The organism is Limnohabitans sp. G3-2 (assembly GCF_002778275.1).
Lineage (GTDB): Bacteria > Pseudomonadota > Gammaproteobacteria > Burkholderiales > Burkholderiaceae_C > Limnohabitans_A.
Genome location: NZ_NESG01000004.1, coordinates 284,192 through 339,494, shown reverse-complemented (window position 1 = coordinate 339,494; position 55,303 = coordinate 284,192). Strand labels below are relative to the sequence as shown.

The window sequence follows — 55,303 nt, the reverse complement described above, 5'->3', positions numbered from 1 at the left end:
TCTGGTGCTTGACCGCCATCTCCAGAACTTGCTGGCGGCGCTCGGCGCTGAGCAAGGCACCGCTCGGGTTGCCAAAGGTGGGGATGAGGTAAACAAACTTGGGCTTGTGCTCGGCAATCAGTTTTTCCAGCGCGTCGGTCTTGACGCCATGGCCGTCCACCGGGGCGCTGATGAGTTCTGCGCCGTACAAACGGAAGCACTGGATGGTGGCCAAAAAGGTCGGGCCTTCCACGATCACCTTGTCACCGGGACTGATCATGGTTTTACCGATCAAGTCCAGCGCCTGCTGGCTGCCAGTGGTCACGATGAGCTGGTCGGCCGCGACATCCTGGGCCCCTTTTTGCCCCATGAAGTGGGCCAGTTGCTCGCGCAGCGGGCCAAAGCCTTCGGTCGCGCCGTATTGCAGGGCCGCGCCGGGGTCTTGACTCAAGGCCGCGTTGCTGGCTTCGCGGATGCCGTCCACGTCGAACATGGCGCTGTCGGGGAAACCGCCCGCGAAACTGATGATGCCGGGTTTGCCCAAAAGCTTGAACAGCTCACGGATGGCAGAGGTTTCGACATTGTTCAGGCGATCGGCAAATTGCAAAGGCATGGTGTATCTTCCCGTGTTGACTTGGCGCTCATTTTGCCAACATCTGAACACCTGCTTTATCCCCCTATGAAACCCGCACAGATCGACTCTTTTTTTGCCACCTTGCAGGCCGCCAACCCCATGCCCGTGACCGAGCTGGAATACACCAGTGTTTTCGAGCTGCTGGCCGCCGTGCTGCTGTCGGCCCAAGCCACCGATGTGGGCGTCAACAAGGCCACGCGCAAACTGTTCCCGGTGGCGGGCACGCCGCAAAAAATTTTGGCGCTGGGCCTCGAAGGTCTGGAGGCGCACATCAAGACGATTGGCCTGTACCGTAGCAAGGCCAAGCACCTGATGGAAACCTGCCGCATCTTGGTCGAGCAGCATGGCGGTCAGGTGCCGCGCTCGCGCCAAGCCTTGGAAGCCCTGCCCGGCGTTGGCCGCAAAACTGCCAATGTGGTGTTGAATTCGGCCTTTGGCGAAGCCACCATGGCGGTCGACACCCACATCTTCAGACTGGGCAACCGAACGGGCCTGGCCCCTGGCAAAACACCTCTGGCCGTGGAACTCAAACTGCTCAAACGCATTCCAGCCAAGTACCTGGTGGACGCCCACCACTGGCTCATCCTGCACGGGCGCTATGTTTGCCAAGCGCGCAAACCGCTGTGCGGGCAGTGCGCAGTGGCCGCCTTTTGCGACTTCAAACCCAAAACGCCCTGAAGGGAAGCTGCCAATTGAGTTCTTAGGAATTCATATTTCAAGCTTTTTTTTCGAGGCTTCAGCACAGGGCGGGTAAAATTTGCCCCTCTGTCCCACTGGGCAGCCCTTTGACGGATGGCCCGTGCCACCGTTGCCTCAAGAGCGCGAAGCTCTGCTTTTCGAACCCGATCCGACCTGCCCATGACGCGAGCCCTGCCGCGTACCCACCTCAACAGTTCCCGACTCACGCGTTTTCTGACCCAAAACGCCATGATCGATGCCGCCCCTGTAGCGGACGATGTGGGTCAAAAACTGGGCGATTGGTTGAACTTTCGCCAAGCCATTGCCTTGCATGGCGTGCTCAACCCTGAGCAGCCTACTGCCGCGCCACCGCCTGCGCACCTGCGTCGGGCAGTGACCATGACAGGCGAAGCCCTGACCCGCCATGTGGAGAAAGTGCGGGCCCAACTGGAGCAGTCCATCGCGCAAGGTGCGCCGCCTGGTTCGGGTCTGGCACGCATCGACATGCCCCCCGCTGAAATGGCCGAGGCCATGGAGCCCAAAACAGCTTTTGAGCCCTACCGCCGGTTTTATGCCGCGCACCAACGGCAAATGGAAACGTCGATTCAAACCTTGCGCTCCCAAGTGCGGGGGCAATTGAGCCAAAGTTCGCCGCGCTTGCAGCAGCTGGCCGCACTCGACGCCGCCTTTGAAAACATCCTGAGCGAGCGCGAGGCTGTTTTGCTGGCCAAAGTCTCCAAATTGCACGAAAAGCGCTTTGCCCAAGCACTCAAACAACACCTCAAAAAACAAGCCGAGGCCGCTGATGCAGGGGCCCAGGCCAAGCCCGCCCCTGCGATGAGTGCCTGGCTCTTGCCGATGCGCCAAGCCCTGCGCACCGCATTGCAGGCAGAGTTGGACACACGAATGCAACCCGTTTGGGGCCTTTTGGAGGCCTTCAACACCCACACCACAGCAACACCATGAAACGATATTCCTTTCACATCGCCTTCGGGCTGGGCGCATTGGCCGTGCTTTGGGTCGCGGCCGCTGTGGCCACCTCTCATTTGCTGGTGTTGATCATGTCGGCCGTCATTGCCGGGGTGTATGTCTTCGGCGCGATCGAGCTGCACCACTACAGGCTCACGACCGCCGCTCTGAGCCAAGCTTTGGCCCAAATCCCCCCCCAGTTGGAAAACCTCCAGGATTGGCTGATGACGCTGCCATCGGGCTTGCAAAACCCGATCCGTCAACGTGTGGAGGGTGAGCGCGTGGGCCTACCGGGCCCTGCACTGACGCCCTATTTGGTGGGCTTGTTGGTCATGCTCGGCATGCTGGGCACGTTTTTGGGCATGGTGGTCACCCTCAATGGCGCGGTGTTTGCCTTGGAAGGCTCAACCAACGTGGCGGGCATTCGGGCCGCGTTTTCCGAACCCATCAAGGGGCTGGGCTTGGCCTTTGGCACCTCGGTGGCCGGGGTGGCCACTTCGGCCATGCTGGGCTTGATGAGCAGCCTGGCCCGACGTGAACGTGCGCTGGCCAGTCAGCAGCTGGACACGCTCATGGGCAGCAGCTTGCGTGGCTTTTCTCTGGTGCACCAACGGCAAGAAACCTTCAAGGCCTTGCAGCAGCAGTCGCAAGCCCTCCCGCAAGTGGTGCAGCAGCTGCAGACCCTGATGGCACAAATGGCCGAAAACAGCCAGCAAATGCATGAACGCTTGCTGGCCAACCAACAAAGCTTCCACTCGCAAGTGCACTCGGCCTACACAGGCTTGGCGCAATCGGTGGACCAATCGCTGCGCAGCAGTTTGAGCCAAAGCATGCAACTGGCCAGCGACGGCATTCGCCCCGTGGTGCAAGCCACCATGACGCAACTGAGCGAACAAGCCCAGAGCATGAACGAACGCCTGCTGCTCAACACCCAGCAACACATGGGCGAACTGCAGACCCAAATGGCGGCAACGGCCGCCACCGTGGCGCAGACCAGTGCCGAGACACTGACCCGCCACGAACAAGCCAGCACCCACATGACCGAACGTGTCGGCCAGACCTTGGACGCGTTCAGCCAAAATTTTGAGCGCAGCGCCCAATCGCTGCTCGACCAAGTCAGTGTCGCCCAGACGCAGCAGCTGACCCTGCAAAGCAGCGCCGACCAGCAGCGCCTGCAAGCTTGGCAAGCCTCGCTGACACACATGGCCAGCGAACTGCACAGCCAATGGCAGGCCTCGGGGACGCAGACATTGGCACAGCAGCAAGCCATTTGTGACACCTTGGGCGAAACGGCCCAAGCCATCCAGACCCACGCACAAACCCATGCCAGCCAGACGCTGGCCGACATCACGCGACTGCACGACGAGCGCACTGCTGCCGATCAGGCGCGCCTGGACGCATGGCAGGCCTCTTTGACGGCAACGGCCAGCAACTTGGACCAAGCCTGGCAAAACGCCGGCGCGCAAACACTGGCTCAGCAGCAAGCCATTTGCGACACCCTGACCCGCACGGCGCAAGAGATCACGGCCCAGACCCAAACCCAAGCCACGCAAACCTTGGCAGACATCACGCGCCTGATGGCCAGCAGCGAAGCATTGATGCGCGAGCGCATCGCCACAGAGGCCCAGTGGACTGCAGGTCACCAGCAGCGCGCCGAAGAACTGGCGGCCATGCTGCGCCAGGAACTCTCGGCCCTGCGGGATGCCGAAGACGCACGCGGACAAACCGCTGTGGCTCGCCTGAGCGAGTTGCAAAGCGTGGTGACCGCCCACCTGACCACGCTGGGCACCGCGTTGGAAGACCCGATCACCCGCCTGATCGAAACCGCCTCTGAGGCCCCCAAGGCCGCAGCCGAAGTCATCGGCCAGCTGCGTCAGGAAATCTCGGTCAGCGTGGCGCGCGACAACGCCTTGCTCGAAGAGCGCACCCGCATCCTGGGCACGCTCAGCACCTTGCTGGACGCGATCAACCACGCGTCGACCGAACAACGCAGCGTGATCGACACCATGGTCACGGCCAGCCAAGCCACGCTGAGCCAGACCAGCGGGCAGTTCCAAGCACACGTGGCGGCCGAGACGGACAAGCTGGTTGACATCGCAGCGCAAGTCACCGCCAGCGCGGTGGATGTGGCCAGCTTGGGAGAGACCTTTGGCTTTGCCGTTCGCTCGTTCAGCGACACCAACGACAAGCTCATGATCAATCTGCAGCGCATCGAGCAGGCGATCGAGAAATCCATGACGCGCAGCGACGAACAACTGGCCTATTACGTGGCGCAGGCCCGTGAAATGATCGACCTGAGCATTGGCAGCCAAAAGGACGTGCTGGAAGCCCTGCAGCAGCGCCAAGCCGAAGGAGCCGCTTGATGCTGGAACTCGAAGCCGAGAGCGAATCGACAGCACCCACCTGGATCTCGTTTGCCGACTTGATGACCGGCCTCTTGGGGGCCTTCGTGCTCTTGCTGGTGGGGGTGATGGCTGCGCAGCTGGACATGGCCTCCAAACTCGAGGACGAGGTACAAAAACGCCAAGTCGAAGAACAAAAGCGCCTGTCTTTGGAACAAGCCCTGGCCATTCCCCTCGCCAGTGGCCGCATCACCTTGAACAATGGCCGCATCGGCATCAGCGGCAAGTTGCTCTTCGAGCTCAATTCCGACAAGCTCGAGCCCGAAGGACGCCAGCTGCTCAAGAGCTTGGTGTTGCCACTGCGCAGCTACCTGCAGTCGCGCGATGAAATGCTCATGGTCAGCGGTTTCACCGACGACAAGGCGGTGGGCAGTCGCAACCGACAGTTTGCAGACAATTGGGAGTTGTCGGCCCAGCGCGCACTCACCGTGACACGCACCCTGATTGAAGAGGGCATGCCATCCTCACAACTGTTTGCGGCGGCCTTCGGCCAAGAGCAACCGCTGGTGGCCAATACCAGCGACAAGGCCCGCGCCCAAAACCGCCGCGTGGAAATGGCCCCGGTGCCCAAAGCTGGCAATGCGGCCAGCGCCATCCCGTCTGCGGCCAAACCATGAACGACAGCTCGCCAGCGCTGCCTGACCTTGACGCCTTGCGTGCGTCGGGTGCGGCCCGGGTGGATGCGGTGGGCTGGCATTACATCGAAACACTGGCCAAGCGCACGCGAGAACAATCGGGCCCTGCGCAAATGCGGCTCGTGGCCAAACTGCAAGAGGCGCTCGACCGTTTGGAGACGCGCATGGACGCAGCCGCTCTGCCACTTGCGACACCCGTCGTCCCCCCCTTCGCAGCCCCCGCCCCCTCCCTCCTTTCCCCCTTGGCCGCACTGCTGCAAGACATGGCCCCAAAAAATGCGCTGCAAGGAACCAGCCCAGCCACTGGGTGGCGACTGGAGAGTCCGCGCATTGCGCAGTTCAGAAAGCAATTGAGCCAAATCAGCGTGCAAAAGCAGGTCAAGCAGGCAATGGCCCAAGCGCCGCAAAATGCGGGCCCCATCAACTCTCACATGTTGGTGCTGCGCTCGCTGGGCCTGATGCGCGACATTTCACCGGACTACCTCAACCGGTTCATGGCGCATGTGGACACACTGCTGTGCCTGGACGAAGCGGGCAAAGGCAAGTCAACGCCCAAGAAAGCCTCACCCGCCCCCAAAGGCCGCCCATAAACTGGCGCGCGTAACGATCAGGGGAGCACCTCGGGTGCCGGAAAACCGTTGCGCCCCGGAAACTCGGGCGCCAAGGTCCGTGCGTTCGGCATCTTGACCCACAGGCGCAGCATCTTGCGGTTGAGTTCGTGCACGCCGTGGTCTTCAAATTCATTGCGCGAATGGAGCACGGCGTAGTTGTTGGCGAACTGCAGGTCACCGGGCTCGAGCATCATGCTCAGTCGGAAATCATCGCGGTGCATGATGTTGTCAAACAAGTCGAGCGCTTCGATTTCGACCTTGGACAGCGGCAGGTTGCGGATTTCATGGCCCAGCTGGATGTACTGGCGCAGGTAGCGGCAGCTGAGCTTGCCTTGGTGGTGGCTGAAGATGGGTGACAGGCTGGGCAGGTCTTCGCACAGGTGCGAAAAATACCAAGGGCGGTAATACAGCCCCAAATACTCGGGGTGGTGCTGCAAGATTTCGTTGTAGATCGCCGCCACGCTCACCAAGCTGCTCAAACCACCTTGCTTGGCTTTGCGCAGGCACAAAAGACCGACCACATCCGACGGGTCTGAGTGGTACGGCAGGTACAGGTTGGTTTCGTAGACTCGGGTGGTTTTTTTTGTCACATCGCCCACGTTCATGACCACGCCCAGCAATTCCCCTTTGGGGTTTTGCCGCACAGGCACGCCCATGTGCAGGCCAATGCCGTAGTAAATGATTTGAATGTCTTCTTCGCTGTAGCGCTCAACGGGCAAACCCCGCAGCACCAAAAAACCCCTGCCGTTTTCCAGCTCGTCGCTGTGGGTTCTGAGCTCGTGGGCCCAATCGCCAATGGGGAAATCTTCTCGGGAAAAATGGGGGAATGCCAAGCCTTTGGATTTCACCTGGGCCAAAGCGGCATCGAGAATGGCCAACACTTTGGGGCTCAAGGGGTGCACCCAAGAGTTGTCACCCTCCAAGTCCTGACCTTTCCAGACCGCTGGCCCGGACATCGCTTGCTTCATGATCAGACCCATGGCCGTTCCCTCATTTTGGTTGCGGCCAATGGCCTGTTTCAGAGACCGAGCTGAACCAAAGCGGCCTGCAAGCCGGCCAATCCACCCACCCGCTGGTCGTTGATGAAAATCTGCGGCATTTGACGGACCGAAGGACCGCATTTTTCGAAAAATGCCATGCGTTCGGCTTCACCGTCAATTTTGATTTCTTCAAAAGCCAAGCCCTTGGTTTTGAGCACCATCTTGGCGGATTCGCACTGGGGGCATGCGGACTTGGAGTAAACGATGATTTTGAGTTCCATGCGTCAAATTCTAGCGAAAGAAAACGGGTGAACGCCCATCAGCCCATGCGGGGCAAAACCACCCACTGCCCCTCCACAGCGCGAATGCGAATCCGCTGGGCAAAGACCGATTCGATGGCCGCGTGGGTGGCCGCATCGCTGGCTGACCCATGGTGCACGATCTGGCCTTCTTGCATGACCACGATGTCGTCGGCATGCAGTGCCAAGCCAATCTCATGGAGCACGCTGACCACCGTGGTGCCCTGAGCCAAGAGGCAGAGCACCTGCTCCAGCCAGTCCACTTGGTGCGGAGGGTCCAGGTTGGCCAAGGGTTCGTCCATCAGCATGGTGGGCGCATTGCCCGCCATGGCGCGGGCCAGCAGCACGCGTTGGCGCTCGCCTCCAGACAACTCGCCCAGCAGGCGCTCGCGCCATTCCCAGGCCTGCGTGGCCTTGAGAGCGGCCTCCACCATTTGCGCGTCTTGCGCCGAGGGCGCCCCCAGCCAGCTTTGGTGTGGCAAGCGGCCCAGCATGGCCACGTCCCACACGCGAAGGTCCAGCGTGCTCAACTCGCCCTGCCCCAACCATGACAGTTGCAAGCCCCTTTGTTGACGGGTGAGCGATGCCAGCGCTTGGCCGTGCCACAGCACTTGCCCGCTGTGTGGCAACAAACCTGCCAAGGCCTTGAGCAAAGTCGACTTGCCTGCCCCATTGGGCCCCACCACGCAGGTCCAACGACCCGCCGTGATGTCCAAGTCAATGGCTTTGAGAACTGGGCGGCCACCCAATTCGGCATTGAGCTGCCGGGCTTGCAGCGCGGCGTTCATGAGCGCGCCCCGGTGTCGGCGTCTCGGTAAACACGCCAGAGCAAATAGCCCCCGCCGAGCACTGCCGTCAGAACACCCACAGGCAACTCTTGCGGGGCCATCATCACGCGGGCCATCACGTCGGCCAGCACCAGCAAGGCCCCGCCCATCAAGGCCGACAAAAACAAGCGCCAGGCATGCGTGCAGCGCACGAGCGAGCGCACCAAATGCGGCGCAGCCAAGCCGACAAAAGCCACCAGCCCAATGTGCGCCACCGCCGCCGCTGTCGCCAGAGAAATCACGCCCACCAAAACAATGCGCGCCAGTGGCAGTGGCACGCCCAAGCTTTGCGCAGTGGCTTCACCCAAACTCAACGCGTCCAGCACACGGGCAAAAACCCAAGAGCAGGCCAGGCACAAGGCCAGCACCGCCGCCATGGTCCAGCAGGCGCTCCAGCTGACAAAGGCGGTGGAGCCCAGCATGAAGCCTTGCATGGCCTGTAACACTTGCGGCTGCAGCAGCGAGATCAAGGACGTCACCGCACCCAGCACCACGCCCACCACCACGCCCGCCAACAACAGGCGCAGCGTTTGTTGAACGCCGCGAGCCAAAAGCAAGGTCAGCACCACCGCCAGCACAGCGCCCACAAAGGCCGCCCCCGTCAGGCCCAAGCCCAACCAGCCACTCATGGCCCAGGCGCTGCCGCCCCACAAGCTCAGGGACACGCCCACGCCCAAAGACGCGCCGGAGGCACTGCCCAACAAATACGGATCGGCCAAAGGGTTGCGAAACAGCCCTTGCGCCACGGCGCCAGCCAAGCCGAGCAAGGCTCCGCCCAACCAAGCACCCAGGCTGCGCGGCAAACGGATGTCCCACACAATTTGGTGCGACACGGCTTCACACCCGGCATGACAACCCGCTAACCACCCCATGAACGCTTCAAATTGCCAGCCTTGGCTGCCCGCGGCAGTTCCGAGACACACCACGAGCAGGCCCACGGTCAGCAGCAGCAGTGCCCAGCGAAATGGGGTGGCGTTCATCGGCTTGTTCCTGTTGCGGCAGAACCTGCACCCGCTGCTGCGCGGTTCAGGCAGTCGGCCATCAGCCGAGCGCCTTCCGCCATGCGCGGGCCCGCCCGCACCAACATGTCCGATTCATCCTGCTTGAACACGCACAATCGCTGGCCTTGCATGGCCCGCAAGCGGCTCCAGCCCGGGCGCTGCAGCATGCTGGCGCGGCTGCTGTCGCCTGCCATGATCACGTCGGGCTGGGCTTGCACCACCCATTCGGGGTTGACCTGCGGAAATGGGCCCAAAGAGGCAGGAAGGATGTTGCTCACACCCATGCGCGTGAGCGTCTCGCCCAAAAAAGACGAGGCACTTGCGCCATAAGGGGCGGGGCTCACCTCAAAGTAAACCCGCTGCTGCCGTGCAGCAGGGCTGAGCGATTGCACCGCCGCCTGCACGCCCGCCTGTATGGCTTGCCAAGCGCGGTCACTGTCGGCGGCGGGCACATGCAGCGCCTGCGCCACAGTGCGCCAAACGCGCTGTGCATCGGCGTGGTTGCGCGGCTCCAGGCGCAGCACGTTCAAACCCAAAGCCTGCAAGCGGTCCGCACCCCGGGTAGAACCTGCCGCCAGCACCAGATCGGGCTTGAGGGCGACGATGCTCTCGATGTTCGGGTCCAGACCCCCACCGACGCGCGTCACCGATTGGACCGCCTCGGGCCAATTGGAATAACGGTCCACCCCCACCAGTTTGTGGCACTGCTGCAAGGCGCAGACGGTCTCGGTCAATGAGGGCAGCAAACTCACGATGCGCTGCGGAGCTGGGTCAATCTGCACTTTTTGCTGGCGGTCGTCGAGCACCGTGATCGCTGCTGCGGGATGCGCGCACGCCCAAACGACACACACCAAGGCCAAGGACCGGGCCCAAATCCTCCAACGCTCAGCCATGCAGCGCTTCCCACTGGCTGAAGATGCGGTGCATCTGCGCCACGCCATCGGTGAGTGCGGCAGGACCGGGCTGCAAAATGTCGGCCGATTTGATCTCAAAAATCTGCCCCGTGCGCACCGCCGGAACGTCTTGCCAACCGGGCCGAGCCGCCACTTTCTCTGGGCGAAATTTTTTGCCGCACCACGAGCCGATGATGATGTCGGGCGCACGGTCCACAATGCTTTGGCCATTGGCAATGATCCGGTCTTTGCCCAGTGACTGAGTCGCAAGTTCGGGAAAAACATCGTCACCACCAGCGATGCCCATCAGCTCTGACACCCAACGGATGCCACTGATGTGCGGCTCGTCCCACTCCTCAAAATACACCTTGGGGCGGCGCTTGAAACCAGCAGCCCGCTGCGTGATCGCATCGAGTTCGGCACGCAGGGCCTGCAGACGCGCCAGGCCTTGATCGGCCTGGCCGACCATGGCAGCCACTTGGTAGAGCATGGAAAAAATCTCATCGACGCTGCGCTGGTTGAAGACGGTGACCTGCACGCCGGCTTTGATCAGCAAAGACGCAATGTCAGCCTGCAGGTCGGAAAAGCCAAAAACACAATCAGGTTGGAGCGCCAAAATCTTGTCGATCTTGGCACTCAAAAATGCACTGACTTTGGGCTTTTCTTCACGGGCCCGGCGCGGTCTCACCGTGTAGCCCGAGATGCCCACAATGCGCTGCTCCTGCCCCAGCAGATAGAGCCACTCCGTTGTCTCTTCGGTGAGGCAAACGATGCTTTGGGGGCCAAGAGAGGAAATGCTCATCGCTTTGGACTGTATTGCAATGTCGCGAACAGACCACGGCCAGGAACGTTATAACCTCCAGCAAGCTCATAACGCTGATTTGTCATGTTCTCTAAGCGGACACGAGCAGTCCATGAGTCATTGAGTTTACGACTGGCATAAACAGACCACAGCGCATAACCTGCAAGTTGTGATCCGAACTCAGGACGTGCTGATGATCCAAAAACTTTTGACCCGACTTCATATTCCGCCAACGGCCGCGACATTTCCAAAGACCCATAGCGTCGTGCCCGACGATCCAATGCCGATGAGTCACTCACATTCCACGGGTTTTGATCAACGTAGTTCAACTTGACACTGTTGCCCATCCATATTGTTCGTAAGCTGACTTCGATGCCTTTGTTCTGAGTTTTTCCAATATTCAGGGCTTGATCTAAATGGTTATAGCCAATCGCATTGTCAGAGTGGGTAGCAAAATAGACAAAGCGTCCAACCATGTCTTGCGTTGAATACACCAAGCCAGCCTCTTTAGATTGGTACTTCTCAGAATTGACGAGCGGATTGGTCGATATGTCATACGCAGAAGGCGCTTTAAAGCCAGTTGACAAGGAGGCTGTTAACTTCCACTCTGAGGTGACTTGATAGCCCAAACCCAGTAGACCTGTTGATGCCTTAGTCTTTGCGGACACCACATTGCCAGTGTCATGTCGATCTATGTCAATTTGATCTTGGCGAAGATTGATTTGGGCTGTGAATTGATCAAATTGGTGCGTCACGCCCGCATAGGTACCCGATGTTTTTCGAATCAACTCAAAACTGTTTTTTTGCGCATGGCGATCGTCTAGTAAATCAATTCCAAAGTTGACTGTTGACTTCACACCCAACTGATACTGATTCGACCAATAAAGGGCCTTTTGCTTGGATTCGTACTCGCTTGAAATGAAGTCTGAATACGGCTCAAGATAAACGACCGATTCTTTATATGTAGTCGTTGAATTGGAGACATCCAATGTGGTTACCCATCGATCAGAGACCACTTTTCGGACAAACGCACCCAATGAATCAACCTCTTTATTGGACCTGTGTTTATCAGTGGGAAGATCGCCTCGGGTAAAACTTCCTGGGGAGTATTCATAAGGCAAATAACCACTGTCGTAATCGGCTTTCGACTGCATTTGGCGGAAACGGATGCCTAAAGACATGTCCGCCGACATTTTCTTTTCGACTTTGGCTGAAGCAAAACCTCTGCCGTATCCATCACTGTCTGGGTTCACCGTCGTCGAGTTAACTACAGAACTCATGGCAGAAAACCCATCCGTGGATACTTTGCCTGCCGAAACATTGAACTTATAGTCATCCACCTCGCCAGAATAACCGGCATTCAAATCCAATGTATTTTTTGAACCCCATGTGATGGAGCCGTACTGGACAGGTGCACCTTTAGACTGACGGGTGTAGATATTGATCACACCACCAACGGCGGCTTCCCCATAAAGAGCCCCAGCATTGCCTCTTAAAACCTCGACGCGCTCTATCAAGGCCAAGGGGATATCAGTGAGGGTTAAATTGCCACCACTGTCGGTTTGAGACCTGACACCATCCACCAAAACGACAACATTCGTGCTGTTTTGTCCACGAAGAAAATACGAGGTTTGTGCCCCAGGTCCACCATTTCGACCGAATTCAAATCCGACCTCGCCTTGCAGCAAATCAGCCAATGTCGGGGCTTGAGATTTTTCTATTTCTTGTCGCGTGATGACCGTCGCCGAAGACAAAACGTCTGAAAGAGCTTGAGCAGAACGATTGGCAGAAATGATGATCGGATTGATTTCAATGCTTTGAGCTTGAAGAGATGAACACAATGCCAAAGTCAAAGTTGAAATAACAGGCACCGCGGAGCGTGCACGAAGCGTACGATTTTTCATGAAAAACTAACATGTAAAACGCCCTCACCGCCTTCCCCGACAGTGCATGGGCTTTACAACCTGACTTTCGACAGGTCACCTTGTTGGCCGGTATCCGGGCTGACAGAGCGACCTTCATCACCTTCCCGGCGGCCTGTTTCAGAGCCATCAGTGGTTTGAGATGAAAGCGGAGTCTTCACGCCAATGAAGACCCGTCTGCTTACCGTTGCGGGGGCAGCGCAGGTTAGGTCGGCCATGATGGCTTGTCCCTCCTGCTTCCCGTTGAACTGCGCGCCGTGAACTGGCTCGCGAGCACCAACAAGCTTCATTTTAGGCGCCAAGCTGTCAGTCAGCCTACAAAATAGCCCAAGCATCTACAATGTCGCTCTTACTTTCCATTGTTTGCCATGGCCCATTTCGACACCATTGATCAAATTGCTGAGCGTGTAGATCATTTGTTGCTGCGCCACGAAGAGCTCCAGCGCACCAATGCTTTGTTGACACAGCAGCTTCAGGTTCTCACGCTTGAACGCGACCAACTCAAGTCTCGCTTGGCAGCCGCCCGCGCGCGTGTCGATGCCCTGATTGAGCGCCTGCCGGCAAGCAATGCACCCGCATCCCCTGAGGCCACAGCATGAGCAACAAACAACTGGACGTCCAGATCATGGGCCAGAGCTATATTTTGGGTTGCCCAGTCGATGGCGAAGACCGCTTGTTGGCCGCGGTGCACAAGGTGGACGAAGCCATGTGCAAGATCCGAGATGCCGGAAAAATCAAGGCGCGTGACCGCATCGCTGTTTTGGCGGCCTTGAATCTGGCTTTTGACCAAGGTGAGGCCGCGGCCGCCGCGCCAGTGGGTCAAGCCCAACTGCCCGATGTTCCTCCTGCAGCCCAAGAGCGTTTGGCCGACTTGCTCAAGCGACTCGACCAGGTTTTGAAGCAAGACGGGCAATTGATCTGAAAGCCCACCACTGGCGCTGAAGGCCTATGGGATCAGCCTACAATCAGCCCGTCTGCGGTGCATACCGGGCTTTATATTTCCTTGAACCAATGCTCATAGAGCCCGGGCTTGGTACATTGGCTGGTGAGCGTGATCATCTCGCGTCAGATGAACCCAACGCCAGTCTGCCCTCGCCCACCTGAACCCCGGTTCAGGATGCCGGTCCGGTGGCATTCGCAGACACCTTTTTCCTCTCATCCCGACATCCCCCATGATCATTGAACCCCTGTTGTTGGCCGAATTGGCTGTTCTTGGCCTGTGCACAGGTTTTTTGGCAGGCCTTCTGGGCATCGGCGGTGGCATGGTGATGGTGCCTTTCCTCACCTACATGTTGGGCAGTCGAGGGGTCAGCCCTGATTTGGCTGTCAAGATGGCCATTGCCACCTCCATGGCGACCATCATCTTCACGTCGATTTCCAGCGTACGCGCCCACCACAAAAAGAAAGCCGTGCGCTGGGACTTGGTCAAGGGTTTGGCGCCCGGCATCGTCATGGGCAGTTTGATTGGCAGCATGGGTATTTTTGCCTTTGCCAAAGGCACTTACCTCGCCCTGTTTTTTGCGCTGTTTGTGGGGTTTTCGGCCACTCAAATGTTTCTGGACAAAAAGCCCGCCCCCAGCCGCCAAGTGCCCGGCTTCAATGGTCTGCTCGGTGCGGGCGGCTTGATTGGCTTGCTGTCTGGCTTAGTGGGTGCGGGGGGCGGCTTCATCAGCGTGCCCTTCATGGCTTGGTGCAATGTGGCGATCCACAATGCCGTGGCCACCAGTGCCGCCTTGGGCTTTCCCATCGCCCTGGCCAATGTGACAGGCTACATCGTCAGTGGCCAAGGCGTACAAAACCTGCCAGAACTCAGTTTTGGTTACCTCTGGCTGCCCGCCTTGGTGGTGATTGCCGTTTGCAGTGTCTTGATGGCTCCTGTGGGTGCCGCCACAGCGCACAAATTGCCTGTCAAACAGCTCAAGCGCGTGTTCGCCAGTGTGCTTTATGTGCTGGCCGCTTACATGCTTTACAAAGGCTTGGTCGCTTGATCACGCAGGGGTGATGCACCAAGGGGCTTGGTCATGCACCAGGCCCATCCACAAGGCCCAAGCCGATACACCCGCCAATGCGAAGCCTGCCAGGCGCATACCCCAGGCACCATCACCCAAAGATTGCAGGCGCAAAAACAAGAATGGGCCAAGCCAAAGGCTGATGCTGCTGCCCAGCGCAAACAAAGCCATGGTGATGGCCCCCTCAAATGGCTGGCTCGTCAAAGCCGCCACCATCAGGGCCGAGTAGAGCAAGCCACACGGCATCAATGCCCAAAGCCCACCCACCATCCAAGGTGCTGCGCGCCCCCAGCGGGTATTGAATGCACGAACCTTCGCCCAAAGTCTTCTGGCAGCGCCATCGAGCCAAACGGGCTGCCGCGCTTGCAGCATGAGTAAGGCACCCAGCGTGAAGGCGGCCAAATGGAGCAGTGTCCAAACAGGCCGGATGGCGGCGGACTGCGTGGTCAGCCAACCCAAGCCTTGAACGCTGGCCGCAGCCACAGCGCCAAGCAGCGCGTAACCCGCCAAGCGCCCGATCTGGAAAGCCAACAAGGCTTGTCCACGACGTGCACCCGCCGCTTGCCCCAAGCCAGCGCAAGCGGCACCGCACATGGCCACACAGTGGGGGCCGCCCAGAACACCCATCATCAAGGCTGTGATGGCCAAAGAACTTTGCATGACGTATCCGCGAGTGGGTCCATGGCGCCATTGTCTGCGATGCAGCCCTGATGCCCCGCGTCCTTCAGAGGATCTTTGAAAAACGACTTCGATCGAGGTCGGTTTGCAGATAACGGTCGAACACCATGGCCACGCCGCGTACAAAAAACCAGCCCATGTCGGTGACATGAATGGCGTTGCTCTGGAGATTGACCAAACCTTGCGACTGCATGGCCGTCAGCCGCGCCAACTCCGGCGCGAACAGGGTTTTGAAATCGATCAGCCAAGCCACATTGATGGCTTCAAACTCCAGATGCCCTTGGCACATGAGTGCCATGATCACCGAGCGGCGAATCAAATCGTCTCGCGTCAGGGCCAATCCTCGGACCACAGGGAAACGCCCCTGATCGAGCAAGGCGCGGTACTCGTCCATGGTTTTGGCATTTTGGCTGTAGGTGGAACCTACTCGGCCAATCGATGACACCCCCAGCGCAATCAAGTCACAGTCGGCTTGCGTGCTGTAGCCCTGGAAGTTGCGGTGCAAACGCCCTTGGCGCTTGGCCACGGCCAAGCTGTCTTGGGGCAAAGCGAAATGGTCCATGCCGATGTAAACGTATCCCGCATCGGTCAATGCACCGAGTGAGCGCGACAGCATCTGCACCTTACCCTCTGCCGAGGGGAGCTCTGAAGCGTGGATGCGGCGCTGCGGCTTGAAACGTTCAGGCAGGTGTGCATAGGCATACAAGGCGATGCGATCGGGGCGCAAGCGCTTGACCTGTTCCAGGGTGCGGTCAAAAGATTCCGCCGTTTGCAAAGGCAGACCATAAATCAGGTCGACATTCACCGATTCAAAACCCAAACGCCGCGCGGCCTCCACCAACTTGAACACTTGATCGGCCGGTTGAATGCGGTGCACGGCTTTTTGGACATCGGGCTCAAAATCTTGCACGCCCAAACTCAAGCGGTTGAACCCCAGCTCTGCCAAAACGGCCAAACGGCTTTCGTCGACGGTGCGCGGGTCCACTTCAATCGAATACTCCCCGCCAGGCACCAAGACAAACTGTTTGCGCAGCATGTTCATCAGCTGTCGCAGCTGGTCATCGCTCAGAAATGTGGGGGTGCCTCCCCCCAAATGCAGCTGGCTGACCGACTGGCCTTGACCCAAATGCCGCGAATAAAGCGCCACTTCTTGGCTCAAATAATCCAAATACACCGCAGCTTGGTCTTTGTGTTTGGTGATGATTTTGTTGCAGGCGCAGTAGTAACACAGGGATTCACAAAATGGAATGTGCACATACAAGGACAGAGGCGGCTGTTTGCCCAAGGAACCCGATTGCCGCTGGGCCAGGGCCTTGATGTAGTCGTCCTCGCCAAAGGTGTCCACAAAACGATCGGCCGTCGGGTAGGAGGTGTAGCGAGGTCCCGGCACATCAAAACGGGACAACAATTCGGGGCTGATGATGGACATGGCGTGAACCTGGACTCAATCGATGGCAAAGGATGGAATCGACTTTGCCCTCTCGCTCCCGCATGGGTTTTGACGCAGGTCAAAAGGAATACTGGTTTTCCGGGATTTTCTGCGCAGACCGGGTCATCCGTCTTTTTTGAAAGATTTTCGGTTTAAGCTCAAAGCTTGATCCAAGGCAAATCCTCTCTTCAACCCTGAGATACACATGCATCCCGAAGTCATCAAAGTCGCTTGTTCCAATTGCAACTTACGCGAACTGTGCATGCCCGTGGGCTTGAGCGATCAAGACTTGACCCGCTTGGATGAATTGGTGGCGGTGCGGCGCAAGGTCAAGCGGGGCGACACCTTGTTCACCAACGGTGAGAAGTTCACATCGCTTTACGCCATTCGCACCGGCTTTTTCAAAACCTGTTTGGCCACAGAAGATGGGCGAGATCAGGTCACAGGTTTTCAGATGGCGGGCGAGATCATTGGCCTGGACGGCATTGTGAATGACCAGCACAGCTGTGACGCGGTGGCGCTGGAGGACGCGGAAGTTTGCGTCATGCCTTTTGACCGGATTGAAGAAATTTCACGCGAGGTCAAAGCCTTGCAGCACCATGTTCACAAAATCATGAGCCGCGAAATTGTGCGCGAACACGGGGTGATGTTGCTCTTGGGCAGCATGCGCGCCGAGGAACGATTGGCAGCTTTCTTGCTGAATTTGGTTCAACGTTTGCACGCCCGGGGCTTCTCGCAATCCGAATTGATCTTGCGCATGACGCGCGAAGAAATTGGCAGTTACTTAGGACTCAAACTGGAGACCGTGAGCCGCACATTTTCAAAATTCGTGGAAGAAGGCATGGTCGAGGTCAAGCAACGCCATGTGCGAATTTTGAACACAGACGCTTTGCAGCGCTTGGTGAACAACACGTCCCATTGCGAGTGACGGGCCCCTCCTCCCGCGCTCAATCATTGACCTCTTCAGCGGACAAGCCCAGCAGGGTGGTCAGCGCACTCGAAAGCATGGTCATGGCCCAAAAGGCAAAAAAAGCCATGGTGTAAATGGCTTGTCGTGACAGCTCCACATGGTGGCCAAACCAGTGCAAATCTTGTGGATCGACAAAAGCAAATACAAACATTTCGAGCAAACCTGCCACCAAAAAAGATGGCCAGGTGATCCACATCCAACGTCGGGCACGCATGGTGAGGGTCTTTCAGGGTTGTGAGGGCGCAGAAGCGGACGATTGGGCGGGGTCTGTGCGCGCTTGGCCCGCAGCATCATGGGCTTGGGGCAACTCACCTGTCGCGGCATGGTTGCGGGCTTGCATGGCAGGCGCATGGGCAATGCCTTGACGTGCTTGCTGTGCGGTTCTGGGGGTCTCTGTGAGCACCGGATCCGGATGGCTTGCGGCAATGTAGAAAGTGGTCAAACTCGCCACCACCACCACGGCAGGCCCCCCCACCACCATCCAGACCATGCCAAAGCGCCACCAGGGCTGACCGACTTGAGTTGTGTGAGAAGTGCTGCTCATGGAGTTCTTTCTATGGGGTTGACCACTCACCGAGGGATCAAGAAGACGGTTTTTTCGCGCAGATGACCAACGACGGGCGCATCCGCGGATCCGATGGGCTTTCGCGCCTCAATGTGGAACTGAATCGGGTGAGAGCCTGCGGGTGCTGCATCGTAGGGCACCTGCAACTGGACCGAGACCCAGCGCGATTCGGTGGCTTTGACCTGCACCTCGGATTCACTGGCCAAGAGCAAGCCAGGCAAACCGTCGACCTGAAGGTGAAATGACAAAGTCTCTTCCGCTGCGTTCATGATTTGAAGACGGTAAACGTTCTCTATTTTCCCACCCGACACGATCCGCGCCATGGTTGCGCGGTCGCGCACGATATCGACCTTGAATGGTTCGCGCAGCCATAGTGACACCCCCACTCCGATGATGATGGACCACAGCACAGCCGCATAAATCAACACACGGGGGCGGAAAATCCGGCGAACGGTTTGCGCCCAACTCCAGCCTTGGTCCATGGCGTTTTGTGTGGAAAACTTGATCAAACCGCGTTCATAGCCGACCTTGTCCATCACGTTGTCGCACACGTCCACGCAAGCGCCGCACCCAATGCACTCATATTGCAGGCCTTTGCGGATGTCGATGCCGGTAGGACAGACCTGCACACACAGCGTGCAATCGACACACGAGCCAAGGGCCAAGGATTTGGGGTCGGCCTTTTTGGAGCGCGCGCCACGGGGCTCACCCCGCGCTGCGTCGTAGGTGACGATCAGCGTGTCTTTGTCGAACATGGCGCTTTGAAAGCGGGCATAGGGGCACATGTATTTGCACACCTGCTCGCGCATGAAACCGGCGTTGCCGTAGGTGGCAAAGCTGTAAAACAGGATCCAGAATATTTCCCAGGGGCCAAAGCCCAGCGTCAACACAGCGGCAGACAGATCACGGATGGGTGTGAAATAACCCACAAAACTAAAACCGGTCCACAAGGCGAACAGAATCCAAACCAATTGCTTGCCGGTTTTGCGCCAAACCTTGTTCAGGCTCCAAGGGGCATCGTCCAGGCGCATGCGGGCAGACCGGTCACCTTCGAACTGGCGCTCGATCCAGATGAAAATTTCGGTGTAAACGGTTTGAGGGCAAGCAAAACCACACCACAAGCGCCCGGCAACGGCGGTGAACAAAAAGAGCGACAGTGCCGAGATGACGAGCAAGGCCGTCAGGTAAATGAAGTCCTGGGGGTAAAGCACCAGGCCAAAAATATAAAAGCGTCTGGCACCCAAGTCGAACAGCACGGCTTGTCGCTGCCCCCACTCCAACCAAGGCAGGCCATAAAACACCAACTGTGTGATGACCACCATGAGCCAACGCCACCGGGCAAAAACACCCTGAACACTGCGGGGATGGATCTTTTGTTGCGCTTGGTACAAAGACACCATGACACCGTCTTCCTCGACAGGAATCGGCTGGATCGGAATCACCGCACGGGGACGCTCTTGTGGGGAGGACAAAATTGAGACCTTGTCAAAACGGGCAGCAAGGCGCGCTGGCTGCCCAGGGTTCACATCACTTGGCCACGGTCGCTACTTTGGCCGTCGCGTTGTTGGAAAGGCCCCAGACGTAAGACGCCAAAACATGGATTTGGCCTTCGGTCAACTTGGCCGCTTGCGCTGGCATTTGGTTGACCTTGCCGTTGTTGATCATGTTGACAATCGCGTTTTCACCCCAGCCATGCAGCCAGATGTCATCGGTCAAGTTTGGCGCCCCGACCGCATGGTTGCCCTTGCCATCGATGCCGTGGCAGGCCGCGCAAGCACCAAATTTGGACTTGCCAAGCTGTGCGCGCAAAGAGTCGTGCGGGCTGCCCGACATGCTGAGCACGTAGTGCGCGACGTTGCGCACATCTTCCGGTGTACCCACCGCGGCGGCCATGGGCGGCATATTGCCCATGCGGCCTTGCACCAAAGTGGTCTTGATCGCCTCGGGCGAGCCACCATACAACCAGTCGGCATCGGCCAAATTGGGGAAGCCTTTGCTGCCGCGTGCGTCAGAGCCGTGGCACTGGGCGCAGTTGTTCATGAACAAACGGTCACCAATGGCCAGGGCCTGAGGGTCTTTGGACACTTCTTCGGGTGGCATGCCCGAGAACTTGGCATACAAAGGCGCCACTTCGGCGTTGCCCTTGGCCACCTCGGTCTCGTACTGACCGGCCGAAGACCAGCCAAATTTCCCGGCAAAGTTGCCAGCACCTGGGTACATGGCCAGGTACACGAAGGCAAAAATGATGGTGATGATGAACAAACCCACCCACCAACGGGGCAAGGGGTTGTTCATCTCGCGCAGGTCACCGTCCCAAACGTGGCCAGTGGTGTTGTCGTTGGCGGTCATGGCCTTGGCCTTGCCGCTGAACCACAACAAAAGCAGACAGGCAATGATGCTGACCAGCGTGATGCCGGCCACATACAAGTGCCAGAAGTTGCTGATGAAGTCACTCATGGAATTTCCTTGAAGTATTTTTTTGAGTTCTGAAGGACCGCTCAGTCGTCCTGGCGAAACGGCAATTGCGCCGCCTCGTCAAAGCTGGCCTGGTTGCGCCGAGACCAGGCCCAAACCACGATGCCGATAAAAGCGACGAAGGCAAGGACGGTCACGACCGATCGCAAAGTATTGATGTCCATGGCCATGCCTTATTTGCGGTGAATGCCGAGCACTTGCAGGTAAGCAATGACCGCATCCAACTCGGTTTTGCCTTGGACCTCTTCAGTTGCTTTGGCCAATTCTTCGTCGCTGTAAGGTGCCCCCAAAGTGCGCAAGGCCGACATGTGCGCCACCACCGTGCCGTGGTCGGCTGCCGTCTTTTCCAACCATGGGTACGCAGGCATATTGGATTCAGGGACCAAGTCGCGGGGATTGGTCAGGTGAATGCGGTGCCATTCGTCGCTGTAGCGCCCACCCACACGGGCCAAATCAGGTCCCGTGCGCTTGCTGCCCCACTGGAAGGGACGGTCGTAGACAAATTCACCGGCCAATGAGTAAGGGCCATAGCGCAAGGTTTCAGCCCGGAACGGGCGAATCATCTGCGAGTGGCAGTTGTAGCAGCCTTCGCGCACATACACGTCGCGCCCCACCACTTGCAATGCGGTGTAAGGCTTGAGGCCAGCCACCGGTTCAGTGGTGGATTTTTGGAAGAACAAAGGCACGATTTCAACCATGCCCCCCACCAACAAGACGATGAAGATCAGAACAATCATCAAGAAGTTGTTGGTCTCGACTTTCTCGTGGGACAAGCCGCCAGATTTTGGGTTTTGAGCCATGATGTATTTCTCCTCAGTGTGCGGGGGTGAGTGTCGGGATCTGGACTTCCACCGAGCGCCCCATGGACACGGTTTTGATGGTGTTCCAGAGCATGATGACCATGCCACTCAGGTACAACACACCCCCCAGCAAACGCAAGGCATAGAACGGGAAAGTGGCTTTGACAGACTCCACAAAGGTGTAGGTCAAGGTACCGTCGGCGTTGATGGCACGCCACATCAGGCCTTGCATCACACCGGCAATCCACATGGCGGCGATGTAGATCACGATGCCGATGGTGGCGGTCCAGAAGTGGATTTCAATCGCCTTGACGCTGTACATCTTCTTCTGACCAAAAAGGCGTGGAATCAGGTAGTACATCGAGCCCATGGTCACCAAACCCACCCAGCCCAAAGCACCCGAGTGCACATGGCCCACGGTCCAATCGGTGTAGTGGCTCAGCGCGTTGACCGTCTTGATGGACATCATCGGACCTTCGAAGGTCGACATGCCGTAGAAGGACAAGGACACGATCAAGAAACGCAGGATCGGGTCATCGCGCAGTTTGTGCCAAGCGCCCGACAAGGTCATGATGCCGTTGATCATGCCGCCCCAGCTGGGTGCCAGCAAGATGAGCGAGAAAACCATGCCCACAGACTGGGTCCAGTCAGGCAAGGCGGTGTAATGCAGGTGGTGGGGACCTGCCCACATGTAGGTGAAGATCAGCGCCCAAAAGTGCACGATCGACAGGCGGTAGGAATAGACGGGCCGCTCGGCTTGTTTGGGGATGAAGTAATACATCATGCCCAAGAAACCGGCCGTGAGGAAAAAGCCCACCGCGTTGTGGCCATACCACCACTGCACCATGGCGTCTTGCACACCCGCATAAACGGAGTAAGAGTGCAGCATTCCCGTGGGCAGTTGGATGTTGTTGACAATGTGCAACAAGGCCACGGCGATGATGAAAGCACCAAAAAACCAGTTGGCCACGTAAATGTGGCGCACTTTGCGGATGCCCACGGTGCCAAAAAAGACAAAGGCAAATGCCACCCAGACGACCGCAATCAACAGGTCAACAGGCCAAATCAGTTCTGCGTATTCCTTGCCTTGCGTCAATCCCAAGGGCAAAGAGATGGCAGCCAGCACAATGACCAATTGCCAGCCCCAAAACGTGAAGGCGGCCACCTTGTCGTTGATCAGGCGCACATTGCAGGTGCGCTGCACCACGTAATAGGCGGCGGCAAACAAGCCGCAACCACCGAACGCAAAAATCACCGCGTTGGTGTGCAAGGGCCGCAGACGGCCATAACTGAGCCAGGAAATGCCGAAATTGAGCTCCGGCCATGTCAGCTGGGCCGCGATGATCACGCCCACCAGCATGCCCACCACACCCCAAACCACCGTCATGATGGCGAACTGCCTGACAACTTTGTCGTTGTAGGTGGTCGCCTGCGTATTGGCAAACTTCATTTTGACCTCTTCTATTGCAATAACTACGGCACAGTGTGCCCGGGTATACACCGATGAGACTTGATCAAAATCAATCCTCACGCAAAATGCGCTCCCCTTCGGCTTCGATGTCTTCAAATTGCCCCTTGTCAATGGCCCACCACAGCCCGACCAAGATGGCAAAGACCAAGATGACCGACAAAGGAATCAAAAGGTACAAAATTTCCACAGCTGCTTTCTTGAGTTTTTTCAGGCCAGCGCTGAGGGCGTCCGCAATGGCCAAACCTGGTCAGGCTGTTTTTTGGACAGACGCAAAGCATTGAGGACCACCAAGACCGAGCTCAGCGCCATGCCCAGACCCGCCGCCCAAGCGGGCAACCAGCCCACCAGGGCCAAGGGCACACAGGCCGCGTTGTAAATGGCCGCCCACACCAGGTTTTGCTTGACCACCTGCATGGTGTTGCGGCTGCGGACCACGGTGGCCACCAGCGCATCCAAATGCCCGCCCATCAACACAAAGTCCGATTTGGACTGGGCCAATGGCACCGCTTGGCCGAGAGCGAATGAAACATCGGCGCCCGCCAGCACCGGGCCGTCGTTCAAGCCATCGCCCACCATGGCCACTTGATGACCTTGGGCCTGCAGGGCTTGTAAAACCTGCAATTTGTGCTGGGGGCTGCAGTCCCCTTGTGCGTGGTCAATGCCGACCGCTTCAGCCACTTGCGACACCGCCGCTTGGCGGTCCCCCGACAAGACCTGGAGCTTGAAACCCAGGCCCAAGAGCTGTTTCACGACCGGTGCAGCTTCAGGGCGCACTTCTTCGGCCAATTCAAACGTGGCCAGCCAACCCGAGGCATCGGCCAAGTTCACTTGCAAGTGGTGACCCGCCCATGACGGGGCGGCGCAAAAACGGGCCGACCCCAGTCGCAAATCCAAGCCCATGGCGTTGGCCAAGCGCAATTGCCCCTGAACCCCCTGCCCGGCCAATTCGGTCACGTCTTGCACCAGCATGCCCTCCAACGCGGGCAAACACCCGGCCAATTCGGCTTGTTTTCTGGCTTCTGACCACAAGGCCCGAGAGACAGGGTGCAAAGAATGTTTCGCCAACGCCCCGGCCCAGACCAAAACTTCTGAGGCGTCAACACCGGTTCGGGTGTGGGTATGGCGCACCTGAAACGCATCACGGGTCAAGGTGCCTGTTTTGTCAAAAATCACCGTGTCTATGTTGGCCAGGTGTTGCAAGGCACTGAGTCTGCGCACCAGCACACCACTTCGGGCCAATGCGCCGGCTGTGGCCAACATGGCCGCGGGCGTGGCCAAAGACAAGGCACAGGGGCAAGTGACGATCAGGACGGCGACAGCGACCATGACCGCATGCGCGGGGTTGGTGGACCAGCCATAGACGGCAGCGGCCAACGACGCCGCCAAAACAGCCAACAAAAAGGGTTTGGCCCAGCGGTCGACCAGCAGCGCCATGGTGGGTTTGGCGCTGGCCGCACTGTCCATCAAAGCCACGATCTGCGCATAACGCGTCGATGCGCCCACCTGTTCAATCCGCACCTCCAGGGTGCCACTCAAATTGTGACTTCCTGCAATCACACGGTCCCCTGTGCCTCGGCTCAAGGGGTGCGATTCACCCGTCAGCAAGGCCTCGTCCACTTGGCTTTGACCTGCCAAGACCAGGCCATCGCCCGCAAAAGCCTCTCCCGGCAGAACCTCGATCACATCGCCTACTTGAAGTTTGCGAATCGACATGAGGTGCCAAGTTCCGTCGGCTTGCCGTTTGCGGACACTGTCCGGCAGTCGGTTCAATACGGCTTCCAGGGCTCCGGCGGTTCGATCGCGCATGCGCTGCTCCAACCAGCGTCCCATGAGCAAGAAAAACACAAACATGGTGAATGAGTCGAAAAAGACTTCTGCCCCGAACGGCCCATCGGGCTCAAATGTGCCCAGCGTGCTCACGCCAAAGGTGACCAGCATGCCCAGAGCCACCGGGAAATCCATGCTGATTTGGCGTTCACGCAAATCACGCCAAGCGTTGCGCAGAAAAGGCGTGCATGAAAAAAACAGCACAGGCAAAGACAAGACCCAAGAGGCCCAACGCAGCAAATGCAAGGCTTCGTCAGAAATTTCGCCGGCCGTCGACAGGTAAGTCGGCGTCGCGTACATCATGACTTGCATCATGCACATGGCCGCAACAGCCAAGCGCCACACCATGCGACGCGCCTCTTCGCGACGCCGCTGGTGGGCGTGCGCATCGTTGGCGGGCAAAGCTTTGTAGCCGTGCCGCTCGACAGCGTGCATCCATTGCGAGGGCCGGGTTTGCTCAGGGGACCAAACGATTTGCCCCCGATGACTGGCACCGCTGATTTGGACCGACTGGACACCCGGCACCGCCAACAAAGCGTCTTCGAGGGTGATGGCGCAGGCCGCACAGTGCATGCCTTCAAACACCACACTGGATCGCCAGCACCCATTGTCGGTTTTCTCTGGCAAGCTGAAGGTGGACCATTCTGAAGGGTCATCCAACAGCTGCGCTTGCTGTTCAGGCGCATCGGGCTGTTGTGCCACGGGCGATGGCGGCAATTCCTTGACTTGGGTCATGAATCAACGATACGTCAAAAAACAGGCGCACTCCTTGACGTACATCAAGTGGCCAGAGGGACGGGACTTTTATCCTGAGTTTTCCATCAACTTCTGGAGCTCACCATGTACACGCGAATTCTTGTGACCACCGACGGCTCGAACCTGTCTAAAAAAGCCGTCACACATGCGATTCAACTCGCGGCGACTTGTGGCGCAGAGCTTGTGGCCCTCAAAGTGGTGCCACGTTACCCCCACGCCTATTTTGAAGGCAGCATCCCTTTGTCGGCTGAAGAAATCGGCCGCATTGAAAAACAGTGGACCGAATCGGCACAAGCGCAATTGGCCGTGATCGAAAAATCGGCCAAGGCCAAGTCGGTCGTGGTGAAGGCGGTGACCGTGAAGTCGGACATCGTGTCCGAAGCCATCATCGCGACGGCCAAAAAGCACAAAGCCGAACTGATCGTGATGGCATCGCATGGCCGCAAAGGCATCAAACGCCTGCTTTTGGGCAGTGAAACCCAGCAGGTCCTCACCCACTCGCACATCCCCGTGTTGGTGCTGCGCTGAGTCACGCCGGCATGGACCCTTCAGGCGCGGGGTCCATGCCAAGGCCGTCAGGCGCTGAACAAAGCCTTGTGCTGGTCCCGGAGCAGGTTTTTTTGAACCTTGCCCATGGTGTTGCGAGGCAACTCGGCAACCACAAAGCAGCGCTTGGGAATTTTGAAATTGGCCAACTGGGCTTTGAGCCCAGCCAAAACCGCATCGGGCTGAACGCTGGCGCCGGGTTTGGCAATGACCACCGCCACACCAACCTCTCCAAAATCCGGGTGGGGCACGCCCACCACAGCGCTTTCGGCAACCCCCTTCATCTCGTTGATGTAGCCTTCGATTTCAGCCGGGTAGACGTTGTAGCCGCCACTGATGATCAGGTCTTTGCTGCGGCCCACGATGGTCACATAACCCCGCTCATCGACTTTGCCAACGTCACCGGTTTTGAAGAAACCGTCGGCCGTGAATTCTTCGGCTGTTTTTTCAGGCATGCGCCAATAGCCTTTGAACACATTGGGGCCTTTGACCTGAATGCCGCCGATCTCTCCAGTCGGCAGCGTTTGGCCACCATCCCCCATCACGCGCAGCGACACACCTGGCAAGGGGAAACCGACCGTGCCGCCGCGCCGCTCTGACTGCTTGGCATAGCGCTTGTCAGGCCCGTAGGGGTTGGAGGTCAACATGGCCGTTTCGCTCATGCCGTAGCGCTCCAAGATCGTGTGACCCGTTTTCTCCTGCCACTCGGTGAATGTCTCGATCAACAAAGGCGCAGAACCTGCAATGAACAAACGCATGTTTTGAACGGCCGATTTGTTCAAGCTCGGCTCGGCCAACATGCGCACATACAAGGTGGGAACACCCATGAAAACCGTGGCCTGAGGCATGTACGCAATCGCACGCTTGGGATCGAACTTGGCCATCCAGATCATCTTGCTGCCATTGATCAGGGCCCCATGGATGGCCACGAAAAGACCATGGACATGGAAAATAGGCAAGGCATGGATCAGCACGTCGCCCTTTTTCCAGCCCCAATAATCTTGCAGGGTGAGCGCATTGCTCAACATATTGCCATGCGTGAGCATGGCCCCTTTGCTGCGCCCCGTGGTGCCACTGGTGTACAAAATGGCGGCCAAATCATCGGCTTGACGAGGAACGGCCTGGTGTTGATCACTTTGGTGTGCGGCACGTTCGAGCAAACTGCCCGTGCGGTCGTCATTCAAGGTGAACACATGCTGGGTGCCCGCCTTGAAGGCGATTTTGCTGACCCAGCCAAAGTTGGCAGCGCTGCAAACCACCACAGCGGGCTCGGCGTTGCCAATGAAGTATTCAATTTCCGCGCTTTGGTACGCGGTGTTCAAAGGCAGAAACACATACCCGGCGCGCAAAGTGGCCAAGTACAGCATCAAGGCTTCGACCGACTTTTCAACCTGCACAGCCACCCGACTGCCTTCGGGCAAAGCCAGCGATTTCAAAAGATTGGCCATCATGGCCGTGGCACGGTCCAGGTCGCTCCAGCTGTACTGAAGGCCTTCATCGGTTTCGATCGCCATGGCCGATCCATCGGCGGGAAATGCAGCTCGCAGGGCTGTGAACAAGTTCTGGTTTTTCATGGTGTCAAGAGAGCGTGAAAATGGGCCTGCAGGCAGGCCCATGGAAGTCGTTGAAGGGAATCAGTCGAGTTTGGCGCCAGAGGCTTTCACCACTTGCGACCATTTGACCAATTCTTTTTTGATGAAGGCTTCAAACTGGTGGGTGGTCAGGTTGGGAAACTCGGCGCCCTGGTTGGCCCATACCGCCTTGGCCTCATCGGTCAGGCAGGCACGGCGAATTTCTTCAATGGCGCGACCTTGTGCATCGGCAGGCGTGCCTTTGGGCGCCCACACGCCATACCAAGTGGACACGGTGTAATCGGGCAAACCCAGCTCTGCAGAACATGGGACATCTGGGAAAGCGGCATTGCGCTTGGCCCCCGAGACCATCAAGGCCTTGATGCGGCCGCCCTTGATGTGGGCTGCCGAAGAGCCCAAACCATCGAACATCATGTCCACGTTGCCCGCAATCAAATCCTGCAAAGCAGGGCCTGCACCGCGGTAAGGGATGTGGGTGATGAAGGTTTGGGTTTGAAGCTTGAACAACTCGCCCGCCAAATGGTGCGAGGTGCCGCCCCCGGCAGAACCGTAGTTCAAGCGGCCAGGGTTCTTCTTGACGAACTCCAAAAAGGCCTTGAAATCGGCGGCGCTCACTTTTTTGGGGTTGACCACCAAGACTTGGGGCACGTTGGCGACCAAAATCAAGGGCACCAAATCACGTTCCAAGTCGTAATCGAGCTTGGGGTACATGCTGGGCGCGATCGTGTGGTGAACCGCCCCCATGAAATAGTTGTAACCATCGGGGGTGGATTTGGCGGCGACCCCTGCACCCAATGTGCCGCCTGCGCCACCGCGGTTGTCGATGATGAGTTGCTTGCCGGTCAGTTTTGAAAACTGGGCTGAGAGCGGACGCGCAAACGCATCTGTGCCGCCCCCAGCGGGAAAGGGCACGACCATGGTCACGGGTTTGCTGGGCCAAGTGCTTTGTGCTTGAGCGCTCCAAACGCTGGCCGCGGCGGCCGAAACGGCCCATTTCAAGAGGTCACGGCGTTCCAAAGAGTCAGAAAAATGCGGCATGGCGGTCTCCTTTTTTATAAGTTCAACAATGGATTCAAAAATACAGTTGCTCAACGCTGTCAGAAACAGGCACTTTACCCTGAGACAAGCCTTGGCGGTGGCGGTCAATTTTTCGCAAATCGTACAGATAGTTGACCATCAGCCCAAAGGATTGCTTGAAACCCTTTGCCGACGGATCGGCAGCCCAGTTGATTTGCTCAACACGGGCGCCATTGCCCAAATGGAAACGGGCCACCGGGTCAACAGGACGCCCTTCGCTCAGTTCCTTGCCCAAATAGTGCGCCGCGCAAGACAGCAACCATTGGCGCAACACCGAGCGATCGGACAAAGTTGGCGCCTGGTCCAATGCCGACAACACATGCCCCGCTGCGGCAGGCTCAAAGCCCACGGCACGTCCCAGTTGCGATCGCAATTTCTCAGGGGTGAGGTCCAACATGGGGGCCGCATTTTTGTTCAACCAAGTCCGAAAACCAGGAATGGGCGACAAGGTGGCAAAGGTTTTGAGCTTGGGGAAATCCGCCCTCAAGGTTTCCACCACCCTTTTGATGAGCGAATCACCAAAACTCACGCCCTTGAGACCCGGTTGGGTGTTGCTGATGGAATAAAAAATGGCCGTGGTGGCACGGCTCAGGTCCACCGCCTCGGCCGCTTCATCCAACAAGGGGCTGATGCTGACGCCGATCTCATTCATGAAAGCCACCTCGACAAAGATCAAGGGTTCATCGGGCAAGCGAGGGTGAAAAAACCCATAGCAACGGCGGTCGGAATCGAGCCGGTTTTTCACATCGCCCCAGCTTTTGATGTCGTGCACCGCTTCGTATTTGATCAATTTTTCAACCAAGCTGGCCGGCGAGTCCCAGCTGATCCGGCGCAATTCCAAGAACGCCACATCGAACCAGGTGGTGAACAGGTTTTCCAATTCCGCTTCAAGAGCCAATAAACGCTTGTTGGATTTGAGCGCAGGCATCAGTTCCTGACGCAAATCGACCAGAAAACGCATGCCCTCTGGAAATACGGCAAAACGCTGCAGCAAACGCGTGCGTGGCGACACCAAAGCTTTGCGCATGCGAATCTCAGCCACCCCTTCATCGGGGGTGCCCAGTGCGGCTTCGTAATGCTCACGCGCGGCCCTGACTTTGCTGGCATCGGGGGCAAATTGCTCACTCATCAGCAGCCAGCAGTCTTCTCGCTGTTCGGGTGGGGCTTTGCTGTACCACTGGGCGACACCCTTGGCACGTTTACCGCCCTCCACCTCGCTGACACTGGGGTCCACGATGGCTTGCAACTCACTCAAGGTTCTGCGCAACACCCTCGGGGACAGGGCTTCCTCTTTTTGACGCAAGGTGGCGTTCAGCCGTTCTTTGGACGAGCGGACTTGCCCCTCTTTCGGACCCACAGCTTTCGCTGGCCGGGCCTGCGTTGCAGGGGCTTGAGCCGGTGCCAAGGGCAGCACCTTGCTTTTCCCGGTCGGCAACCAACCCGATACCTTGCGGCCTATCCACTCCGATCTGCTCATTGAAAAACTTCCAACGTTTGCCAAGGGGGCATGCCCAGATTCAGCGACCAAAAAAACAGCGCATGGCTAGTGCATTAGCTGAACCCAAGCCGATTATCCGCAACAAGGCCTGCCGGGCAGCGCGCGCTTTAGCCAATACCCAGCAATTTCAAAGCCCGTTGGTACGACATCGCAGGGTTCATGACATCGAACTGGACCGTCTGCCAACCCAGTCTCATCGCGCCCAACACGTTGCGGCTCTGGTCATCGACAAACACACACGCTGAGGGCTCCAGACCCAAGGCCTCGGTGCACAAGTCATAGGCCCGGCGGTCAGGCTTGAGGATGCCCGTGTAAGTCGCATCGATGATCACGTCAAAGAGCTGCAGCAAGGGAAGCCGCTCGCGAAAGCTCGCGCCATAAAACAGGTCCAGTTCGTTGGACAGCACGGCCAGTTTGCAACCCGCGGCCTTGGCCAGGTGAACGGCGGAGATCGCTTCGGGACGGATCACCGCGGCCACATCGGCCCCGCGCGCACGCTGCACGAAGGTCTGCATGTCGTTCCACTCTTCCCCCAGGAGGTCGCCCACGCTGCGGGTGCGGGCCATCCAGTACTCGCGCTCGGTGATGTGGTCGGCCTGCATGGCCTGCCAAAGGGCATCGTTCTCGGGGTCAAAGGGACCTCGCCAGGTGAGCGTGCCGGGTGGCAAACCCAGCGCAGCCTCGCTCAAATCGTGCGTTTCAAAAAGCGTGCGGCTGATGACGCCGCCAAAGTCCAGCACCAAGGCCTTGGCCGATGCGCGGCTCATGGCGCGACCTTTTTCACCAGCCCCCGGGCCAGCCAGTCGTCAAAGACGGTCAGCACCTGCTGCACGAAAGCGGCGTCGTTGATGTGTGCATCGATGCGCGAGACTTCCACAGCCCCCCAATCGCATTGGTTGCATTCGTCCATCAGGGCGGCCAAACCATCGGCATCGTGCAGCGGTGCGCCGGGCCGGTCCCACTCTTCAATGCCTTGCTGGGGCAACACCAAGTGCACCGGGCCCAGGGCTTGGCGCAAGCGGCTGGCCAGTTCACGGGCGAATTCGCGGCGCATGTCGGCGTCGATGCCCACCGATGCGATCAAGCGGTTGTGGTCGTGCGAAGGCCGCCCGGCAAAGCGCTCGGGCATCTGTCCCCAAGCGGGGTAATCCACCAAGTCGGTGGCCCCGGGGGCGACGATCATGGGCACACCTTTCAGGCCCGCACCCATCAGGCGGTCAGGGCCCGCACTCACCACCGAGCCACCCATCTGGTTGACCATCTCCTGCAGGCTCAAATCCATCACGCAGGCGAACTGGCCCTGCGCGGCCAGCGATTCAAACGCCCTGCCCCCCATGCCCGTGGTGTGAAACACGGCCAGGTCAAAGCCACGCCGGTCCAGTTCAGGTTGCAGCTGCACCATGTATTTCAGGCAGCTGGACCCCAAGGACGTCATGCCGACCACGGGCCGCTCGAAACGCGGCGCGCGTGCCACCCGGCAAGCCCCCACCACCGCACCAGCGGCTTGCGCCAGGGCCGACTGGCACAGGCTGTTGAGGCCGTACAGGCCCCCGGCCCACAGCACCATCATCAAATCGGGCGGCATGCGCTCGGGCGGCAAAAGCGGCGAAAACGCCACCGTGGACAGCACCACCTTGGGCACGCCCAGCGGCAAGCTGCTGGCCACGTCGAGTGACAGATCGGTGCCCATGGTGCCGCCCAGCACCAGCAAGCCATCCACCCGGCCCGTGCGATGCAGCTGCAGCGCCAGACGGCTCGCGCCTTGTGCCATCAAGGCCATGGCGCTGTTTTCGTCGCCGCTGTCCATGACCTGCTGCAGCGTCACGCCCGCCGCCGCCGCCACATCGGTGTTGGCGATGTCTGGGATCAACCGGCCTTTGGCCAGCACGCCCACATCCATGACCAGCGCCTGGCCGCCAGCGGCCTGCACCTGATCGCGCATGAAGCCGATCTCGTCGCTCTTGGTGTCGACGGTGCCCACGATCAAGATGGTGGGGCGCTTCATGCGCGGCCCTCCTGCACAGCGGCAAAGGCGGCTTCGAGCACGTCGCACATGAAGTCCACCTCTTCGTGGGTGATGACCAGTGGTGGCGACAAGATCAGGTTGGGCCCGGAGATGCGCACCATCAAACCCGCCTTGTAGGCCGCCTTGGCCACCCGCGCCGGGATGTCGCTGCTGCGGGTCATGGGCGTGCGCCCCGCCTTGTCGCTGACCATCTCGATGCCCAGCATCAGGCCCACGCCGCGCACATCGCCCACAAAGCTGCAGGTGTCCACCAGCTGGCGCAAACGGGTTTGCAGGTGCGCACCCACGCGCGCGGCGTTGCCGGGGATGTCCAGCGCCTCGATCTGGTCGAGTGTGGCCAGCGCCGCCGCGGCGGCGATCGGGTGCGCGCTGTAGGTGTAGCCGTGCGAGACCGAAGCCGTGCCCGTGGTGTCGGCGTCAAACACCTCGGCGATGCGGCGGTTGATGGCCGTGGCCCCGAGCGGGATGTAGCCCGAGGAAATGCCTTTGGCCAGGCACCACATGTCGGCATTCACCCCCCAAAGCCGCGTGCCAAACAGCTCGCCGCTGCGGCCAAAGCCGGTCACCACCTCGTCGGCAATCAGGAGCACGCCGTACTTGTCACAAATCTGGCGCACCAGCGGCCAGTAGTTGGGCGGCGGCACGATCACCCCGCCGGCGCCCTGCACCGGCTCGGCGATGAAGGCCGCGACGGTGTCTGGCCCTTGGAACACGATTTCGCGCTCCAGCAACTCGGCGCAGATTTCGCCCAAGCGGATCGGGTCGTCGGTGTAGGGGTTGTGGTAGGCCCAGGGCGTGTCGATGTGGAAGCACCCCGGCAGCAGTGGCTCGTAGGCACGGCGGAAATTGGTGTTGCCGTTCACGCTCATGCCCCCAAAGTGCACGCCGTGGTAGCCCTGGCGCAGGCTGATGAACTTGAAGCGGTCGGCTTGGCCTTTGAGCTTCCAGTACTGGCGGGCCACCTTCAAAGCGCCCTCCACCGCGTCCGAGCCGCCATTGCTGAACATCACCGTGGCCACATCTTCGGGCTGCATCATCTGCACCAAGCGTTTGGACAGCTCAATGGCCCGCACATGCGTGGTGCCGCGGAACACGTTGTAGAACGGCAGCTCGTCCATCTGCGCCACGATGGCGTCGCGCACAGGCCGGTTGCTGTGGCCCAGGTTGCAAGCCCACAACCCGCCCACACCGTCCAGCATCTTGTGGCCGTCCACGTCCCAGATCCAGCAGCCTTCGCCTTTGGCGATGATGTCGGGTGCCGATTTTTTCATCGCCCCCGGGTGGGCCATGGGGTGCCACAGGTATTGCGCGTTGTCGGCCTTGAGTTGCTCGTGGTTCATGTCGCGTACTTTCAAAATCAAAGCTGAATCCAGGCCGTTTTCAGGTCCAGGTATTTGTCCAAGGCGTGCATCGACTTGTCGTGCCCGTTGCCCGACTGGCGCACCCCGCCCAGCGGCACGGTGATGTCGGGGCCGCCATAAGTGTTGACGTGCACCACCCCGGCCTTGATGGCCCGCACCATGCGGTGGGCGCGCGAGAGGCTGCCGGTCCACACGGCCGATGCCAAGCCATACACCGAATCGTTGGCCAAGCGCAGCGCATCGGCTTCATCGTCAAAAGGCAAGACCGCCAGCACCGGGCCAAAGACTTCTTCGCGTGCCAAGCTCATGTCGGGCCTCACCCCGTCGAACAAGGCTGGCGCCATGTAACTGCCGCCCGCCACGGGTTGCAAAGCCTGGCCGCCGACCCGCAGGCGCGCGCCCTGCTGCTGCGCGGTCTGCACGGCTGCCAAATTTTTGGCGAGTTGGCGTGCGCTGCTGACCGCGCCGATCTCGGTACTGACATCCAGCGGGTCGCCCACGCGCAAGCTGGCAGCAATCTGGTGCAAGCGCTCCACGAATTCGTCGTGCACCGAGCGCTGCACCAAGAGGCGCGAGCCCGCCACACACACCTGACCGCTGTTGCGGTAAATGCCCATGGCCGAGACTTTGGCCGCCTGCGCCAGGTCGGGCGCATCGTCAAACACGATGTTGGGTGACTTGCCGCCCAGCTCCAGGTACACGCGCTTGAGGTTGGAATCGGCCGAAGCCTTGAGCAGCTGGCGCCCCACGGGCCCCGAACCGGTGAAGGTCAGGATGTCCACGTCCATGTGCCGCGCCAGTGCCTCGCCCGCCTCAGCACCGGTGCCGGTCACGACGTTCAGCACCCCCGGCGGCAAACCCGCGTCCAGGCACAGCTGCCCCAAGCGCAGCAAGGACAGCGAGGCGTCTTCGGACGGCTTGAGCACCACCGAGTTGCCTGCCGCCAGCGCCGGGGCGATCTTCCAGGCGCCAATCATCAGCGGGAAGTTCCACGGCACGATGGCCGCCACAACGCCCACCGGCTCCTTGTGCACCAGGCCCAGCGTGCCTTCGGGGGTGGGCGCGATCTCGCCGTTGATTTTGTCCACACACTCGGCGTAATAACGGAAAGTGCCCGCCGCGCTGCCCGGCTCGGCCTTCCAGGCCATGGCAATTTCGGTGCCGTTGTCGCGCACGCCCAGCACGGCCAGCTCGGCGTGGTGCGACTCGATGCGCTCGGCGATGCGGTGCAAAATTTTCTTGCGCTCGGCCGGTGCCATGCGCGACCACACGCCTTGCTCAAAGCTGCGGCGGGCGGCCTGAACGGCGCGGTCCACGTCGGCCTGACCGGCAGCGGCGATGGTGCACAAGGTGCGCCCGTCAATGGGCGAGACCACGGGGAGCGTTTGGCCAGATGCGGCCGGGGCCCACTGACCGTCGATGAGCAGACCTTGGTTGGGGATGGGCAAATGGCGCAGCGCGTCGATCTGATCCTGTTTCATGGTCAGCCTTCAGTCGGGCACATGCAGCACGATGCCATCGAGCGCGCGCGATGCGAGCAACTGGCAACTCAGCCGGCTGCCCGCTTGGCGGGGCGCGATGACGATGTCCAGCATGGCGTTTTCCACCTCGTCCATGGTTGGGCAGGCGGCCAGCCATGCGTCGTCGACATAGACATGGCAGGTGGCGCAGGACAGGCAGCCGCCGCACTCGCCCGCCACGCCGGGGATGCCGTTCATCTGGGCGGCGTCCATCAGGTTGGTGCCGTCGTTCACGTCATCGCTCACGCGCTCGCCGTTGCTCATGATCCAGTGCACTTGGGGCATGGGGTGGGGTCTTTCAGATCAGATGAATCGGATGTAGTGGTCGCGCAAGGCATCGCCTTCGAGGCCTGCGGTGCGTTCGATCTCGTGCCGCTTGATGCCCACATGGTTGGCCACCAGGCCCTCGCCCAGGGCTTGCGTGAGGGCCGTGTCGGCTTCGAGCGCGTCCAGTGCGCCCGCCAAGGTGGCGGCCACGCTGTGGGTGGCGTCCTTGTTTTCCAGGCAATCGCCGGTCTCTGCGGGCTGCAGTTTGTAGCCATGGGCCACACCCAAACGGGCGGCCTGCAGCACGGCGGCGGTGTGGGTGTAAGGGTTGGCCGCCGCGTCGCCCATGCGGTGCTCGATGCGCGCGCTGGGGCCACTTTCCGCCGACAGGCGCACCGTGACGCCGCGGTGGTCCACCGCCCAGTTTTGCCAGAAGCCCGAGAGGCTGGCCGGTTGCAGGCGCTGGTAGGAGTTGGCACTGGGCGCCAGCAGGCCCGCCAAGGCTTGGTGGTGGTGCATCAGTCCGGCGGTGCAGCCCAGCGTCAAGGCGTTGAACTGGCTGGCGTCGTGCCCGCCCGAGATCACGTTGTGGCCTTGCGCATCACGCAGGCTGAAGTTGATGTGCACCCCGCTGCCGCCCACGGTGAGGATGGGCTTGGGCATGAAGGTCAGCACGATGCCGTGCTGGAACGCCACTTCGCGCGCCAGGAGGCGGAACAAAAAGATGTCGTCCACCGCCTTGACGGCGCGGTCGTAGGTCAGCGTGAACTCGAACTGTGGCGCGTCGTATTCGGTGTTCATGCTGTCGATGCGAAAGCCCGCGGTCGTGGCTTTTTCCCACAGGGCATCGGTGAAGCCCCTGGGGTCGGCAAAGGGGCCGGTGGCGTACACATGGGCCGCTGGCGTGTCGTAGGGTTTGAGCGAGCCATCCGGCTCAATCTGGAAGGCAAAGGCTTCGAGCTCAATGCCCACCATCGGGTCGTAGCCCATGGCTTGCCAGTCGGCCACGGCGCGCTTCAAGGCACTGCGCCCGCACATGGGCAGGGGCGAGCCATCGTTGGCTTTGAGATCGCCAATGGCCACTTGGGTGAACGGCTGCCAGCCGGGGCGAATGTCTTCGGCGGTGTAGGCCGCCTCCATGTCGGGCAGGCCTTCCATGACCATGGCGCCGGGCGCGGGGATAAGCTCTTTTTCATAGGTGACGCCGAAGGTGCCGCGACAAAAGCGGGCACCGCCGCCTTGCCCAGCCTGGAGCGTGACGTATTTGCCACGCGCTATGGCCAGGTGGTCGCAAAACAGCACCCGCAGGCGTTCTTGAACATTCGACATGGTGATTCCTTTCAACCCTAGGTTCAGATGAGGTGCATGCGCACCGGCAGGCGTTTGATGCCACAAACAAAATTCGAGCGCAAAAAGGCGTGTTCGCCCGTTTGCTCAATGCGATCCACCCGCCGGATCAACTCCTGCAGCAAAACGCGCAATTCCAGCCGCGCCAGCCACATGCCAAGACAGGCGTGCGCACCGCCCTGCCCAAACGCCAGGTGGCGGTTCACGCCTCGGCTCAGGTCAACGCGGAACGGCTGCTCAAAAGCCCGCTCGTCGCGGTTGCCCGAGATGAACCAGAGCAGCACCTTGTCGCCCGCCTTGACTTGTTTGCCGTGGTATTCGAAGTCCTCGGTGGCGGTGCGGCGGAAATGGGTAGCAGGCGAAGCCCAGCGGATGAACTCGTCGGCCACGCCTTCCCAGGCGGCTTCGCCCTGCACCGCCTTGAGTTGCTGCATCAGGTCCGGCTGGTTGGCCAGTGCGTGCAAAGCCGCCGCAATCGAATAACGGGTGGTGTCGTTGCCTGCGGCCACCAGCAGGCAAAAGAAATTGCGGAACTCGGTGTCGCTGATGACATGACCTTGCGCATCGGGCTGGGTGATCAGGTGCAGCACGCCGCTGGTGTCGCCCGCGTCGCGCTTGCGCTCCATGAGTTTGGCGGCGTAGTCGAACAGGTCAGCCCCGGCGGGCGAGCGGAACGGCATGAAGCGGTAGGCCTCGGTGTCCATTTTGTCCACCACATGGCGGGTGAAGTCGCTGTCGGTGTTGGCCATGAGCGCGTCGCCCTTGTCCACCAGCCAGTCCAGGTCTTCCTCGGGCAAGCCTGCGATGCGCCCGAGCATGCGCATGGGCAGCTGGCGGGCGATCTGGTGCGTGGCGTCAAACTCACCGAGGGCCAGCGCTTGGTCGAGGATGCCCACGCACAGCGCACGGATCTGGTCTTCGTACAGCGCCATCATGGGCTTGGAAAAGGCCTTGGCCACCAGCATGCGGGTGCGGGTGTGCTCGGGCGGGTCGGTTTCCTGGAAGGTGCGACGCGCCATGTACTCCTCATGGGTCTGGTCTTCCATGCGGATGCCCTGGGCCGAGGACAAGCGCTGGTGGTTGCGGTTGAGCTCCAGGATGTCGGCATGCCGCGTGACCGACCAAAAGCCCTTGCCGTCCGCCCAGTCGCACCAGGCCATCGGGTCCTCGTCGCGCAGGCGCTGGAAGGTGTTGTGCGGCGTGCCGTTCACATAGCTGTCGTGGTCCGCCAAGTCGGCGTGGCCATCGTCGGTGGGGTGCCAGACGGTCATGGGCGGGTGATCCTTGCGTGTTCTATGAATTGCGCCATCCACTGGCCAAACAGCGGCACATCGGCGGCCTGCTCCATACGGGCGTGGGCGCGCGCCAGGGTGTCGGCGTCCAGCTTGTCGGCCAGGTAGCCCAACAGGGCCTGGATGAAGACCTGCGGCATTTCGGGGTGGTACTGCGTGGTCCAGATGTGCTGGCCGATCTGCATCGAACCGACAGGGCAAAAATCGCTGCCGCCCAAGCACTCGGCCCCCTCGGGCATGCGGGTGACCTGCTCGTTGTGGGCCGCCATCAAAGTGGTGGTGTTTTGAAAGGGCTGCATCCAGGCGCGCTCTTGCTGCCAGTGCGTGGCCGCTGTGCCCAAACCCCAGCCCGCCGCGTGACGTGCCACTTGCCCGCCCAAAGCCCGGGCCACCGCCTGGTGGCCAAAGCACAGGCCGATCAGCGGCTGGCGGGCCGCATCGGCTGCGCGGATGAAATTCAGCAAGGGTCCCAGCCATGGCAGGCGGTCGTCGTTGACCGAGGCCGGGCTGCCGGTGATGACGTAGCCATCAAAAGCCTGCGGGTGACGGGGCAGCACGCCGTCTTTGACCGACAGCACCTCAAACGACCAGTCCGGACGCAGGGGCTGCAGCAGCGCCACCACCTTTTGACCGTCGTTCGGGAAATGCGCGGCAAACGCCGAGCTGTCGTCGTTGGTCAGCAACACGGCAATGTGCAGGTTCGGTGGGTTCATCCAAGGGTCTCTCATGCGTTTGCCCATGCTATGCACAAGGCGCGCCAAGCACTATCAAGTTTGGGCACCGCACACCCCGGGTTTTCACGAAAAAGACCGCCCCGCGGAAACAGGCACACTCAGGGCCATGCATTGGCGCCGCTTTTTCTGCCGGTGATGGGCTCCCCCCCACCCCATCCCGCCCCTCATTCCCCCTGGGTCCAGGTGCTCGACACCCAGGACATGGACCAGCACGCCCTGGCCCAGCAGGGTTGGGCACTGCAGTACGAGCAGCTCTCCCCTGGCCAGTTCAAGGGCCGCATCCACCAGGTGCAACTGCCCGAGGTGACGCTGCTGCGCGAAGACACCAGCATCGCCTTGCGCCAGCGAGGCCGCTTGGACGACAGCGTGTACGGCTTTGCCATGGCGCTGCAGGACTCGCCCGATCTGTTTTTCAATGGCCAACGGGTGCCGGCGCACGCCATCATGTGCGGCAAGGGGGACGAGGTGGACCTGACCACCCCGCCCCACTTCACCCTGATCGCTGTGGTGGTCGAGCGCAGCCTGCTCAACCCGCTGTGGGAGCGCATGTACCAAAAACCCTTGGCGCACTGGCTCGAAAAGCAGCTGGTGCTGCAAACCACCGACATCAAAGCGCAGAACCTGCGCGACCTGCAGCTCACGGTACTGGACCAGGCCAGCGCCCTGGCGCACCGCCAGCACGACCCGCAGGCCTTGCGCCAGCTGCGTGACGAGATCCTGATGGAGTGGCTCGAAGCCTTGCCCTCACAGGTCGACACCTCGGAGTTGCCGAACCTGGAGCGGCGCAAAAAACTGGTGGACCGCGCCTGCGAGTTGATGATGGGCCATGCCGACGAGCCGCTGTCGATTCTGGAAGTTTGCAGCCGGGTGGGCACCAGCCGGCGCAAGCTCAACTACTGTTTTCAGGACGTGCTGGGCACCACGCCCATCAAATACCTGCGCTCGCTGCGCCTGAACAGCGTGCGCCGGGCGCTTCGCCAAGCCGCGCCGGGGGAGACCATCCAGGACATCGCCTCACACTGGGGTTTTTGGCACCTGAGCCAGTTTGCACAAGACTACAAACACCTGTTTGGTGAATTGCCCTCGGTGACCTTGCGCGCGCATTAGAGTGCACCCACCGGTGCCTTGAATGGGCACCTTGGGTCACTGAGCGCCCATCCGGGTGTTCAGGAAGGCTGACGGCGCAACAACCAAACACCCCCCAGCACCATGGGCACGCACAGCCACTGCCCCATGCTCATGCCCAGGCTCAAAAGGCCTAAGTGCGCATCGGGTTCGCGGAAGAATTCAGCGACGAAGCGGAACAAGCCATAACCCAACAAAAACGCCCCGGACACCTGGCCCATGGGCCGGTCCTTGCGGGCAAACCACCACAAAAGCACAAAGAGCAACAAACCTTCCAGCGCGATCTGGTAGAGCTGCGAGGGGTGACGCGGCAAATCCCCGGCCCCACGGAACACCATGCCCCAAGGCAGTGAGGGGTCTGCCAAACGGCCCCACAACTCGCCATTGATGAAGTTGCCCACCCGACCGGCAGCCAAGCCCGTCGGCACGCAAGGGGCCACAAAATCCATGACCTGCAAAAACGGCCGCTGGCGGGTGCGGGCAAACCACACCATGGCCAAGATGACCCCCAACAAGCCTCCGTGGAAACTCATGCCGCCTTGCCACACGGCCAAAATCTCGAGCGGGTTGGACAGGTAGTAAGCGGGTTTGTAAAACAGGCAGTAACCCACGCGGCCGCCCAAGATGACGCCGAGCACGCCCAAAAACAGGATGTCTTCCACATCGCGTTTTTGCCATTGCGGCAGGTGCTTGAAGGGGGCATGGCCCAAACGCCGCACGCCCAAGCCAAAAAACAGACCAAAGGCGGCCAAATAGGTCAGCCCATACCAGTGGATGGCCAAAGGCCCCAGTTGCAAGGCGACGGGATCAATTTGAGGATGAATCAGCATCCCCGGATTGTGCACCCGACCTGCGCGCCCAAGGACAGGGGTGATCGGCACACGCCCGTTAGAATGTGGCGACCTTCTTTTGGGCTTCTATTGAGACACCACCATGAGCGACAAAATCATCCCGATCACCCCCATCAACCGCCGCAGCGCCAACATCACCCAGGGCAAATCCCGTGCCCCGAACCGGTCGATGTACTACGCCATGGGCTACGAAGAGGGTGATTTCGTCAAACCCATGGTCGGCGTGGCCAACGGCCACAGCACCATCACCCCCTGCAACAGTGGTCTGCAAAAACTGGCCGACGCGGCCATCCAAGGCATTGAAGAAGCCGGCGGCAACGCCCAGGTGTTTGGCACCCCGACCATCTCGGACGGCATGGCCATGGGCACTGAAGGCATGAAGTTTTCCCTGGTCAGCCGCGAAGTGATCTCGGACTGCATCGAAACCTGCGTGCAAGGCCAGTGGATGGACGGCGTTCTGGTGGTGGGCGGCTGCGACAAAAACATGCCCGGCGGCATGATGGGCATGCTGCGCGCCAACGTGCCCGCCATTTATGTCTACGGCGGCACCATCCTGCCAGGCCGCTACCAAGGCAAAGACCTGAACATCGTGAGCGTCTTTGAAGCCGTGGGCGAAAACGCGGCGGGCAAATTGAGCGATTTCGACCTGAAAGAAATTGAAAAGCGCGCCATCCCCGGCACGGGCTCTTGCGGCGGCATGTACACCGCCAACACCATGTCATCGGCTTTTGAGGCGCTGGGCATGTCCCTGCCCTACTCGTCGACCATGGCCAACCCGCACGACGAAAAGCAAAACTCGGCCAAAGAATCGGCCAAAGTGCTGATCGAAGCCATCAAGAACGACTTGAAGCCACGCGACATCGTCACCAAAGAAGCCATTGAAAACGCCGTGGCCGTGATCATGGCCACGGGTGGCTCGACCAACGCGGTGCTGCACTTCCTGGCCATCGCCCACACCGCAGGCGTGGACTGGACGATCGATGACTTCGAACGCATGCGCAAGAAAATCCCCGTGATTTGCGACCTCAAACCCAGTGGCAAGTACCTGGCGGTTGACCTGCACCAAGCAGGCGGCATCCCCCAAGTCATGAAAACCTTGTTGGCCGCCGGCTTGCTGCACGGTGACTGCATGACCATCACGGGCAAAACCATCGCCGAAAACCTGAAAGATGTGCCCGACGTTCCTCGCGCTGACCAAGATGTGATCCGCCCGATCGACAAACCCATGTATGCCGAAGGCCACTTGGCCATTCTCAAGGGCAACCTGTCGCCCGAAGGCGCTGTGGCCAAGATCACCGGCCTGAAAAACCCCGTCATCACTGGCCCCGCCCGCGTTTTCGACGACGAGCAGTCGGCCCTGCAAGCCATTTTGGCGGGCAAGATCCAAGCGGGCGACGTGATGGTCCTGCGTTATCTGGGCCCCAAGGGCGGCCCCGGCATGCCCGAAATGCTCGCCCCCACAGGCGCCCTCATTGGTGCCGGTCTGGGTGAAAGCGTGGGCCTGATCACCGATGGCCGTTTCTCAGGCGGCACCTGGGGCATGGTGGTGGGCCACGTCGCCCCAGAAGCTGCCGCTGGCGGCACCATCGCTTTTGTGAACGAAGGCGACAGCATCACCATCGACGCGCACAAATTGGTTTTGGAGCTGAACGTGCCCGAAGCCGAATTGGCCAAGCGCCGCGAAGGCTGGAAAGCCCCCGAGCCCCGTTACACCCGTGGCGTGCAAGCCAAGTTCGCGTTCAACGCATCGAGCGCCAGCAAAGGGGCGGTGCTCGACTTGTACTGATGCCCTGAAAAGCATCGCCCAGCAAAAAGCCGCTTTTCAGCGGCTTTTTTGTGGACGATCGGCCCAGGCTGATCAAGCAGCCCTTACAGGCCAATCGCTGCGATACCGGCTTTGGCAATTTGGGCGTCTTCTGTCGATTTGACACCGCTCACACCGACGGCGCCCAAGCAGAAACCGTCTTTCATGATCGGCACGCCGCCTTCGAGCATGCCCTGGATGGCAGGGGCGGACAAAAATGAGGTGCGGCCGCCATTGATCACGTCTTCATAGACCTTGGATTCACGGCGACCCACAGCCGCCGTGTGGGCTTTGGCTGGCGCAATGTGCGAGGACACGGGTGCTGCCCCATCCAAACGGGCAAAGTGCAACAAATGACCGCCTGCATCCACGATGGCAATGCTCACTGCCCAGTTGTTTTTGAGGGCTTCAGCTTCTGCAGCGGCTGCGATGGCTTTGACGTCAGACAGCTCAAGGGTGGATTGGGTTTGCATGGAAAGGCTCCGTGGGGAAATAAAAAAGAAGAGCATACACGCGCGCCAAGCGAAGATTGCTCACTTCAAAGCAAAAGTGAAGCACCCGGATAACCCCATCGCCAGACGGAAATCCCTGCACGCCCTTGCACGCCAATTGGCTCGCCCTACAATGACTTCACCTTGAACCAGGCATGACAGGAGATAGACATGAGCGACCTTCAAACCCTTCACTCCACCGACTGGGGCCATGTGGACACGGCGGCACGCAACCGTGTGCTGCGCAACACCTATTGGCTGCTGGCCCTGAGCTTGTTGCCCACCGTTTTGGGCGCCTGGCTGGGCGTGGCCACGGGCATCACCCGCTCCCTCTCAGGGGGCGTGGGCTTGATCGTGTTCATGGCCGGGGCTTTCGGCTTCATGTTCGCGATCGAGAAAACCAAAAACTCCGCAGCAGGTGTGCCGGTGCTCTTGGCCTTCACCTTCTTCATGGGCCTGATGCTCTCGCGCATGATTGCCATGGTGCTGGGCTTCAAGAACGGCTCCGAGCTGATCATGACCGCCTTCGCAGGCACGGCAGGTGTGTTTTTCGTGATGGCCAGCTTGGCCAGCACCATCAAACGCGATTTGTCGGGCATGTCCAAGTGGCTCATGGTGGGCGCATTGGCCATCATGATCGGTGGCATCATCAACGTGTTTGTCGGCTCTACCGTGGGCATGATGGTGATCTCGGTCATGGCCATTGGCATCTTCAGTGCCTACATGTTGTATGACCTCAAGCAAATCATCGACGGTGGTGAGACCAATTACATCAGTGCCACTTTGGCTTTGTACTTGGACATCTTCAACGTGTTCCAAAGCTTGCTGGCTTTGCTGGGCATCATGGGCGGCGAAAAAGACTGAGCCCTCTGTGTTTTCCCTCATCAAAAAGGCTCCCTCGGGAGCCTTTTTGTTTTGATGGGCAGGGGCCTCATGGAGGCCCCCGCCCCCGTCCACAGCCTCAAATCAGCTCGAACACCGCCATGCTTTCCACATGCGCCGTGTGCGCAAACATGTTGATCACCCCTGCAGACACACAACGGTAACCTGCCCGGTGCACCAAAATGCCGGCATCCCGGGCCAAGGTGGCCGGGTTGCAACTGACATAAACAATGCGCTTGGGTGGCGTCCAGCCCTGACGCAAATCGTGGTTTTCGTTCAACTCGGCCAGCGCCTTGCTCAGGGCAAAAGCGCCTTCGCGGGGTGGGTCCACCAGCCATTTGTCTGCTATGCCATCGGCGACCAACATCTCTGGGGTCATGTCGAACAAATTGCGCGCCACAAATTGCGTCGGTGCCAGGTCCTGACCTTCGGCTCGAGAGGCTTGGTTGCAGGCGTAGTTGTCGCGAGAGCGGGCCACCAGCGTCTCGGCACCCTCAATACCCAACACCTCACCCGCTTGCGTGGCCAGGGGCAAAGTGAAGTTGCCCAAGCCACAAAACCAGTCGATCACGCGCTCGGTCTTTTGGGCTTGCAACAGGCGAAGCGCACGGGCCACCAACACCCGGTTGATGAAAGGATTGACCTGTGTGAAGTCGGTGGGCCTGAAAGGCATGGTGATGCCAAAGTCGGGCAAGCCGTAACTCAATGGGTCGCCACCCTCGTCCAGCAATTGAACGGTGTCGGGCCCCTTGGCTTGTAACCACCACTGAACCGGGTGCTCAGCCGCAAATGCTCTCAGCAACTCTTTGTCGCCTTCGCTCAAGGGCGCCATGTGGCGAAGGACCAAGGCCGTGACCTGGTCGCCGCAAGCCAATTCAAGCTGGGGCAGGGTTTCGCGCGCCTGCATTTGCCCAATCAGTGCCCGCAAAGGCAGCAGCATGCGGCTGACATGCGGGGGCAAAACCGGACAAACTTTCATGTCGGCGATGTAGCGGCTTTTGCGCTCATGGAAACCGATCAGCACTTCGCCTTTTTTGATCACATAGCGCACCGACAGGCGGGCGCGGTAGCGGTAGCCCCATGTGGGCCCCTCAATGGGTCGGAGCAAGGTTTCAGGCTTGACCTTGCCCAAGTGCCACAGGTTGTCTTCGAGCACCCTTTGTTTGATGGCCACTTGGGCCGAAGCTTCCAGGTGCTGCATCTTGCAGCCGCCGCATGCGCCAGCGTGCAATCCGAAATGAGGGCAACCCGGCCGCACGCGCTGCGAGGACTCGTGGTGGATCTGGGTCACCGTGCCCTGCTCCCAGTTGTTCTTTTTGCGGTGCACGTTGACCGACACCAGCTCGAAGGGCAAGGCCCCTTCGATGAACACCACTTTGCCGTCGGGTTTGCGGGCGATGCCTTGGGCATCCATGTCCAAGGAGCCAACACGCAGCCAACCTTCGGGCAAGTCAGCGCTGGAGTGGCTGGGTTCGTCGGCGTGGGCTTGGGATAGGGAAATGTCTGTATCACTCATACCCCGATTGTCTCAGGATGTGAGGACGCTCTGGCGTTTCACGCGCACGCGGTGTGCATCAGCGGGCAGGCAACAATTTGGCCGGATCGACCGGCTTGCCTTGTCGGCGAACCTCAAAATGAAGTTTGACGCGGTCGGCATCGGATTTGCCCATTTCCGCGATTTTTTGACCCTTGCGCACTTTCTGGTCTTCTTTGACCAGCAAGGCTTGGTTGTGGGCGTAAGCCGTTAGAAACGTGTTGTTGTGCTTGAGGATGATCAAATTGCCATAACCACGCAGGCCAGCACCGGCGTAGACCACTTGCCCATCGGCGGCGGCCAAAATGGGATCACCCGCTTTGCCCGCAATGTCCAAACCTTTGTTTTTGGCCTCGTCAAATCCGGCGATCAGCGAACCATTGGCAGGCCAGATGAAGCCAAGGCCTTCGTCGTTGGCCGTGGGCTGGTTGGCAGAGGGCGCGGGCTCTGACTTGGGCGGGCTCGCTTGGCTGGAAGAAGCTTGGGTCTGTGCAATGGGCTTGACCACCACCCCTTGTGCTTCGACCGCAGCGCCGGGTGGCGAAACACGCAAGACCTGCCCCACTTCAATCAGATCGGGGTTGCCCAGCTGGTTCCACCGGGCCACGTCTCGCCAACCCTGCCCATGGTCCAGCGCAATGCGTGTCAAGGTGTCACCGCGCTGCACCGTGTAGAAACCCGGCTTGCCCGCGTTTTCGCTGCCTGGCATGGGTGGGGCCGCCTCGGCCACAGGCGCGGGGGATGGCGTTGGCGTTGGGCTTGGGGCCGAAGTCTTGCTTCGACCCGGAACTTGGCGGTCCTCCACAGGTGCGGGGACCCGAGTCGAACTGGAGCAGGCGCTCAAAAGCGCCACGGACAGTGCCGTCAAAACCACGGGGCGAAAGTGAAACAAGTTGCGCATCGGTTGTTCAGGTGTTCAGGCGACGCCCGATTTTAGAGGGACAAAATGGACCGCTTCGAGCACTTGACGCTCAAAACCTTCGGCTGTTTTCAAGACGACCACCAGGGCCTGATGGCCGGCAGGCGTGATGGTCGGGGCAATCAATCGTCCGCCTACCGCCAATTGCGCAAGCCAGGCTTCTGGCACGGCATCTCCGCCGGCTGCTGAGATGATGCCCGCATAGGGCGCCCCCTTGGGGTAGCCCAGCATGCCATCGCCAAAAATCAGGTGAACATTGTGAAGTCTGAAGGGGCGCAAATTCGTTCTGGCTTTTTCATGCAAGCCACGCAAGCGCTCGATGCTGTAGACCTCGCTGGCCACGTGGCTGAGGACGGCCGCTTGGTAGCCGCAGCCCGTGCCAATTTCCAAAATGCGACCCAATGGGCCTTGGGTGTTTTGGCAAAGCAACTCCACCATTCGGGCCACCACATTGGGTTTGGAGATCGTCTGGCCCAAGCCAATCGGCAAACTGGTGTCCTCGTAGGCTTGGTTGACCAAAGCGCTTTCGACAAATCGGTGGCGCTCGACTTGCCCCATGGCGGACAAGACGCGCGGGTCTTGAACACCTTGCTCAGCCAATTTGCGCACCATGCGGGCACGCACGGCGACCGAATCCAGCCCCAAGCCTGAGACCAAGGGGTCAGGACGGGACATGGCCGAGCCTGCAGCTTTGGCCGCTGCCTGGGTGGCATTCAAGCTGGGCGGCAGCAAGGGGGCTTGGCGTGCAGAGATGCCAACAGTGGTTTTGCCTGCAGGACGCGGGGTCCCAGAGGGTGTCAATTTGACGGGGAAGCCGGGGCGTTGGGTCATGCGGGTTGAGGATTCAATCGGGCAAAGGTTTGCGTCCATTCGTCCAAATGCGCGTGCTCGGTCAAATCCACCTTGAGCGGCGTGACCACCACATGGCCCAAGCCGGCCGCATGGAAATCAGTGCCCTCGCTGTCATCCATGGCGGCACCGGCATTGCCAATCCAGTACATGGTTTGCCCGCGGGGATCCACTTGGGTGATGACGGGCTCCGCCGCATGACGGCGGCCCAAACGACACAATTTGGGCGCTTTGATCTGGGCCAATGGCAAATTCGGGATGTTCACATTCAACAACCAAGGCTTGCCACCGGCCCCGATCCCCGAGCGCATTTGCTGGACCAGATCTTTGATTTTGGCAGCGGCCGAATCCAAATGGCGCCAGCCTTTGTCAATTTGCGACACAGCGATCGCTGGAATCCCAAACAAATAGCCCTCCATGGCCGCCCCCACGGTCCCTGAATAAAGGGTGTCGTCCCCCATATTGGCGCCGTTGTTGATGCCAGAGATGACCAAATCGGGGCGATAGCCGAGCAATCCTGTCAAGGCGATGTGGACGCAATCGGCGGGGGTTCCATTCACATAACGAAAACCGTTGTCGGCTCGGTGAACATACAAAGGCGTGTGCAGGGTCAGCGCATTGGACTTGGCACTGTTGTTGTGCTCAGGCGCCACGACCTCCACCTCGACGTCAGCCATGCTTTGAAGCGCGTCGTGAAGGGCCACGATGCCCTCGGCGCGAAAGCCATCGTCGTTGGAAATGAGAATTTTCATAGGCAGTCCTGTCTGGGTACCCATTGTAGGGCGCAGGCCGCCATCCAAGGCAGGTCCGGGTGGATCAGCGCAAGAGGCCCCAAGGTCGCTCGTGAGACACGCGCGTGTCCCCTCGCTTGCCTAAGATGCAGCCCAACAAACGCAGCAACCAACAAGGAGAAGATGCATGCATGCATGGCTTTGCGAGAACCCGGTCGGTGTGGAAGCCCTCAACTGGAAAGAAATGCCCACCCCTGTGCCTGGAAAAGGTCAGGTTTTGATCCAAATTCAAGCCGCCAGCTTGAATTTCCCGGATTTATTGATTGTTCAAAACAAGTACCAAATGAAGCCGGAGTTGCCCTTTGTGCCGGGCTCGGAGTATGCCGGTCGGGTGCAAGCCCTTGGCGAAGGCGTCACCCACCTGCAAGTGGGGCAAACCGTGGCCTGCCTGTCGGGCACAGGCGGCTTTGGGACGCACACCTTGGCACCGGCCAAACTTTGCATGCCTTTGCCCGAGGGTTTTTCGGCCATTGACGGCGCGGCCTTCATCATGACCTATGCCACCTCGCACCATGCTTTGGTGGACCGTGCCGCTTTGAAAGCCGGGGAGACCGTGCTGGTCTTGGGCGCTGCCGGTGGCGTGGGGACCGCGGCCATTCAGATTGCCAAGGCCATGGGGGCGAGAGTGATCGCCGCAGCGTCCACCGACGAAAAATGTGCTTTGTGCAGCACATTGGGTGCAGATGCCACCATCAACTACAGCCGCGACAACCTGCGCGAAGCCCTGAAAACACTGACCGAAGGCAAAGGCCCTGACGTCATTTACGACCCGGTGGGGGGTGAACTGGCCGAGCCGGCTTTCCGCTCCATCGCCTGGCGCGGACGCTACCTGGTGGTGGGTTTTGCGGGCGGCCCCATCCCTGCCCTGCCCTTGAATTTACCTTTGCTCAAAGGGGCTTCATTAGTGGGTGTGTTCTGGGGTGACTTTGCCAGACGCGAGCCTCAGGCCAACGCCGCCATGATGGGTGAATTGGCGCAGTGGTATGGCCAAGGCAAGATCAAGCCCGTGATTGACCGCACAATGCCCATGAACGATTTGAAGGCGGCCTACACCTTGATGGGCTCGCGCAGCGTCAAAGGCAAGCTGGTCATGGTCAACTGAAAGCGCTTCGAACCCACAGTTTGAGACATCCCAAAAAAAGGAGGCCCGTCAAGGCCTCCTTTTTTGAGTTCCAAGTCCTCAGCTTCAGCTGGCTGTGGCTTCTTCGGGTTCAGCAGGTTCCGAGCGCGAAGAGCGGCTTTCCTTCTTCGGGTTCGGTGTGATGTCCAATTGCACCTCGTCTTTGTCGTCGATGTCCACCGTCAGGCGGCCACCGTCCGTCAAACGGCCGAACAGCAACTCGTCGGCCAAGGCCTTGCGAATGGTGTCTTGGATGAGGCGCTGCATCGGACGTGCGCCCATGAGCGGATCGAACCCCTTCTTGCCCAAGAACTTGCGCAATGCGTCGGTGAAGGTGACTTCCACTTTCTTCTCGCCCAGCTGGGTTTCCAGTTGCAGCAGGAACTTGTCCACCACACGCAGGATGATTTGCTCGTCAAGCGGTTTGAAGCTCACCATGGCGTCCAGACGGTTGCGGAACTCGGGGGTGAACAGGCGCTTGATGTCGCCCATTTCGTCTCCGGCCTGACGCGGGTTGGTGAAGCCAATGGTGGCCTTGTTCATGGTCTCAGCGCCCGCGTTGGTGGTCATGATGATGATCACGTTGCGGAAGTCGGCCTTGCGCCCGTTGTTGTCGGTCAAGGTGCCATGGTCCATCACCTGCAGCAAGACATTGAAGATGTCTGGATGGGCCTTCTCGATTTCGTCGAGCAAGAGCACGCAATGCGGCTTCTTGGTCACGGCCTCCGTCAACAAACCCCCTTGGTCAAAACCCACGTAGCCCGGAGGCGCTCCGATGAGGCGGCTGACCGCATGGCGCTCCATGTACTCGGACATGTCAAAACGGATCAGGTCGATGCCCAAAATGTAGGCCAACTGCTTGGCCGCTTCGGTCTTGCCCACGCCCGTCGGACCGGAGAACAGGAAGGAGCCAATCGGTTTGTCTGTTTTGCCCAGGCCAGAGCGCGCCATCTTGACAGCCGAGGCCAGCACTTCGAGGGCTTTGTCTTGGCCAAACACCACCGATTTGAGATCGCGCTCGATGGTCTGCAGCTTGCTGCGGTCATCGTTGGAGACGTTGGCCGGCGGGATGCGGGCAATTTTGGCGACGATGTCTTCGATCTCGGTTTTGCCAATGGTTTTCTTGCGCTTGGACGCCACTTGGATGCGCTGGGCAGCACCCGCCTCATCGATCACGTCAATGGCTTTGTCCGGCAACTGGCGATCGTTGATGAACTTGGCCGACAACTCTGCCGCCGCCTGCAAGGCAGCGATGGTGTATTTGACACTGTGGTGGTCTTCAAAACGGCTTTTCAGCCCCTTGAGGATGTCCACGGTCTCCGACACCGTGGGCTCGACCACGTCCACCTTTTGGAAGCGGCGGCTCAATGCAGCGTCTTTTTCGAAGATGCCACGGTACTCGGTGAAGGTGGTGGCACCAATGCACTTGAGCTGGCCGCTCGACAGCGCTGGCTTGAGCAGGTTGGACGCGTCCAGCGTCCCGCCAGAAGCCGCACCTGCACCGATCAGGGTGTGAATCTCGTCGATGAACAAAATGCCGTTGGGTTTGTCCTTGAGGGACTTGAGCACGCCTTTGAGGCGCTGCTCAAAATCACCGCGGTACTTGGTGCCTGCGAGCAAGGCGCCCATGTCCAGCGAATACACCGTGGCTTCGGCCAAGATATCGGGCACGGTGCCCTGTGTGATGCGCCAAGCCAGGCCCTCGGCAATCGCGGTTTTACCCACGCCCGCCTCACCCACCAAAAGCGGGTTGTTCTTGCGACGGCGGCACAGAATTTGGATCGTGCGCTCGACTTCGTATTCACGCCCAATCAAGGGGTCGATCTTGCCTTCTTTGGCAGCTTGGTTCAGGTTGTTGGTGTACTGCTCCAGCGGCGAGGCTTTTTCATTGCGCTCACCCCCGTTGCCGCCCTCTTCACTCTCGGCGTTGGCGGGGTTTTCTGCAGATTTGGCAGCTTCTGGTGGGTCGCTCTTGCGGATGCCGTGGGCGATGAAATTGACCACATCCAGACGGGTGATGCCCTGCTGGTGAAGGTAATAGACGGCATGCGAGTCTTTTTCACCAAAGATGGCAACCAACACATTGGCACCCGTGACCTCTTTTTTGCCGCTGCCTGTGGACTGCACATGCATGATGGCGCGCTGGATCACACGCTGAAAGCCCAAGGTGGGCTGCGTGTCGACCTCTTCGGTGCCAGCCACTTGGGGCGTGTTGTCCTTGATGAAATTGCCCAAGGCTTTTCGTAAATCATCAATATTGGCAGCACAAGCGCGAAGGACCTCCGCAGCGCTGGGGTTGTCGAGCAAAGCCAACAACAAATGTTCGACGGTGATGAATTCGTGGCGTTGCTGACGGGCTTCAACAAAGGCCATGTGCAAACTGACTTCCAATTCCTGGGCAATCATGTGATTTCCTTTTTGCCTTGCTGAGAGAGATTCAAAAGAGTTGGGGCATGGAGCCCACTATTCAATAGGTTCGCTGACACATTGCAGGGGGTGACCTGCTTGTTTGGCAGCATCGAGCACTTGGTCCACTTTGGTGGCCGCCACGTCGCGCGAGTAAACACCGCAAACGCCTTTGCCGTCCAAGTGGATTTTGAGCATGATTTGGGTGGCCGCCTCACGGTCTTTGCTGAAAAACTCCTGAATCACCATCACCACGAACTCCATGGGGGTGTAGTCGTCATTGAGCATCGCCACCTGGTACATCTGAGGCGGTTCTATTTTTTGGGCACGTCGCTCGAGAACCACGGTTGCACCGCCATCGGGCGTGCTCGGTGTTTCTGTCGGCAGCGTGGGATTTGTGGGTTTCTTCGTTGCCATGAATTCATTCTATCGATGCTTTCATGCCCTTTGAGAGTGCCGCTTGAAAAGTCTTGGCATCTGACGGCCCAAAATCAGGCCACCCCGGGTAAACCGCACATTGACAAAATTGACAGTCATCCATCAAACTGAAACGACAAGTACAAAGATGGAGACATCGTATGCCCAGTGGTACGGTCAAATGGTTCAACGATGCCAAGGGTTTTGGCTTCATCCAGCCCGATGGGGGCGGCCCCGATGCATTTGCCCACTTCTCGGCGATCCAAGCCGAAGGGTTCAAAACCTTGAAAGAGGGCGCCCGGGTGGAATTTGAACTGGCTGAAGGGGCCAAGGGCGTCATGGCCACGAACATACGCCCCAGCAACGACAACACCACTTCGCCGCCAGCCCCCTCCTCACCTGCCCCAGAAACCGGGCTTTGACTGCTTTATCCTCTGGGCTTTGCCAATGTTGGCATGCCTGATGGATTGAGCCATGAACCGCCAAACGTTTTCGCCACAGACTTGGGGCCCCTTGACTTTGTACTGGCCGCATTTGCGCCTTGCTGTGCGGCTGCGCTCAGGGCTGCGGGCCTTGCTTCTTGTCGCGACCGGCTTGGCCTTGAACGTGGGGGCGCAGACGGGGCCTCAACTTCAGTTGCCTCGCACCAAATTGAATGCGGGCATGCATGTTTTGGACGTTCAGTTGGCCCAAACCCCAGAACAGCGACAAATTGGGCTCATGTGGCGCAAAGAAATGCCGCAACACGAAGGCATGTTGTTTGTCTTTGAACAGGCCGCCCAGCAGTGTTTTTGGATGCGCAACACGCTGATTCCACTTTCAGCAGCCTTTGTGGCCGACGATGGAACGGTGGTGAACATCGCCGACATGAAGCCCCAAAGCGACGACTCACACTGCTCCGAGAAACCCGTCCGTTTCGTGCTGGAAATGAATGTGGGCTGGTTCGCCAAACGGCAAATCAAGGCGGGGTATCAATTGAGCGGCGCTGTTTTCAAACGCTGAGTGGAGCGCGGCCTGGATCACACGCCCCAAACCAGGTCGGCCTTCTCGGCCAGGCATCGTTTGAGCATTTTCAGGAGGGGTACAGCCCGTTGGCTGATTTGCACCGCGGCATCCTTCTCATCATCCGCCAAGGTTTTGGCTGATGCACCCTCAGCCTGCTTGTGCGCTTGGCGTTGGGCAGACTCTTGCGCCAAAGCGGACTCCAGACGGGCGATCACAGCTGGCAAGTCTTGGGCCAACACAATGCCCTTGACGGGATCGTTGCCCAACATCATCTGAAGCAAGGCCCGCGCGTCGGGCTCGAGCATGATGAGGTCGCTGGCGGCTTTTGATTTGAATTTGAACAGCATGCTGGGCTCCAATGAGGAATGGTTCAGCGGCCCACCGTCTCCACACCTTCGTCGTCAACGGCATCACCCTGAATCAAGGCCTTGAGTTTATGGCTCGCATGGAAGGTCGCCACACGACGTGCATCAATAGGAATCAATTCTCCTGTGCGCGGATTGCGTCCGGGGCGCGCGGCCTTGGTGCGGATCTGGAAATTGCCAAAACCAGAAATCTTGACGTCATCTCCAGAAATCAGGCTGTCCACCACCAGGTCGAAAAAGGCATCCACCATGTCTTTCGACTCGCGCTTGTTCAGGCCAATTTGCTCAAACAGCAAATCGGCCAGGTGCGCCTTGGTCAGTGCCGGTGTTTCCAGTGATTCAAAACTGATTTGCATGGCGACCTCAGGAACGCAGTCGGGCAGCGACTTGCTGCGTCAACTGAGCCAGCACTGCGTTCATCGCGTCATCGATTTGTGCTTCGGTCAGGGTGGCCTCATCGCTGTGCAAGCTCAGGCGTACAGCCAGGCTTTTCTCACCCACAGCCAAACCACCGGTCGATTCGGCCTTGGGTCGGTAAATGTCAAACAAAACAACGTCGCGCAGCAGGCCTTGTGTCGGTGCCGAGTGGATGGCGTTCATCAACTGGGCGTGCGTGACCTGCTCGCTCACGATGACGGCGATGTCGCGCTCAACCGGTTGATGCTTGGCCACGCTTTGGGCCACAGGGACCTGGCGTGCGATGACGGCGTCCAGGGACAACTCAAACACCACGGGGGCACTGCTCAGTTCCCAGGCCTGACGCCAGCGGGGATGCAACTCGCCGACGTGGCCAATGTCCACACCCTCCAGCACCACGCGCGCCGAACGACCGGGATGCAAGGCCGGATGCTCCGAGGCGAAAAACTCAGCTTTGCGCGGGGCCAGCAACCGTTCCACATCGGCTTTGACATCGTAAAAATCGACGTGACGGGCTTTGCCTTGCCAGCTCAAGGGTTCTACAGGACCCCAAGCCATGCCGGCCACGCGCATGGGCTGGTCAAAGCCGTCCACCGTGGTGTCGGTGCTTTGCACGGCGGCATTGCGCAGGAACACGCGTCCCAACTCAAACACGCGCACGCGGTCAGCCTTGCGGTCCGCGTTGAACTTGACGACCTGCAAGAGCGAGCCGATCAGGCCCGAGCGCATCACGCTCATCTGGCTCGCGATCGGGTTGAGCAGGCGAATCGGGTTGGCGTTACCGGCCAGGTCGCGCTCCCAGGCTTCTTCGACAAAGCTGAAATTGATGGTTTCCTGGTAACCCAGCGCCGCGATGGCGCGGCGCACGGCCGACGGGCTGCGCTCGGTCTCGGGACGCACCTTGGCCGTGATCGGCGCCAGGGGCGGGTGGGTCGGCAGGTTGTTGTAGCCCACCATGCGGGCCACTTCCTCAATCAAATCTTCCTCGATCTGCAGGTCAAAACGGAAGCTCGGAGGCGTCACGGTGACCGTGCCATCAGCTTCTGTAACCTGCAAACCCAGGCCGCGCAGCGCATCGGCGCATTGCTGCTGCGTCAGGGGCATGCCGATGACCTTGACCGCACGGGCCACGCGCAAGGTGACGGGGCGGCTCGCAGGGATGTTCAAAATCTGGTCGTCGATGGGGCCAACCTGGGTGCCGGGCGTGCCGCAGATGTCGAGCACCAGCTGGGTGATGCGCTCGATGTGCTCCACCGTCAGCTGCGGGTCAACGCCTCGCTCGAAACGGTGACCGGCATCGGTCGAAAAGTTGTAGCGGCGCGAACGTCCCGCGATGGATGTGGGCCACCAAAAGGCGGCTTCGATGTAGATGTTGTGGGTGCCGTCGGACACGGCGGTGGCGTCGCCGCCCATGATGCCGGCGAGCGACTCGACCTGGCTGTCGTCGGCAATCAC

At 59.6% G+C, this 55,303-nt stretch carries 57 protein-coding genes and 1 riboswitch (2 of these 58 cut by a window edge); of the genes, 16 read left to right on the top strand and 41 right to left on the bottom strand.

Translation table 11 applies throughout. The features are described 5' to 3' along the window. Window positions 1-592: the 5' portion of a PLP-dependent aminotransferase family protein gene (locus B9Z31_RS08245; protein WP_100119068.1), read on the bottom strand. Its footprint begins 605 nt before the window's first position; only the first 592 of its 1,197 coding nucleotides appear in the window; it begins with the start codon at window positions 590-592; its stop codon lies beyond the left edge, outside the window. 66 nt (window positions 593-658) lie between these two features. Here B9Z31_RS08245 and nth point away from each other — a divergent pair, with 66 nt between their 5' ends. From nth to B9Z31_RS08220, 5 genes are all read left to right on the top strand, one after another. After that, complete coding sequence (gene nth, locus B9Z31_RS08240; protein WP_100119067.1) at window positions 659-1,291, top strand: endonuclease III; 633 nt, start codon at window positions 659-661, stop codon at window positions 1,289-1,291. 180 nt (window positions 1,292-1,471) lie between these two features. Next, entirely contained in the window at window positions 1,472-2,257 is a 786-nt protein-coding gene (locus B9Z31_RS08235; RefSeq protein ID WP_100119066.1) for a DUF3348 family protein, read from the top strand. Further along, window positions 2,254-4,623, top strand: coding sequence for a DUF802 domain-containing protein (locus tag B9Z31_RS08230; protein WP_100119065.1), 2,370 nt, complete (start codon window positions 2,254-2,256; stop codon window positions 4,621-4,623). The genes B9Z31_RS08235 and B9Z31_RS08230 overlap by 4 nt, the downstream gene beginning before the upstream one ends. Then, entirely contained in the window at window positions 4,623-5,279 is a 657-nt protein-coding gene (locus B9Z31_RS08225; RefSeq protein WP_100119064.1) for an OmpA family protein, read from the top strand. Before B9Z31_RS08230 ends, B9Z31_RS08225 begins: the two co-directional genes overlap by 1 nt. After that, window positions 5,276-5,887 carry a DUF2894 domain-containing protein gene (locus tag B9Z31_RS08220; protein ID WP_100119063.1) on the top strand — a complete coding sequence of 204 codons (612 nt, stop codon included), beginning with the start codon at window positions 5,276-5,278 and terminating at the stop codon, window positions 5,885-5,887. The genes B9Z31_RS08225 and B9Z31_RS08220 overlap by 4 nt, the downstream gene beginning before the upstream one ends. A 17-nt stretch (window positions 5,888-5,904) precedes the next feature. Here B9Z31_RS08220 and B9Z31_RS08215 read toward each other — a convergent pair whose 3' ends face one another. The 7 genes from B9Z31_RS08215 to B9Z31_RS08185 are packed head-to-tail and all read right to left on the bottom strand — an operon-like array spanning window position 5,905 to window position 12,614. After that, window positions 5,905-6,888, bottom strand: a complete 984-nt coding sequence (locus B9Z31_RS08215) for a TauD/TfdA family dioxygenase (protein ID WP_100119062.1) — start codon at window positions 6,886-6,888, stop codon at window positions 5,905-5,907. Between the two features lie 38 nt (window positions 6,889-6,926). Beyond that, the gene (locus B9Z31_RS08210) at window positions 6,927-7,169 is read right to left on the bottom strand and encodes a glutaredoxin (protein ID WP_100119061.1); all 243 of its coding nucleotides are present in this window, start codon (window positions 7,167-7,169) and stop codon (window positions 6,927-6,929) included. Between the two features lie 38 nt (window positions 7,170-7,207). After that, window positions 7,208-7,975 (bottom strand): ABC transporter ATP-binding protein, encoded by a 768-nt coding sequence (locus B9Z31_RS08205; RefSeq protein WP_100119060.1) that lies wholly within the window; start codon window positions 7,973-7,975, stop codon window positions 7,208-7,210. Further along, the gene (locus tag B9Z31_RS08200) at window positions 7,972-8,994 is read right to left on the bottom strand and encodes an iron ABC transporter permease (protein WP_100119059.1); all 1,023 of its coding nucleotides are present in this window, start codon (window positions 8,992-8,994) and stop codon (window positions 7,972-7,974) included. The genes B9Z31_RS08205 and B9Z31_RS08200 overlap by 4 nt, the downstream gene beginning before the upstream one ends. Beyond that, the gene (locus B9Z31_RS08195; protein WP_100119058.1) at window positions 8,991-9,908 is read right to left on the bottom strand and encodes an ABC transporter substrate-binding protein; all 918 of its coding nucleotides are present in this window, start codon (window positions 9,906-9,908) and stop codon (window positions 8,991-8,993) included. Before B9Z31_RS08195 ends, B9Z31_RS08200 begins: the two co-directional genes overlap by 4 nt. Further along, window positions 9,901-10,710, bottom strand: a complete 810-nt coding sequence (locus tag B9Z31_RS08190; RefSeq protein WP_100119057.1) for an ABC transporter substrate-binding protein — start codon at window positions 10,708-10,710, stop codon at window positions 9,901-9,903. Before B9Z31_RS08190 ends, B9Z31_RS08195 begins: the two co-directional genes overlap by 8 nt. Next, window positions 10,707-12,614 carry a TonB-dependent siderophore receptor gene (locus B9Z31_RS08185; RefSeq protein ID WP_100119056.1) on the bottom strand — a complete coding sequence of 636 codons (1,908 nt, stop codon included), beginning with the start codon at window positions 12,612-12,614 and terminating at the stop codon, window positions 10,707-10,709. The genes B9Z31_RS08190 and B9Z31_RS08185 overlap by 4 nt, the downstream gene beginning before the upstream one ends. A gap of 67 nt (window positions 12,615-12,681) precedes the next feature. After that, window positions 12,682-12,928, bottom strand: a riboswitch (cobalamin riboswitch). A 72-nt stretch (window positions 12,929-13,000) separates the two neighbouring features. On the opposite strand from B9Z31_RS08185, the gene B9Z31_RS08180 reads away from it, so the two are divergent. The 3 genes from B9Z31_RS08180 (at window position 13,001) to B9Z31_RS08170 (ending at window position 14,620) form a co-directional block, all read left to right on the top strand. Then, window positions 13,001-13,231: a DUF904 domain-containing protein gene (locus B9Z31_RS08180; RefSeq protein ID WP_100119140.1), complete on the top strand. Its 231-nt coding sequence runs from the start codon at window positions 13,001-13,003 to the stop codon at window positions 13,229-13,231. Then, window positions 13,228-13,554 carry a cell division protein ZapA gene (locus B9Z31_RS08175; protein WP_100119055.1) on the top strand — a complete coding sequence of 109 codons (327 nt, stop codon included), beginning with the start codon at window positions 13,228-13,230 and terminating at the stop codon, window positions 13,552-13,554. The genes B9Z31_RS08180 and B9Z31_RS08175 overlap by 4 nt, the downstream gene beginning before the upstream one ends. Window positions 13,555-13,804: 250 nt before the next feature. After that, window positions 13,805-14,620, top strand: coding sequence for a sulfite exporter TauE/SafE family protein (locus B9Z31_RS08170; RefSeq protein WP_100119054.1), 816 nt, complete (start codon window positions 13,805-13,807; stop codon window positions 14,618-14,620). Here the strand turns inward: B9Z31_RS08170 and B9Z31_RS08165 are convergent, their stop codons facing one another. Both B9Z31_RS08165 and hemN read right to left on the bottom strand, forming a co-directional pair. Beyond that, window positions 14,621-15,301 carry a sulfite exporter TauE/SafE family protein gene (locus B9Z31_RS08165; protein WP_100119053.1) on the bottom strand — a complete coding sequence of 227 codons (681 nt, stop codon included), beginning with the start codon at window positions 15,299-15,301 and terminating at the stop codon, window positions 14,621-14,623. A 64-nt stretch (window positions 15,302-15,365) separates the two neighbouring features. Continuing rightward, the gene (gene hemN, locus B9Z31_RS08160) at window positions 15,366-16,748 is read right to left on the bottom strand and encodes an oxygen-independent coproporphyrinogen III oxidase (protein WP_100119052.1); all 1,383 of its coding nucleotides are present in this window, start codon (window positions 16,746-16,748) and stop codon (window positions 15,366-15,368) included. 205 nt (window positions 16,749-16,953) lie between these two features. Here hemN and fnr point away from each other — a divergent pair, with 205 nt between their 5' ends. Beyond that, window positions 16,954-17,676: a fumarate/nitrate reduction transcriptional regulator Fnr gene (fnr, locus tag B9Z31_RS08155; RefSeq protein ID WP_100119051.1), complete on the top strand. Its 723-nt coding sequence runs from the start codon at window positions 16,954-16,956 to the stop codon at window positions 17,674-17,676. A gap of 19 nt (window positions 17,677-17,695) precedes the next feature. Here fnr and B9Z31_RS08150 read toward each other — a convergent pair whose 3' ends face one another. From B9Z31_RS08150 to B9Z31_RS08110, 9 genes are all read right to left on the bottom strand, one after another. Beyond that, a complete protein-coding gene (locus B9Z31_RS08150) occupies window positions 17,696-17,932 on the bottom strand; it encodes a hypothetical protein (RefSeq protein WP_100119050.1) in 237 nt (78 codons plus the stop codon). A gap of 12 nt (window positions 17,933-17,944) precedes the next feature. After that, window positions 17,945-18,262 carry a nitrogen fixation protein FixH gene (locus B9Z31_RS08145; protein ID WP_233200844.1) on the bottom strand — a complete coding sequence of 106 codons (318 nt, stop codon included), beginning with the start codon at window positions 18,260-18,262 and terminating at the stop codon, window positions 17,945-17,947. Window positions 18,263-18,288: 26 nt separating this feature from the next. After that, window positions 18,289-19,755: a cytochrome c oxidase accessory protein CcoG gene (gene ccoG, locus B9Z31_RS08140; protein WP_369804672.1), complete on the bottom strand. Its 1,467-nt coding sequence runs from the start codon at window positions 19,753-19,755 to the stop codon at window positions 18,289-18,291. A 55-nt stretch (window positions 19,756-19,810) separates the two neighbouring features. Continuing rightward, complete coding sequence (ccoP, locus tag B9Z31_RS08135) at window positions 19,811-20,740, bottom strand: cytochrome-c oxidase, cbb3-type subunit III (protein WP_100119049.1); 930 nt, start codon at window positions 20,738-20,740, stop codon at window positions 19,811-19,813. Between the two features lie 41 nt (window positions 20,741-20,781). Then, window positions 20,782-20,928, bottom strand: a complete 147-nt coding sequence (locus B9Z31_RS08130; protein WP_233200843.1) for a cbb3-type cytochrome c oxidase subunit 3 — start codon at window positions 20,926-20,928, stop codon at window positions 20,782-20,784. Between the two features lie 3 nt (window positions 20,929-20,931). Further along, on the bottom strand, window positions 20,932-21,558 hold the full coding sequence (ccoO, locus tag B9Z31_RS08125) for a cytochrome-c oxidase, cbb3-type subunit II (RefSeq protein WP_100119048.1): 627 nt from the start codon (window positions 21,556-21,558) through the stop codon (window positions 20,932-20,934). A gap of 13 nt (window positions 21,559-21,571) precedes the next feature. After that, complete coding sequence (ccoN, locus tag B9Z31_RS08120) at window positions 21,572-23,008, bottom strand: cytochrome-c oxidase, cbb3-type subunit I (protein ID WP_100119047.1); 1,437 nt, start codon at window positions 23,006-23,008, stop codon at window positions 21,572-21,574. Window positions 23,009-23,078: 70 nt separating this feature from the next. Then, on the bottom strand, window positions 23,079-23,216 hold the full coding sequence (ccoS, locus tag B9Z31_RS08115) for a cbb3-type cytochrome oxidase assembly protein CcoS (protein WP_100119137.1): 138 nt from the start codon (window positions 23,214-23,216) through the stop codon (window positions 23,079-23,081). Window positions 23,217-23,236: 20 nt separating this feature from the next. Then, a complete protein-coding gene (locus B9Z31_RS08110) occupies window positions 23,237-25,591 on the bottom strand; it encodes a cation-translocating P-type ATPase (protein ID WP_233200842.1) in 2,355 nt (784 codons plus the stop codon). A gap of 105 nt (window positions 25,592-25,696) precedes the next feature. Between B9Z31_RS08110 and B9Z31_RS08105 the strand changes: the two genes are divergently transcribed. After that, window positions 25,697-26,140 carry a universal stress protein gene (locus tag B9Z31_RS08105; RefSeq protein WP_100119046.1) on the top strand — a complete coding sequence of 148 codons (444 nt, stop codon included), beginning with the start codon at window positions 25,697-25,699 and terminating at the stop codon, window positions 26,138-26,140. A 47-nt stretch (window positions 26,141-26,187) separates the two neighbouring features. Here B9Z31_RS08105 and B9Z31_RS08100 read toward each other — a convergent pair whose 3' ends face one another. The 11 genes from B9Z31_RS08100 to B9Z31_RS15360 form a co-directional block, all read right to left on the bottom strand. Next, window positions 26,188-27,732 carry a malonyl-CoA synthase gene (locus B9Z31_RS08100; protein WP_100119045.1) on the bottom strand — a complete coding sequence of 515 codons (1,545 nt, stop codon included), beginning with the start codon at window positions 27,730-27,732 and terminating at the stop codon, window positions 26,188-26,190. A gap of 60 nt (window positions 27,733-27,792) precedes the next feature. Next, window positions 27,793-28,788, bottom strand: coding sequence for a tripartite tricarboxylate transporter substrate binding protein (locus B9Z31_RS08095; protein ID WP_100119044.1), 996 nt, complete (start codon window positions 28,786-28,788; stop codon window positions 27,793-27,795). Between the two features lie 34 nt (window positions 28,789-28,822). Next, window positions 28,823-30,304, bottom strand: a complete 1,482-nt coding sequence (locus tag B9Z31_RS08090) for a malonyl-CoA decarboxylase (RefSeq protein WP_100119043.1) — start codon at window positions 30,302-30,304, stop codon at window positions 28,823-28,825. A gap of 128 nt (window positions 30,305-30,432) precedes the next feature. After that, window positions 30,433-31,092, bottom strand: a complete 660-nt coding sequence (locus B9Z31_RS08085) for an HAD-IA family hydrolase (RefSeq protein WP_100119042.1) — start codon at window positions 31,090-31,092, stop codon at window positions 30,433-30,435. Next, a complete protein-coding gene (locus tag B9Z31_RS08080; RefSeq protein ID WP_100119041.1) occupies window positions 31,089-32,330 on the bottom strand; it encodes a Tm-1-like ATP-binding domain-containing protein in 1,242 nt (413 codons plus the stop codon). The genes B9Z31_RS08085 and B9Z31_RS08080 overlap by 4 nt, the downstream gene beginning before the upstream one ends. Next, window positions 32,327-33,691: an aminotransferase class III-fold pyridoxal phosphate-dependent enzyme gene (locus tag B9Z31_RS08075; protein ID WP_100119040.1), complete on the bottom strand. Its 1,365-nt coding sequence runs from the start codon at window positions 33,689-33,691 to the stop codon at window positions 32,327-32,329. Before B9Z31_RS08075 ends, B9Z31_RS08080 begins: the two co-directional genes overlap by 4 nt. A gap of 17 nt (window positions 33,692-33,708) precedes the next feature. Further along, complete coding sequence (locus B9Z31_RS08070; RefSeq protein WP_100119039.1) at window positions 33,709-35,193, bottom strand: aldehyde dehydrogenase; 1,485 nt, start codon at window positions 35,191-35,193, stop codon at window positions 33,709-33,711. 9 nt (window positions 35,194-35,202) lie between these two features. After that, window positions 35,203-35,517 (bottom strand): 2Fe-2S iron-sulfur cluster-binding protein, encoded by a 315-nt coding sequence (locus tag B9Z31_RS08065; RefSeq protein ID WP_100119038.1) that lies wholly within the window; start codon window positions 35,515-35,517, stop codon window positions 35,203-35,205. An 18-nt stretch (window positions 35,518-35,535) separates the two neighbouring features. Beyond that, window positions 35,536-36,828: a glutamine synthetase family protein gene (locus tag B9Z31_RS08060; RefSeq protein WP_100119037.1), complete on the bottom strand. Its 1,293-nt coding sequence runs from the start codon at window positions 36,826-36,828 to the stop codon at window positions 35,536-35,538. Window positions 36,829-36,851: 23 nt separating this feature from the next. Then, on the bottom strand, window positions 36,852-38,117 hold the full coding sequence (locus B9Z31_RS08055; protein ID WP_100119036.1) for a cytochrome P450: 1,266 nt from the start codon (window positions 38,115-38,117) through the stop codon (window positions 36,852-36,854). Further along, complete coding sequence (locus B9Z31_RS15360; RefSeq protein WP_158235666.1) at window positions 38,114-38,851, bottom strand: type 1 glutamine amidotransferase; 738 nt, start codon at window positions 38,849-38,851, stop codon at window positions 38,114-38,116. Before B9Z31_RS15360 ends, B9Z31_RS08055 begins: the two co-directional genes overlap by 4 nt. 222 nt (window positions 38,852-39,073) lie before the next feature. On the opposite strand from B9Z31_RS15360, the gene B9Z31_RS15355 reads away from it, so the two are divergent. Further along, window positions 39,074-39,979: a helix-turn-helix domain-containing protein gene (locus tag B9Z31_RS15355; RefSeq protein ID WP_158235665.1), complete on the top strand. Its 906-nt coding sequence runs from the start codon at window positions 39,074-39,076 to the stop codon at window positions 39,977-39,979. 59 nt (window positions 39,980-40,038) lie between these two features. On the opposite strand, the gene lgt is transcribed toward B9Z31_RS15355, so the two are convergent. Further along, window positions 40,039-40,827: a prolipoprotein diacylglyceryl transferase gene (gene lgt / locus B9Z31_RS08045; protein WP_100119034.1), complete on the bottom strand. Its 789-nt coding sequence runs from the start codon at window positions 40,825-40,827 to the stop codon at window positions 40,039-40,041. Between the two features lie 103 nt (window positions 40,828-40,930). On the opposite strand from lgt, the gene ilvD reads away from it, so the two are divergent. After that, window positions 40,931-42,634, top strand: coding sequence for a dihydroxy-acid dehydratase (gene ilvD, locus B9Z31_RS08040; protein WP_100119033.1), 1,704 nt, complete (start codon window positions 40,931-40,933; stop codon window positions 42,632-42,634). An 83-nt stretch (window positions 42,635-42,717) separates the two neighbouring features. On the opposite strand, the gene B9Z31_RS08035 is transcribed toward ilvD, so the two are convergent. Next, window positions 42,718-43,125: a heme-binding protein gene (locus tag B9Z31_RS08035; protein ID WP_100119032.1), complete on the bottom strand. Its 408-nt coding sequence runs from the start codon at window positions 43,123-43,125 to the stop codon at window positions 42,718-42,720. Between the two features lie 189 nt (window positions 43,126-43,314). Here B9Z31_RS08035 and B9Z31_RS08030 point away from each other — a divergent pair, with 189 nt between their 5' ends. Continuing rightward, a complete protein-coding gene (locus B9Z31_RS08030) occupies window positions 43,315-44,007 on the top strand; it encodes a Bax inhibitor-1/YccA family protein (protein ID WP_100119031.1) in 693 nt (230 codons plus the stop codon). A gap of 97 nt (window positions 44,008-44,104) precedes the next feature. Here the strand turns inward: B9Z31_RS08030 and rlmD are convergent, their stop codons facing one another. Genes rlmD through surE form a run of 4 tightly spaced genes read right to left on the bottom strand, consistent with a single transcriptional unit; the run spans window position 44,105 to window position 48,079 of the window. Continuing rightward, entirely contained in the window at window positions 44,105-45,541 is a 1,437-nt protein-coding gene (gene rlmD, locus B9Z31_RS08025) for a 23S rRNA (uracil(1939)-C(5))-methyltransferase RlmD (protein WP_100119030.1), read from the bottom strand. A gap of 58 nt (window positions 45,542-45,599) precedes the next feature. Beyond that, window positions 45,600-46,460 (bottom strand): peptidoglycan DD-metalloendopeptidase family protein, encoded by an 861-nt coding sequence (locus tag B9Z31_RS08020; protein WP_100119029.1) that lies wholly within the window; start codon window positions 46,458-46,460, stop codon window positions 45,600-45,602. A 15-nt stretch (window positions 46,461-46,475) separates the two neighbouring features. After that, window positions 46,476-47,309, bottom strand: coding sequence for a protein-L-isoaspartate(D-aspartate) O-methyltransferase (locus B9Z31_RS08015; RefSeq protein WP_100119028.1), 834 nt, complete (start codon window positions 47,307-47,309; stop codon window positions 46,476-46,478). Then, window positions 47,306-48,079, bottom strand: coding sequence for a 5'/3'-nucleotidase SurE (surE, locus tag B9Z31_RS08010; protein WP_100119027.1), 774 nt, complete (start codon window positions 48,077-48,079; stop codon window positions 47,306-47,308). Before surE ends, B9Z31_RS08015 begins: the two co-directional genes overlap by 4 nt. A 166-nt stretch (window positions 48,080-48,245) precedes the next feature. On the opposite strand from surE, the gene B9Z31_RS08005 reads away from it, so the two are divergent. Next, window positions 48,246-49,220, top strand: coding sequence for an NADPH:quinone oxidoreductase family protein (locus B9Z31_RS08005; RefSeq protein WP_100119026.1), 975 nt, complete (start codon window positions 48,246-48,248; stop codon window positions 49,218-49,220). Between the two features lie 84 nt (window positions 49,221-49,304). On the opposite strand, the gene clpA is transcribed toward B9Z31_RS08005, so the two are convergent. Further along, complete coding sequence (gene clpA, locus B9Z31_RS08000) at window positions 49,305-51,644, bottom strand: ATP-dependent Clp protease ATP-binding subunit ClpA (protein ID WP_100119025.1); 2,340 nt, start codon at window positions 51,642-51,644, stop codon at window positions 49,305-49,307. 57 nt (window positions 51,645-51,701) lie between these two features. After that, window positions 51,702-52,061, bottom strand: a complete 360-nt coding sequence (gene clpS / locus B9Z31_RS07995) for an ATP-dependent Clp protease adapter ClpS (protein WP_100119024.1) — start codon at window positions 52,059-52,061, stop codon at window positions 51,702-51,704. Between the two features lie 161 nt (window positions 52,062-52,222). Between clpS and B9Z31_RS07990 the strand changes: the two genes are divergently transcribed. Continuing rightward, entirely contained in the window at window positions 52,223-52,483 is a 261-nt protein-coding gene (locus B9Z31_RS07990) for a cold-shock protein (protein ID WP_100119023.1), read from the top strand. Between the two features lie 52 nt (window positions 52,484-52,535). Beyond that, the gene (locus B9Z31_RS07985; protein ID WP_100119022.1) at window positions 52,536-53,063 is read left to right on the top strand and encodes a DUF192 domain-containing protein; all 528 of its coding nucleotides are present in this window, start codon (window positions 52,536-52,538) and stop codon (window positions 53,061-53,063) included. Between the two features lie 17 nt (window positions 53,064-53,080). Here the strand turns inward: B9Z31_RS07985 and B9Z31_RS07980 are convergent, their stop codons facing one another. The 3 genes in view from B9Z31_RS07980 to pheT are tightly spaced (at most 23 nt apart) and all read right to left on the bottom strand, a layout consistent with a single transcriptional unit that may run on beyond the window. Continuing rightward, window positions 53,081-53,413 carry a DUF1840 domain-containing protein gene (locus tag B9Z31_RS07980; RefSeq protein WP_100119021.1) on the bottom strand — a complete coding sequence of 111 codons (333 nt, stop codon included), beginning with the start codon at window positions 53,411-53,413 and terminating at the stop codon, window positions 53,081-53,083. A gap of 23 nt (window positions 53,414-53,436) precedes the next feature. Next, window positions 53,437-53,787, bottom strand: coding sequence for an integration host factor subunit alpha (locus tag B9Z31_RS07975; RefSeq protein ID WP_100119020.1), 351 nt, complete (start codon window positions 53,785-53,787; stop codon window positions 53,437-53,439). A gap of 7 nt (window positions 53,788-53,794) precedes the next feature. Then, window positions 53,795-55,303, bottom strand: partial view of a phenylalanine--tRNA ligase subunit beta gene (gene pheT / locus B9Z31_RS07970; protein WP_100119019.1) — the 3' portion only. It continues 921 nt past the right edge of the window; 1,509 of the gene's 2,430 nt are visible here — the last part of the coding sequence; its start codon lies beyond the right edge, outside the window; the stop codon is at window positions 53,795-53,797.

Bases quoted from the DNA above. Each gene is read 5' to 3' on its own strand.
- nth (WP_100119067.1), top strand. From the start codon at position 659: ATGAAACCCGCACAGATCGACTCTTTTTTTGCCACCTTGCAGGCCGCC.
- B9Z31_RS08235 (WP_100119066.1), top strand. From the start codon at position 1,472: ATGACGCGAGCCCTGCCGCGTACCCACCTCAACAGTTCCCGACTCACG.
- B9Z31_RS08230 (WP_100119065.1), top strand. From the start codon at position 2,254: ATGAAACGATATTCCTTTCACATCGCCTTCGGGCTGGGCGCATTGGCC.
- B9Z31_RS08225 (WP_100119064.1), top strand. From the start codon at position 4,623: ATGCTGGAACTCGAAGCCGAGAGCGAATCGACAGCACCCACCTGGATC.
- B9Z31_RS08220 (WP_100119063.1), top strand. From the start codon at position 5,276: ATGAACGACAGCTCGCCAGCGCTGCCTGACCTTGACGCCTTGCGTGCG.
- B9Z31_RS08215 (WP_100119062.1), bottom strand. From the start codon at position 6,888: ATGGGTCTGATCATGAAGCAAGCGATGTCCGGGCCAGCGGTCTGGAAA.
- B9Z31_RS08210 (WP_100119061.1), bottom strand. From the start codon at position 7,169: ATGGAACTCAAAATCATCGTTTACTCCAAGTCCGCATGCCCCCAGTGC.
- B9Z31_RS08205 (WP_100119060.1), bottom strand. From the start codon at position 7,975: ATGAACGCCGCGCTGCAAGCCCGGCAGCTCAATGCCGAATTGGGTGGC.
- B9Z31_RS08200 (WP_100119059.1), bottom strand. From the start codon at position 8,994: ATGAACGCCACCCCATTTCGCTGGGCACTGCTGCTGCTGACCGTGGGC.
- B9Z31_RS08195 (WP_100119058.1), bottom strand. From the start codon at position 9,908: ATGGCTGAGCGTTGGAGGATTTGGGCCCGGTCCTTGGCCTTGGTGTGT.
- B9Z31_RS08190 (WP_100119057.1), bottom strand. From the start codon at position 10,710: ATGAGCATTTCCTCTCTTGGCCCCCAAAGCATCGTTTGCCTCACCGAA.
- B9Z31_RS08185 (WP_100119056.1), bottom strand. From the start codon at position 12,614: ATGAAAAATCGTACGCTTCGTGCACGCTCCGCGGTGCCTGTTATTTCA.
- B9Z31_RS08180 (WP_100119140.1), top strand. From the start codon at position 13,001: ATGGCCCATTTCGACACCATTGATCAAATTGCTGAGCGTGTAGATCAT.
- B9Z31_RS08175 (WP_100119055.1), top strand. From the start codon at position 13,228: ATGAGCAACAAACAACTGGACGTCCAGATCATGGGCCAGAGCTATATT.
- B9Z31_RS08170 (WP_100119054.1), top strand. From the start codon at position 13,805: ATGATCATTGAACCCCTGTTGTTGGCCGAATTGGCTGTTCTTGGCCTG.
- B9Z31_RS08165 (WP_100119053.1), bottom strand. From the start codon at position 15,301: ATGCAAAGTTCTTTGGCCATCACAGCCTTGATGATGGGTGTTCTGGGC.
- hemN (WP_100119052.1), bottom strand. From the start codon at position 16,748: ATGTCCATCATCAGCCCCGAATTGTTGTCCCGTTTTGATGTGCCGGGA.
- fnr (WP_100119051.1), top strand. From the start codon at position 16,954: ATGCATCCCGAAGTCATCAAAGTCGCTTGTTCCAATTGCAACTTACGC.
- B9Z31_RS08150 (WP_100119050.1), bottom strand. From the start codon at position 17,932: ATGCGTGCCCGACGTTGGATGTGGATCACCTGGCCATCTTTTTTGGTG.
- B9Z31_RS08145 (WP_233200844.1), bottom strand. From the start codon at position 18,262: ATGAGCAGCACTTCTCACACAACTCAAGTCGGTCAGCCCTGGTGGCGC.
- ccoP (WP_100119049.1), bottom strand. From the start codon at position 20,740: ATGAGTGACTTCATCAGCAACTTCTGGCACTTGTATGTGGCCGGCATC.
- B9Z31_RS08130 (WP_233200843.1), bottom strand. From the start codon at position 20,928: ATGGCCATGGACATCAATACTTTGCGATCGGTCGTGACCGTCCTTGCC.
- ccoO (WP_100119048.1), bottom strand. From the start codon at position 21,558: ATGGCTCAAAACCCAAAATCTGGCGGCTTGTCCCACGAGAAAGTCGAG.
- ccoN (WP_100119047.1), bottom strand. From the start codon at position 23,008: ATGAAGTTTGCCAATACGCAGGCGACCACCTACAACGACAAAGTTGTC.
- B9Z31_RS08110 (WP_233200842.1), bottom strand. From the start codon at position 25,591: ATGACCCAAGTCAAGGAATTGCCGCCATCGCCCGTGGCACAACAGCCC.
- B9Z31_RS08105 (WP_100119046.1), top strand. From the start codon at position 25,697: ATGTACACGCGAATTCTTGTGACCACCGACGGCTCGAACCTGTCTAAA.
- B9Z31_RS08100 (WP_100119045.1), bottom strand. From the start codon at position 27,732: ATGAAAAACCAGAACTTGTTCACAGCCCTGCGAGCTGCATTTCCCGCC.
- B9Z31_RS08095 (WP_100119044.1), bottom strand. From the start codon at position 28,788: ATGCCGCATTTTTCTGACTCTTTGGAACGCCGTGACCTCTTGAAATGG.
- B9Z31_RS08090 (WP_100119043.1), bottom strand. From the start codon at position 30,304: ATGAGCAGATCGGAGTGGATAGGCCGCAAGGTATCGGGTTGGTTGCCG.
- B9Z31_RS08085 (WP_100119042.1), bottom strand. From the start codon at position 31,092: ATGAGCCGCGCATCGGCCAAGGCCTTGGTGCTGGACTTTGGCGGCGTC.
- B9Z31_RS08080 (WP_100119041.1), bottom strand. From the start codon at position 32,330: ATGAAGCGCCCCACCATCTTGATCGTGGGCACCGTCGACACCAAGAGC.
- B9Z31_RS08075 (WP_100119040.1), bottom strand. From the start codon at position 33,691: ATGAACCACGAGCAACTCAAGGCCGACAACGCGCAATACCTGTGGCAC.
- B9Z31_RS08070 (WP_100119039.1), bottom strand. From the start codon at position 35,193: ATGAAACAGGATCAGATCGACGCGCTGCGCCATTTGCCCATCCCCAAC.
- B9Z31_RS08065 (WP_100119038.1), bottom strand. From the start codon at position 35,517: ATGCCCCAAGTGCACTGGATCATGAGCAACGGCGAGCGCGTGAGCGAT.
- B9Z31_RS08060 (WP_100119037.1), bottom strand. From the start codon at position 36,828: ATGTCGAATGTTCAAGAACGCCTGCGGGTGCTGTTTTGCGACCACCTG.
- B9Z31_RS08055 (WP_100119036.1), bottom strand. From the start codon at position 38,117: ATGACCGTCTGGCACCCCACCGACGATGGCCACGCCGACTTGGCGGAC.
- B9Z31_RS15360 (WP_158235666.1), bottom strand. From the start codon at position 38,851: ATGAACCCACCGAACCTGCACATTGCCGTGTTGCTGACCAACGACGAC.
- B9Z31_RS15355 (WP_158235665.1), top strand. From the start codon at position 39,074: ATGGACCAGCACGCCCTGGCCCAGCAGGGTTGGGCACTGCAGTACGAG.
- lgt (WP_100119034.1), bottom strand. From the start codon at position 40,827: ATGCTGATTCATCCTCAAATTGATCCCGTCGCCTTGCAACTGGGGCCT.
- ilvD (WP_100119033.1), top strand. From the start codon at position 40,931: ATGAGCGACAAAATCATCCCGATCACCCCCATCAACCGCCGCAGCGCC.
- B9Z31_RS08035 (WP_100119032.1), bottom strand. From the start codon at position 43,125: ATGCAAACCCAATCCACCCTTGAGCTGTCTGACGTCAAAGCCATCGCA.
- B9Z31_RS08030 (WP_100119031.1), top strand. From the start codon at position 43,315: ATGAGCGACCTTCAAACCCTTCACTCCACCGACTGGGGCCATGTGGAC.
- rlmD (WP_100119030.1), bottom strand. From the start codon at position 45,541: ATGAGTGATACAGACATTTCCCTATCCCAAGCCCACGCCGACGAACCC.
- B9Z31_RS08020 (WP_100119029.1), bottom strand. From the start codon at position 46,460: ATGCGCAACTTGTTTCACTTTCGCCCCGTGGTTTTGACGGCACTGTCC.
- B9Z31_RS08015 (WP_100119028.1), bottom strand. From the start codon at position 47,309: ATGACCCAACGCCCCGGCTTCCCCGTCAAATTGACACCCTCTGGGACC.
- surE (WP_100119027.1), bottom strand. From the start codon at position 48,079: ATGAAAATTCTCATTTCCAACGACGATGGCTTTCGCGCCGAGGGCATC.
- B9Z31_RS08005 (WP_100119026.1), top strand. From the start codon at position 48,246: ATGCATGCATGGCTTTGCGAGAACCCGGTCGGTGTGGAAGCCCTCAAC.
- clpA (WP_100119025.1), bottom strand. From the start codon at position 51,644: ATGATTGCCCAGGAATTGGAAGTCAGTTTGCACATGGCCTTTGTTGAA.
- clpS (WP_100119024.1), bottom strand. From the start codon at position 52,061: ATGGCAACGAAGAAACCCACAAATCCCACGCTGCCGACAGAAACACCG.
- B9Z31_RS07990 (WP_100119023.1), top strand. From the start codon at position 52,223: ATGCCCAGTGGTACGGTCAAATGGTTCAACGATGCCAAGGGTTTTGGC.
- B9Z31_RS07985 (WP_100119022.1), top strand. From the start codon at position 52,536: ATGAACCGCCAAACGTTTTCGCCACAGACTTGGGGCCCCTTGACTTTG.
- B9Z31_RS07980 (WP_100119021.1), bottom strand. From the start codon at position 53,413: ATGCTGTTCAAATTCAAATCAAAAGCCGCCAGCGACCTCATCATGCTC.
- B9Z31_RS07975 (WP_100119020.1), bottom strand. From the start codon at position 53,787: ATGCAAATCAGTTTTGAATCACTGGAAACACCGGCACTGACCAAGGCG.